The 51,000-nt window shown below is 72.7% G+C and carries 29 protein-coding genes and 1 tRNA gene; 9 read left to right on the top strand and 21 right to left on the bottom strand.

Features of this window, described 5'->3' with window-relative positions:
* Positions 1–83: 83 nt before the first annotated feature.
* Together ACZ6I3_RS25485 and ACZ6I3_RS25480 are read right to left on the bottom strand one after the other, a co-directional pair.
* Complete coding sequence (locus tag ACZ6I3_RS25485; RefSeq protein WP_469417834.1) at positions 84–749, bottom strand: response regulator transcription factor; 666 nt, start codon at positions 747–749, stop codon at positions 84–86.
* A 24-nt stretch (positions 750–773) separates the two neighbouring features.
* Positions 774–2,045, bottom strand: a complete 1,272-nt coding sequence (locus tag ACZ6I3_RS25480) for a sensor histidine kinase (RefSeq protein WP_469417649.1) — start codon at positions 2,043–2,045, stop codon at positions 774–776.
* Between the two features lie 173 nt (positions 2,046–2,218).
* Between ACZ6I3_RS25480 and ACZ6I3_RS25475 the strand changes: the two genes are divergently transcribed.
* Positions 2,219–2,857, top strand: coding sequence for a DedA family protein (locus tag ACZ6I3_RS25475; RefSeq protein WP_469417647.1), 639 nt, complete (start codon positions 2,219–2,221; stop codon positions 2,855–2,857).
* Here ACZ6I3_RS25475 and ACZ6I3_RS25470 read toward each other — a convergent pair.
* A complete protein-coding gene (locus ACZ6I3_RS25470) occupies positions 2,841–3,623 on the bottom strand; it encodes a thioesterase II family protein (RefSeq protein WP_469417646.1) in 783 nt (260 codons plus the stop codon). The two genes, ACZ6I3_RS25475 and ACZ6I3_RS25470, sit on opposite strands and share 17 nt — an antisense overlap.
* Positions 3,624–3,870: 247 nt before the next feature.
* Here ACZ6I3_RS25470 and ACZ6I3_RS25465 point away from each other — a divergent pair, with 247 nt between their 5' ends.
* The 3 genes from ACZ6I3_RS25465 (at position 3,871) to ACZ6I3_RS25455 (ending at position 7,861) form a co-directional block, all read left to right on the top strand.
* Positions 3,871–4,629: an ABC transporter ATP-binding protein gene (locus tag ACZ6I3_RS25465; RefSeq protein ID WP_469417644.1), complete on the top strand. Its 759-nt coding sequence runs from the start codon at positions 3,871–3,873 to the stop codon at positions 4,627–4,629.
* Positions 4,623–7,124, top strand: coding sequence for an ABC transporter permease (locus ACZ6I3_RS25460; RefSeq protein ID WP_469417643.1), 2,502 nt, complete (start codon positions 4,623–4,625; stop codon positions 7,122–7,124). The genes ACZ6I3_RS25465 and ACZ6I3_RS25460 overlap by 7 nt, the downstream gene beginning before the upstream one ends.
* A gap of 131 nt (positions 7,125–7,255) precedes the next feature.
* A complete protein-coding gene (locus ACZ6I3_RS25455; RefSeq protein WP_469417642.1) occupies positions 7,256–7,861 on the top strand; it encodes a class I SAM-dependent methyltransferase in 606 nt (201 codons plus the stop codon).
* Positions 7,862–7,943: 82 nt separating this feature from the next.
* On the opposite strand, the gene ACZ6I3_RS25450 is transcribed toward ACZ6I3_RS25455, so the two are convergent.
* From ACZ6I3_RS25450 to sbnA, 10 genes are all read right to left on the bottom strand, one after another.
* On the bottom strand, positions 7,944–8,930 hold the full coding sequence (locus ACZ6I3_RS25450) for a TauD/TfdA family dioxygenase (RefSeq protein ID WP_469417640.1): 987 nt from the start codon (positions 8,928–8,930) through the stop codon (positions 7,944–7,946).
* A gap of 8 nt (positions 8,931–8,938) precedes the next feature.
* On the bottom strand, positions 8,939–9,154 hold the full coding sequence (locus tag ACZ6I3_RS25445) for a hypothetical protein (protein WP_469417638.1): 216 nt from the start codon (positions 9,152–9,154) through the stop codon (positions 8,939–8,941).
* Between the two features lie 72 nt (positions 9,155–9,226).
* Positions 9,227–10,168: a TauD/TfdA family dioxygenase gene (locus ACZ6I3_RS25440; RefSeq protein ID WP_469417637.1), complete on the bottom strand. Its 942-nt coding sequence runs from the start codon at positions 10,166–10,168 to the stop codon at positions 9,227–9,229.
* A complete protein-coding gene (locus ACZ6I3_RS25435) occupies positions 10,165–11,487 on the bottom strand; it encodes an MFS transporter (RefSeq protein ID WP_469417636.1) in 1,323 nt (440 codons plus the stop codon). The genes ACZ6I3_RS25440 and ACZ6I3_RS25435 overlap by 4 nt, the downstream gene beginning before the upstream one ends.
* Positions 11,484–12,488 (bottom strand): ornithine carbamoyltransferase, encoded by a 1,005-nt coding sequence (locus ACZ6I3_RS25430; RefSeq protein WP_469417635.1) that lies wholly within the window; start codon positions 12,486–12,488, stop codon positions 11,484–11,486. The genes ACZ6I3_RS25435 and ACZ6I3_RS25430 overlap by 4 nt, the downstream gene beginning before the upstream one ends.
* The gene (locus ACZ6I3_RS25425) at positions 12,485–23,416 is read right to left on the bottom strand and encodes a non-ribosomal peptide synthetase (RefSeq protein ID WP_469417633.1); all 10,932 of its coding nucleotides are present in this window, start codon (positions 23,414–23,416) and stop codon (positions 12,485–12,487) included. Before ACZ6I3_RS25425 ends, ACZ6I3_RS25430 begins: the two co-directional genes overlap by 4 nt.
* On the bottom strand, positions 23,413–28,461 hold the full coding sequence (locus tag ACZ6I3_RS25420) for an amino acid adenylation domain-containing protein (RefSeq protein WP_469417632.1): 5,049 nt from the start codon (positions 28,459–28,461) through the stop codon (positions 23,413–23,415). Before ACZ6I3_RS25420 ends, ACZ6I3_RS25425 begins: the two co-directional genes overlap by 4 nt.
* Before the next feature lie 65 nt (positions 28,462–28,526).
* Positions 28,527–28,745 (bottom strand): MbtH family protein, encoded by a 219-nt coding sequence (locus ACZ6I3_RS25415; protein WP_468192643.1) that lies wholly within the window; start codon positions 28,743–28,745, stop codon positions 28,527–28,529.
* A gap of 54 nt (positions 28,746–28,799) precedes the next feature.
* Positions 28,800–29,789, bottom strand: coding sequence for a 2,3-diaminopropionate biosynthesis protein SbnB (sbnB, locus tag ACZ6I3_RS25410; RefSeq protein ID WP_469417631.1), 990 nt, complete (start codon positions 29,787–29,789; stop codon positions 28,800–28,802).
* A 6-nt stretch (positions 29,790–29,795) separates the two neighbouring features.
* Complete coding sequence (sbnA, locus tag ACZ6I3_RS25405; RefSeq protein WP_469417630.1) at positions 29,796–30,779, bottom strand: 2,3-diaminopropionate biosynthesis protein SbnA; 984 nt, start codon at positions 30,777–30,779, stop codon at positions 29,796–29,798.
* Positions 30,780–30,977: 198 nt separating this feature from the next.
* Here sbnA and ACZ6I3_RS25400 point away from each other — a divergent pair, with 198 nt between their 5' ends.
* The 5 genes from ACZ6I3_RS25400 to ACZ6I3_RS25380 all read left to right on the top strand — a co-directional run bounded on the left by ACZ6I3_RS25400 (position 30,978) and on the right by ACZ6I3_RS25380 (position 38,072).
* Entirely contained in the window at positions 30,978–32,789 is a 1,812-nt protein-coding gene (locus tag ACZ6I3_RS25400; RefSeq protein ID WP_469417628.1) for an acyl-CoA dehydrogenase family protein, read from the top strand.
* Complete coding sequence (locus ACZ6I3_RS25395; RefSeq protein ID WP_469417626.1) at positions 32,786–34,501, top strand: acyl-CoA dehydrogenase; 1,716 nt, start codon at positions 32,786–32,788, stop codon at positions 34,499–34,501. Before ACZ6I3_RS25400 ends, ACZ6I3_RS25395 begins: the two co-directional genes overlap by 4 nt.
* A 79-nt stretch (positions 34,502–34,580) precedes the next feature.
* A complete protein-coding gene (locus ACZ6I3_RS25390; protein ID WP_469417625.1) occupies positions 34,581–34,871 on the top strand; it encodes an acyl carrier protein in 291 nt (96 codons plus the stop codon).
* Positions 34,871–36,259 (top strand): condensation domain-containing protein, encoded by a 1,389-nt coding sequence (locus ACZ6I3_RS25385; protein ID WP_469417623.1) that lies wholly within the window; start codon positions 34,871–34,873, stop codon positions 36,257–36,259. The genes ACZ6I3_RS25390 and ACZ6I3_RS25385 overlap by 1 nt, the downstream gene beginning before the upstream one ends.
* Before the next feature lie 49 nt (positions 36,260–36,308).
* Complete coding sequence (locus ACZ6I3_RS25380; RefSeq protein ID WP_469417622.1) at positions 36,309–38,072, top strand: fatty acyl-AMP ligase; 1,764 nt, start codon at positions 36,309–36,311, stop codon at positions 38,070–38,072.
* A 60-nt stretch (positions 38,073–38,132) separates the two neighbouring features.
* Here ACZ6I3_RS25380 and ACZ6I3_RS25375 read toward each other — a convergent pair.
* The 8 genes from ACZ6I3_RS25375 to ACZ6I3_RS25340 form a co-directional block, all read right to left on the bottom strand.
* Positions 38,133–38,209: transfer RNA gene (locus ACZ6I3_RS25375), tRNA-Thr, on the bottom strand.
* Between the two features lie 119 nt (positions 38,210–38,328).
* Positions 38,329–39,969: an alpha/beta hydrolase gene (locus ACZ6I3_RS25370; RefSeq protein ID WP_469417620.1), complete on the bottom strand. Its 1,641-nt coding sequence runs from the start codon at positions 39,967–39,969 to the stop codon at positions 38,329–38,331.
* 116 nt (positions 39,970–40,085) lie between these two features.
* A complete protein-coding gene (locus ACZ6I3_RS25365) occupies positions 40,086–41,291 on the bottom strand; it encodes a DNA polymerase III subunit delta' (RefSeq protein WP_469417619.1) in 1,206 nt (401 codons plus the stop codon).
* A gap of 161 nt (positions 41,292–41,452) precedes the next feature.
* Positions 41,453–44,749, bottom strand: a complete 3,297-nt coding sequence (gene tmk / locus ACZ6I3_RS25360) for a dTMP kinase (RefSeq protein WP_469417618.1) — start codon at positions 44,747–44,749, stop codon at positions 41,453–41,455.
* A gap of 154 nt (positions 44,750–44,903) precedes the next feature.
* A complete protein-coding gene (gene topA / locus ACZ6I3_RS25355; protein ID WP_469417616.1) occupies positions 44,904–47,732 on the bottom strand; it encodes a type I DNA topoisomerase in 2,829 nt (942 codons plus the stop codon).
* A 247-nt stretch (positions 47,733–47,979) separates the two neighbouring features.
* Positions 47,980–48,177 (bottom strand): hypothetical protein, encoded by a 198-nt coding sequence (locus ACZ6I3_RS25350; RefSeq protein WP_469417614.1) that lies wholly within the window; start codon positions 48,175–48,177, stop codon positions 47,980–47,982.
* Positions 48,178–48,441: 264 nt separating this feature from the next.
* The gene (locus tag ACZ6I3_RS25345) at positions 48,442–49,980 is read right to left on the bottom strand and encodes a DUF7059 domain-containing protein (RefSeq protein WP_469417612.1); all 1,539 of its coding nucleotides are present in this window, start codon (positions 49,978–49,980) and stop codon (positions 48,442–48,444) included.
* A 213-nt stretch (positions 49,981–50,193) separates the two neighbouring features.
* On the bottom strand, positions 50,194–50,775 hold the full coding sequence (locus ACZ6I3_RS25340; protein ID WP_469417610.1) for a small secreted protein: 582 nt from the start codon (positions 50,773–50,775) through the stop codon (positions 50,194–50,196).
* Positions 50,776–51,000 lie beyond the last annotated feature (225 nt).

Here is a 51,000-nt window from a genome sequence, read left to right as displayed (position 1 = left end):
CCCACCCAGCGACCCAACAGGCCCAAGCAGCCCAAGCGGGCCTGGGCGGCCCAGGGGGCGCCGGGCCACTGGCCCAGGCGGGGCTAAGCGGTGTCCACTCCGGGTCGGCCGCGCAGATACGCGAGGACGGCGAGGACGCGGCGGTTGGTCGTGTCGTCGAGGGAGAGGTCAAGCTTGGTGAGGATGGAGCCGAAGTGCTTGCTGACGGTGCCCTCGCTCACCACCATGGCCGCGGCGATCGACGCGTTGGACTTGCCCTCCGCCATCAGCGCCAGCACCTCCTGCTCCCGCGTGGTGAGCCGGGCCAGCGGATCGCGCCGGTGCCTGATCAGCTGGCGCACCACCTCGGGGTCGACGACGGTGCCGCCCTCCGCGACCCGGTGCACCGCGTCGACGAACTCCTCGACGTGGCCGATCCGTTCCTTGAGGAGATAGCCCACCCCGGTGCCGTCGGAGGAGTCGAGCAGGTCCTCGGCGTAGGACCGCTGGATGTACTGGCTGAGGACCAGGATCGGCAGTCCGGGCCGGCGGCGGCGCAGGGCGATGGCGGCACGCAGGCCCTCGTCGGAGAAGCCGGGCGGCATCCGTACGTCGGTCACCACGATGTCGGGTTCGTGCGCGGCGACCGCCTCGGTGAGCTCGTCCGCGGCACCCACCGCCGCGACCACCTTGTGCCCGAAGCGCTCCATGAGGCCGACGAGTCCTTCGCGGAGCAGGACACTGTCCTCGGCCAGCACGATGCGCAGCATCAGTTCCTCAATCATGCGGTCGGATCAGGCGGTTGAGCAGGGTACCAGCAGGCGGAACACGGTGGGTCCGCCTGGCGGGGAGGACACCAGCAGGCGGCCGTCGAGGACCGAGACGCGGTCGGCGACGCCCTGCAGGCCCGTCCCGCGCCCGGTGTCCGCGCCCCCGTGACCGTCGTCCTCGACCTCCACGGTCAGCTGCCCCCCGTCCAGACCACCCCGTACCACGGCCCTGCTCGCGCCGCTGTGCTTGGCGACGTTGGCGAGGGCCTCGCTGACCGCGAAGTACACGGCCGTCTCGATCGCCTCCGGGGGCCGGACCGGCAGGTCGAGGTGCACGTCGACGGGGATCGTCGAGCGGTCCGCGAGATCCTCCACAGCCGCCACCAGGCCTCTGTCGGTGAGGACTTGGGGGTGGATGCCGCGGATCAGCTCCCTGATCTCGACGAGGGCGGTGGCCGCCTCGTCCTGCGCCTTGGCGAGCAGCGGGCCGAGCGGCCCGTCCGACGCGTCGAGGCGGGCCAGGCCGAGGGTCATGGACAGGGCGACGAGCCTCTGCTGCGCCCCGTCGTGCAGATCGCGCTCGATGCGGCGCCGCTCCGCCTCGAAGGCGTCCACGAGACGGACGCGGGAGCGGCCCAGCTCCTTGATCTTCGAGTTCAGTTCGCCGGTCGGCGAGGCCAGCAGGAAGCGGGTCAGGGCGGCCCGGCCCGCGGCGATCGCGCCGAGCGGGTAGGCGAAGACGGGCAGCAGCAACAGCCCGGCCAGCGCCGCCCCGAGCGCCCCGGGCCAGCTGTCCACGATCCACATCTTGAGGACCCGTGCCTCCTCGCCGTCGACCGCGAGCATCACCGGCACCGCGAGCAGCCCGCCGCACACGAGGAGGACGGAGCCCACGACCAGCGCTTCGAGGGGCCACAGCAGGAAGCCGAAGAGCACCGCGTAGCCCAGCTCACGCCAGGTGGCGCGTTCCTGGAGCCGGGTACGCAGCCAGGCGGTCAGTCCGGTGCGGTCGGGTTCGCGGTGCGGATCGGCGAGCGGCTCGCTGTCGATCAGACGCAGCCGGCGACGCTCGACCGAGGCCAGCGGCACCCCGGTGAGGACGAGCACGAGCAGCAGCGGAAGGCCGACGACGACCACGATCAGCACGCTGCCCGCGACGGCGAGCAGCACGAGCGTGAGCAGGGTGATGATGCCGAGGACCGCGCTGCTGAGCAGGTACAGCGCCGCGCGCCAGGGCCAGCCGCTGCGTACGTAGTGGCGCAGATGGAGCCGGTTCCAGATCGTCGGGGGGTGCATGCGCCGCACGCTATGAGACCTTTCCGGCCCGGACCACCCAGCTAGCTCCACCATCGGGGTGGGCACCGGCTACCGGACAGGACTGGGCCCAGCTGCGATGTGCCGGAGTGCCCCCGCGCGGTCTGCTGTAAGAGCTCCGGACCACGGGGCGACGGCACTGCGAGAGGACCGAAATGGGCTGGACCCAGGAACAGTTGGCGGCTGTGCCCGTGTGGCTGACGCTGCTGATCGTCTTCCTGCTTCCCATGGCGGAGCCCGCGCTCCCTCTGCTCGGCATGCTGTTCCCTTCGCAGACCGCCTTGATGGCGAGCGGCGTCCTCGCCCACCACGGCGCGCTGCCGCTGCCCGCCGCGATCGCGATGGCGGTGCTCGGCGCCCTGGCGGGCAATGTGATCGGTCATCTGGTCGGGCGCCGCTGGGGTCCCAGGCTCGCCGCGAACCTGCCGGCCCGGGTGACCGGCTCGCCCGGCTACCGCGCGGCGCTGCACACCGTCGGCACCTACAGCGCGCGGGCGGTGCTGCTCGGCCGGTTCAACGCGGTGCTGCGCACGCTGGTGCCGGTGATGTGCGGCGCCGTCGGTGTGCCCTGGACCCGCTTCCTGGGCCTGTCCCTGCTCGGCAGCCTGCTGTGGGCGCCCAGTTGTGTCGCGGTCGGGCTGCTCGCGGGCGGCTCCTGGCAGAAGTGGGGCGGCTCGGGGGTGCTCGCCGCCGGCGGCGCCGTGCTGCTGCTGACCAGTTCCCTGCCGATGCTGCTCTCGTACCTCAGCAGCAGGAAGGCCCAGGCGAACGCCGCGCTCACCACCGCTGGTTGAGATACGTCAGGAGTTGTGCCTCGTTCGGTACGAGGTAGAAGTGGTCGCCGGGAAAGACCTGGTGCTCGTACGTGGACGTGGTCAGAGGGCGCCAGGACAGCAGGTCGGCCAGGGAGCATCCCGGGTCGTCCGCACCGCCGACCGCGGTGACCGGGGCGCGCAGGGGCGTCGGCCCGGCGGGCCGGTAGGACTCGATGAGGCGGAAGTCGCCGCGCAGCGAGGGCAGCAGCAGCGGGCGCAGGTCGGGGTCGTCGTAGACGGCGGAGCCGAGGTCCCCGAGGCCTCGGGCCGAGGCGATCAGGCTGTCGTCGTCGAGGAGGTGGAGGGCGCCGCCGCGTTCGGTGTGCGGGGCGCCGCGCCCGGAGACGACGAGGTGCTCGGGCACGATGCCGTGCCGCTCGTCGAGGCGGCGCGCCACTTCGTAGGCGACGGCGGAGCCGAGGCTGTGCCCGAACAGGGCGAGGGGGGCGCCGAGTCCGGGCCCGAGGACGTCCTCCAGGGCGTCGGTGACGCGGTCGGCGAGCTCCTCCATGGACTCGGCACAGGGCTCGGCGAGGCGCTCCTGACGGCCGGGGTACTGGGTGGCGAGCAGTTCCACGCCGGGCGGCAGGCGGGCCGCCCAGCCGTGGAAGAGGGTCGCCGTGCCGCCCGCGTGCGGGAAGCCGACGAGGCGCAGCCGGACGCTCCCGCCCGTGGCCGGGTAGCGCCGGAACCAACGGCTCCTGATCCCCGCCCCCACAACGTCCCCCGCTCCTGCGACGCCCATACGAATCCACCCTCGCCCTGTCGTCGGCCCCTGACGGGCCCCTGCCCCGCCATGATCCGTCGCGCCGGGGCCCACGGGCGGGGACGGCGCGGGCAGGACGCTGCCGGTGCAGGTTCCTGCAGCCCTGCGCTCTCCCCTTTCCGTGCCGGGTGCAGCCATCGTGCACAGGAGGGTGGAGCTACCTCCACCCTCAAGACTCCGTCCCGCTGCGATGTCCCCATCGAGCGGGCCCGATTGAGTGGACACCATGAATCAAGCAGCCGTCCGGCTCCGCTCCGTGACCCGGTCCTACGGGACCGGCGACAACGCGGTCACCGCCCTCGACCAGGTCAGCCTCGACATCCCGAGGGGTACCTTCACAGCCGTCATGGGCCCCTCGGGCTCCGGCAAGTCGACCCTGCTGCAGTGCACTGCGGGGCTCGACCGGCCGACCGGGGGCCAGGTCTTCCTCGGGGAGACCGATCTGACCCGGCTGAGCGAGAAGAAGCTGACATTGCTGCGCCGGCGGCGCATCGGGTTCGTCTTCCAGGCCTTCAACCTGCTGCCCGCGCTGACCGCCGAGCAGAACGTCGGACTGCCGCTGCGGCTCGCCGGCCGCCGCCCCAGGCGGTCCGAGGTCCTGGACGTCCTGGAGAAGGTCGGCCTGCGCGAGCGCGCCGGGCACCGGCCCAGTGAGATGTCGGGCGGCCAGCAGCAGCGTGTGGCGCTCGCCCGCGCCCTGGTCACCAAGCCGGAGGTGCTGTTCGGCGACGAGCCGACGGGCGCCCTGGACTCCACCACGAGCCGTGAGGTGCTGACGCTGCTGCGGGGGATGGTCGACCGCGGCCAGACGGTGATCATGGTGACGCACGACCCGGTCGCCGCCTCCTACGCGGACCGGGTGCTCTTCCTCGCCGACGGCACGGTCCAGGGCGAGCTGCACACGCCGACGGCGGAGCAGGTCGCCCAGCGGATGACCTCCCTGAGCGCCGTCCCGTCGAAGGCCTCGGCGGTGGCGTCGTGCTGAGTCTCGCGCTGCGCGGGATGCGCGCCCGCTGGGTCACCTTCGTCGGTTCGTTCGTCGCGCTCGCGCTCGGCGTCGGCCTCATCGCCACCACGGGCCTCGCGCTCGCGGCGACGTTCGACGCGCCGGAGCGGGGCACCGAACGGTTCGCCGAGGCGCGGGTCGTGGTGCAGGGCACCGACGAGGTGAAGGCCGACACCCCGATCGGGGTGCGGACGTCGACGCTGTCCAACCCCCCTGCGGTGCCGGAGCAGCTGGCGGACAGGCTGGCCACGGTGGGCCCCGTCGCCGCGGACCGTACGTTCCCGGTCTCGGTGCCGGACGCGGAGCGGCGGTTCGGTGCGGACACCGCGCTCGTGGGCCACTCATGGGCCGTCGCCGCGGCCACGCCGTACCGTCTCACCTCCGGACGCGCCCCCTCAGCGCCCGGCGAAGTCGTCGTCACGACCGGGCCCGCCGCGCAGGTGCGCACCGGGGACCGGATCCAGGTGACCACGCCCGAGGCCACCGGCACCCGCACCGTGGTCGGCACGGTGCCGGCGGCCGGCTTCGAGTCGGTGGTCTTCTTCACCGCCGCCGAGGCCGCGCGCCTGTCACCGCGGATCGACCGGGTGACGGTGGACGCCGACCCGGCCGCCGTCCGCGCGGCGCTCGGTACCGGCTCGGGCATGACCGTCCTCACCGGCGACGACCGGCGGCGCGCCGACCCCGACCCGGACCGCGACGAGGAGGCCCTGGTCTCCGTGAACGCCCTGCTCGGCACCGCGGCCGGCATCACCGCGTTCGTGTCGGTGTTCGTGGTCGCCTCGACCTTCACCTTCGCGGTGGCGCAGCGCAGGCGGGAGTTCGGACTCCTGCGGATGGCGGGCGCGACACCCGGTCAGGTGCGGCGCATGGTCTACGCGGAGGCCCTGGTGATCGGGGTGCTCGCATCGGGCGCGGGGTGCTGGCTGGGCCGGTGGGCCGCGCCGCGGCTCGCCTCGTGGATGTCGGGGCAGGGCCTCGCCCCGGCCTGGTTCCGGATCGGTCAGCAGGCCTGGCCGCTCCATGTCGCCTTCTGGACCGGCCTGACGGTGGCTCTGTGCGGCGTCGTCGTGGCGTCCTTCCGTGCGGGGCGCACCGGCCCGACGGCGGCGCTGCGGGAGTCCGCCGTGGACAGCGGCACGATGCCGTGGAGCCGCCTCCTGGTGGCCGCCGCCGTGCTGCTCACGGGCCTCGGCCTGCTGGTGACGGCGCTGGTGGACGATCCGGGCGACGTGCTGAAGCGCAAGACGTACATCACCCAGCCGATGTTGCTCATCGTGGCGATGGCCCTGCTCGCGCCGCTTCTGGTACGGCCGCTGACCCGGCTGCTGACCTGGCTGCCCGCCCGGCTGCCGGGCGCCGTGGGCATGCTGGCGCGGGAGAACGCGGCGGCGGGAGTGCGCCGGACGGCGGCCGTGGCGGCGCCGGTCATCATCACCGTGGCGCTCGCCTGCTCCCTGATGGGCACGACCGCCACCATCAACGAGGCCAAGGCAGCCGAGGCCCGCGCCCAGACGCGGGGCGACTACGTGGTCTCGTCGGGCGACGCGGGCCGGGCGCTGCCCGCCGATTTCGTCCGGGCGGCTCGTGCCGTCCCCGGCGTCACGGTCAGCACGTCCCGTTCGACCGGGGTGACCGTCCTGGAGGAGGGCACCGCCCTCGTGCGCTCCGAGGCCCGCGCCGTCGGCAGCGGCACGGACCTGTCCGCGGTGTCCCAGCTCCCCGTCGTGGCGGGAAAGCTGACCGACCTCGATGACGACAGCATCGTCGTCAACGAGGAATGGCTGACCACGCGCGTCGGCGACCGGGTGCCCGTCTGGCTGGGCGACGGCCGCAAGGCGAACCTCAGGATCGCCGCGGTCCTCGGGGTCGGCACCGGCAACAACGGCGTGTACCTCACCGAGCGCAACGCCGCCGGCGCGGGCGTCGACCGCGTCGACATCAAGGTCGCCGCCGGCGCGGACCGGGCCGCCGTCGACCGGCGGCTGCGCGCGGCGGGCGCGGCCAGTGGCGTCGAGGTGCTCGGCGCCGGGCAGTGGATCGACGCGCACTACCCGCGCTCCAGCGAGTCCACCCGGCTCGGCCTGCTGATGATCCTGGCCATCGCCCTGGTCTACACGGGCATCGCGCTGGCCAACACGCTGGTCATGGCGACCACGGACCGGGTCCGCGACCTCGCCGCGCTGCGTCTGACGGGCGCGACGAAGCTTCAGGTGCTGCGCCTGGTCGCCGTCGAGTCGGTGATGGTCGTGGTGGTCGGCGCGGTGCTCGGCGCCGCCGTCTCGGCGGTGAACCTGCTCGGCGTCCGCACCGCCCTCGGCCTGCTCGACGTGCGCTCCGCGATCGTCGTGCCATGGCCTACGGTGGGCGCGGTGATAGCCGCGAGCGCCTTCCTCGCGGTCCTCGCGGCCACCCTGCCCGCGTCGTTCGCCCTGCGCACCCGGCCGGTGGAGCTGGCGGGCATGCGCGAGTAGTCCCGCCGCGGACGTACCGGCCGATCCACCGATCCCTACGAGCCCGAGAGGCACAGAAGTTGACGAGTGAGACCGCGGCACCCGGGTCGTTGTTCAGAGAGTTCCTGCGCAGTCCCCGGCAGGTCGGTGCCATGGCTCCCAGTTCACTCCGGCTGGCCGCCGAGGTGGCCCTGCCCGTGCCCGAGTCCGGCAACCCGGTGGTCGTCGAACTCGGGCCCGGCACCGGGGCGTTCACGGGAGTGATCCAGGAACTCCTCGGCGGTCGCGGGCATCACCTGGCCGTGGAGATCAACCCCCGGCTCGCGGCGTCGCTCGCCGGGCGCTTTCCGCGGGTGCAGGTCCTGAACGCCGAGGCGGCCGAGCTGCCGCGGCTGCTCGCCGAGTGCGGACTGGCCGCGGCGGACGTCGTCGTCAGCGGGCTGCCCTGGGCCAGCCTGGACCTGACGACGCAGGAGACGACGCTCGACTCCGTGCGCCGGGTCCTCGCACCGCAGGGGGCGTTCACGACCTTCGGCTATGTGCACGCGACGTACCTGCCGTCGGCACGGCGCTTCCGGCGCATGCTCGGCTCGTCCTTCGAAGAGGTGGTGCCGGGCCGCACGGTGTGGGGCAATCTGCCGCCGGCGTTCGTCTATCACGCGCGGCGTCCACGCCCCCGCCTGTCGCCCGAGACCCTCGATCTCCTCGCCGCGCGGGTCGGTGCGCGTGCCGCGGCGAGCACAGGCATGCGCTTCTGAATCCCCCGGGGAGCGCATGAGTCCGCCGCCGTACCTGACAAGGGTACGGCGGCGGATCCGTGTCGGGGGGCGCCCCGTGGCGTCAGCCGTCGGACGGCTCGGCCATCGCCACGGCGATCTTGCGCGGGCCGGTGAAGGGCTCACGGGCGTGCGCGGCCAGCATGTTGTCGACGACCAGCACGTCGTGCCGCCGCCAGTCGAAGCGGGTGCTCGCGTCCCGGTAGCACTGGCGCAGATGAGCGACGACATCGTCGGGGATCGGCGCCCCGTCCCCGTAGTAGGAGTTGGTGGGCAGTTCCTCGGGCGCGAAGATCTCCAGGAGTCCGTCGCGCACATCGGGGGCGACCGTGCTGACGTGGAAGAACGTGATGTGGTTGAACCACACGCTCTCCCCCGTCACCGGGTGCCGGTGCACCGCGTCGCGCACCGCCGTGGTGCGCAGCCCGCCGGCGGTCCACTCCACGTCGATGCCCTTGTCCGCGCAGTACGCGGCGACCCGGTCCTTGTCGTCGGTGCTGAACGCCTGCTGCCACGGCACCCCGAAGTCCTCGTGGAAGTTGCGCACCACACGCCAGCGGCGCCGGGTGAACTCCTCCCGCACGTCGGGGTCGATGGCCGCGTGGACGGCGCGGATGTCGGCGAGCGGGGTGGCGCCGAGTGTGTGGGCGGGCTCGATGCAGAAGAAGTACAGGGTCTGCGGCCAGACCGACTGGTACGAGTTCTCGTTGTGCAGGAAGATCTCCTCGTCCGCCGGGTAGTCGGTCGAGGTGTACACCTGCCCCTTGATGGTGGAGCGCGGCGAGGAGCGTTCCGCGTAGGTCAGCGGCGGGGTGCCCGACAGGGCGTGCACCGAGCCGTTGAATCCGTCCACGCCGTCGACCGCGAAGCCGCGCAGCAGGACCGCGCCGCGCTCGACGAGGGCGCCGCGGACGGCCGCCCGGTGCTGTGTGAGGTACGCGCCGATCTCCACGGAGGGGTCGGGTGCGAGGAAGACCTTGGGGAAGTGGCCCGGGAGGTCGACTCCCTGGGCCGGCACTCCGGTCGGGGTGGGTATCGCCTGGGTGGTCATGGTGGTGGTCAGCTCCTGGAGGAGGCGAAGGGTTCGAGCAGGGAACGGGACAGCGCGGTCTCCCGGGTGCGCGGGGCGACGGGACCCGCACGGCCCACAGGGCCGGCGAGCGCCACGAAGAGGCCGTTGCGGTTCGGCACGTCCTCGACGGGGGAGCCCGGGTCCTCCCGGTGGACCTGCAAGGACTCGATCTCCCCGGTGATGCCGACGCCGATCACTGTCACGACTGCCTCCTTGCCGGTCCGGCACCGCCGGACGCCGGGACGGGTGAGTTGCTCAGCGGTGCTCATCGGACCTCAGTCGGACATCGCGACGAGCACGCGGCGGGTTCCGGTGAAGGGCCGGCGGCCGTGCGAGACCAGCATGTTGTCGATGAGCATCAGGTCACCGGTGCGCCAGTCGCAGTTCACGGCGGCGTCCAGGCCCCGGTCACGGATCTGGAGGACGTACTCGTCGGGGATGGGCGTGCCGTCGGCGAATGTGACGGACTGCGGCAGTTCGTCGACGGGCATGATCTGGGCGAGCGCGGCGGCGGTGTCGTCGCCGAGTCCCGCCGGGTGCCACTGGTCGGACTGGTTGAACCACACCTCCGTGCCGGTCACCGGGTGCACAGCGGTCGCGGGCCGCACCTGGCGCACCCGCAGCGAGCCGTCCGGCTTCCATTCCCACCGGGCGCCGGTCTGTCCGAGGAAGGCCTCGACCTCGGCGCGGTCGGTGGTCTCGAAGGTGTCCTGCCAGCTCTTGCCGAGGCCGAGGCCGCCGTGCAGGTTCTGCTGGTAGCAGACGCCGCCCTTGAACGCCTCCCTGACCTCCGGGTCCAGGGACTCGAGCCAGAGGGCGGAGTCGGTCACCGGCGTGGCGCCGCCGGTCTCGGCGGCCTTCTGGCAGAAGAAGAGCAGGCGGGCCGGCCAGGCGTGGGCGTACGACATCTCGTTGTGCATCGAGATGGTGAACTCCTGCGGGTACTCCGTGGAGGTGTAGACGTTCTTGCCGACCTTGGTGCGCGGCGAGTTGCCGTGGACGTAGGCGAGCCGGTTGGGCAGCAGCTCGTCCATGACCGGGTCGAGTTCCTCCTGTGTGACGCCGAAGCCGCGGAAGACCAGTGCCTTCTCCTTGACGAGCTGGTCGTCGATGGCGGCGGTGTCGCCGATCACCCTGAGCAGCCCGGCGGCCGAGGCCTCGACCCCGGCGCTCTGCGGGGTGATCACCAGCGGGGTCCAGCTGGGGGTCGTGTTCATGAGGGGCGTTCTCCTTCGTGTTCGTGTACGGGTTCTTGCGGCTTTTCCCGAGAGACCTGCTCTTCCTCGGAGGCGAGGAGGCGGGACAGTGCGGAGGCGGCGGCGACGAGCGCCAGGACGCCCATCGCCGCACCGAGCAGGGCGGCCGTGCGGGCCGCGCCGAGGGAGTCGAGGAGCACTCCGCCGGCGAGTGCGCCGAGTGCGTTGGCGCCCGAACCCGCCAGCTGTAGCGCGCTGTTGACGCGGCCCTGGAGGGCATCGGGCGTGGTGCGCACCTGGTGGACGCCGCCGGCGACGTTGACGGCGCCGCCCACCAGGCTCATTCCGGCCAGCAGCGCTCCCAGGAGCAGTGGCTGCCGGGTCAGGGCGAGGGCGGGCACGAGCAGCGCCCACACCGCGAGCGCCCCGCGGACCAGGCCGGCCATGCCGATGCGGCGCGTGGCCCAGCCGCCGCACAGGGCGCCGACGGCGCCGCCCGCCCCGCTGATCGCCGCGATCACGCCGACCGTCGCGGGCGAGAGCCCGTCCTCGTACAGGACGAAGGCGGGCAGCAGGGCCAGCGCCTGGAAGATCACGTTGCTGCCGGAGATCAGCAGTGTGATCCGGCGCAGGAAGCGGCGCCGCCACAGCCAGCGCAGCCCTTCGGCGATCTCGGGCCCGAGCCTGCGCCGGGTGGCCGCCGGGCTGCCGCCGAACGGCGCCCTGACGCACAGGACGGCGAGCAGCGACATCAGGTGCGCGACGCTCCCGAGCAGGAACGGCGACCACCTGGCGGCGGCGAACGCGGCGCTGCCGAGCGGCTGTCCGAGCAGCCCCGCGGCCCGCCCCCGCGCCTCGTTCCCGGCGAGCGCCGCGGTGAGCTGCGACGCCGGCACGACCTGGCGGACGCAGGCCCGTTCGGCGAGGCGGTGGCAGACCATCAGCGATCCCTCGGCGAACGCGGCCACCGCCAGGTGGGTCAAGTGGACCTGGCCCACCGCGACTGCCGTGACCACGCTCGCCGTGGAGACGGCGCAGCCCGCGCTGCACACGAGCATCGTGCGGCGCCGGTTCCACCGGTCGACGAGCGCCCCGGCGGGCAACTGCACGAGCAGATGCGGCAGTTGGGCCGCGAAGGCGGCCACCGCTCCCGCCGCCGCCGATCCGGTGGACCAGATCAGCAGCAGCGGGTAGGCGACCGAGGTGGCGCGGGAGCCGAGCAGGGTGAGCCCGGCGCCGCTCCACAGCATGAGATAGTCGCGGTTGCGTCGCAGCGGGACCGGATCCGGCCCCTTCGCCTGCGGGTGCGCGGGAGCCGTCCGGCCGTCGGTGACGCTCACTCTCCCGGTGCGGCCGGGCCGCCCGCCCGGCACCACTTCAGGACGGCCATCGCGCTGTGCATCTTGTTCTCGGCCTGCTCGAAGGCGATGCTGTGCGGCCCGTCGAGGACCTCGGCCGTCACCTCGTCCCCGCGGTGCGCGGGCAGGTCGTGCAGGAACACCGCCTTGGGGCTGGTCTCCCACAGCCGCGCGCTCACCTGGAACGGGGCGAAGACGTCCCGCCAGTCCGGGTCGGGTTTGGTGGTGCCCGTGGTCTGCCAGCGCGTGGTGTAGATGGCGTCGACGTCGGCGGGCAGGTCGTCCATGTCGTGGCGTTCGCGCACGCTCGCGCCGGTGCGTGCGGCGTGCGCCTCGGCCCTGGCGAGATAGGCCGGGTCGAGCCCGTAGCCGGGCGGGGTGCGCAGTTCCAGCTCGGCGCCCGGGAAGCGACTGAGGGCGAGGGCGAACGCGGACGCCGAGTTGTTGCCCTCTCCCACGTACAGGACGCGCAGCCCGTCCAGCCGGCCGAAGTGTGCGCTCAGCGTGGTGAGGTCGGTGAGGGCCTGTGTGGGGTGCTCGCCGGCGCTCATCGCGTTGACGACGGACATCCGCCGCTGGCTCGCCCAGGCCCGCATCTCCGCCTCGTCACCCGCGGTGCGGGCCACCAGGACGTCGAGCATCCGGGAGAGCACGACCCCGGTGTCCTCGCTGGTCTCACCGGTGTTGAGCTGGAGGTCGCCCGGCCCGTAGGTGATCAGGGAGGCGCCCAGGCGCAGGGCGCCGCTGGAGAAGGCGGTACGGGTACGGGTGGACGTCTTGCTGAAGTAGATGCCCACGACCTCGTCCCGCAGCGGCTTCGGGCCGCCCTTGCGCTCGGCGGCGCGGAAGGCGACACCGTCCGCCACCAGGGTGCGCAGGTCGTCGTCGGTGAGGTCGTCCACGGAGATGAGGTGGCGTGTGCGGGGGTGGTGCACAGGGTCCTCCTGGGTGGTGGTGGCCGTTCGCGGGCCGTGGGTGGTCATGCCTGCTCCTCGTCGGTGACGACGGGGCTGAGCAGCGGATGACCGGCGGGGGCGGCGGAGCCGGTGCCCGCTGCCGCCCACTCGGCCATCAGCTCGCCCTTGCCGAAGGGCTCTTCGTCCTTGCCGAGCCGGGCGGTCAGGTGCTTGACGACGCTCTTGCCGCTGTCGGAGTTGGTGAGGGCGACCAGGCCGACCCCGCTGCCGAGGTGGGAGAGCGAGAGGTTCCAGTAGCCGGCGGGTTCGCCGCCGTGACCGAACTCGGCGTCGCCGCCGGTGTCGTCGACGATGGTGCCGAGGCCGTAGAAGCTGCCCGGATGGGTGGCGAGCAGTTCCCGGGCGACGGCGCGGGGCAGCAGGGCCCCCTCGTGGCCGAGGAGCGAGGCCCGCACCTGCCGGGCCAGCCGGGCGATGTCCTCGGCCGTCGTCCACAGGCCGGCGGCGGCGAGGTGGGCGCGTTCGCGCCAGCCCCCTTCCATGGCCACGCCCTTGACGTGGTGGCCGAGGGCCACCGGACGCCCCGACGTGCGCGGGAAGTCCTGGTCGAAGCTGCTTCCCGTCATGCCGAGCGGCGCGAGGACCAGGCGGTGCGCGAGGTCCTGGAACACCTCACCGGTGACGTCCTCCAGGAGCTGCTGGAGGACCCAGTAGTGGGTGCTGGACTTGCGGAACGTGGAGCCGGGCACCAGCTGGCGGCGCACTCGCGGGGTGGAGACGGCGCCCGTGCCCTCCAAGAGGTCCCGCAGGGTGGGAACCTCGCCGCCCGGCGGGAATCCGACGCTGCGGTGCCGGGCGAGCCCGGCGGTGTGCCCGAGCAGCTGCCGGACGGTCACCGCGCCGGGTGCCGAGTCCAGCTCCTCGAGGTGCCAGGACGTCAGGTGCGTGTCGATGGAGTCGTCCAGGCCCATGCGCCCCTCGGCCACGAGCCGCAGGGTCGCGAACGCCGCGACGTGCTTGCTGATCGAGCCGACCTGGAACAGCGTGTCCGGGGTCACCGGCCGGTCGCCGTCCACCGCGAGGACACCGGCCGCGTGGGTGCGCACCGAGCCGTCCGCGCCGAGCAGGGCCAGGCTCACGCCGGGCACCTGGTGCTCGGCCATGAGGGCGTCCAGGTCGTCGAGGGCGATCGTCCCCCCGGCCTCGGCGGTGGCCTGTGCACCGCCGCCGAGCAGGGCCGCGACCTGGGCGAGCGGCCCCTCCGTGAGGCGTGTGGCGTCGCCGCCTGCGGCCTGCCGCAGGAGCGAGGCGAGCAGCTCGGCCGGGACCTCGACCGGTGCGGGCTCCGCCTCGGCGGCCTTGGCGGCCTCCTCCGCGGCGGCCGCCGCCCTGTCCTCGTCGATGGCCGCGGCCAGGTCGACGAGCGTGCCGTGCTGGTACATGCGCCAGACCGAGACCGCGAGGCCCTCGCGGCGGGCCGCCGCGAGCACCTGGATCATCAGGATCGAGTGCCCGCCGAGCTCGAAGAACTCGTCGTGCACACCGATCTCGTCGACACCGAGCACCCCGGACCAGATCTTGGCGAGCGTGCGTTCCGTGTCGGTGCGCGGCGCCACGAACTCGCGGCCCGAGCGCATCGCCGAACGGTCCGGCGCGGCCAGCGCCCCGCGGTCGACCTTGCCGTTGGCGTTGAGCGGGATCGCGTCCAGGGCGACGAACGCGGAGGGCACCATGTACTCCGGCAGCAGCGCCCCGCAGTCCTCGGCGAGAGCCGCGGCGTCCGGCAGCCGCTGTCCTTCCGCGGGCACGCAGTAGGCGACGAGGCGCCTGTCGCCGGGCGTCGGCTCGTGCACGGCGACCACGGCGTCCCGGACGGCCGGATGGGCCGCCAGCACGGCCTGGACCTCGCCGAGTTCGACGCGGTAGCCGCGGATCTTGACCTGGTCGTCGAGGCGGCCGAGGAACTCGATGTTCCCGTCGGCCCGCATCCGGACCCGGTCTCCCGTGCGGTACAGGCGGCTGCCCGCCGGCCCGTACGGGTCGGGCACGAACCGCTCGGCCGTCAGGTCGGGCCGGCCCGCGTACCCGCGCGCCACGCCCGTGCCGCCGACGTACAGCTCGCCGACCACACCGGCCGGCACCTCACGCATCGCCGCGTCCAGGACGTACGCCGTCATGTTCGGCAGCGGGCGGCCGATCGGGACGACGTCGAGCGCGACGTGGTCGGTGACGGGGTGGATGGTGGAGCCCACGGACGCCTCGGTCGGCCCGTACTCGTTGATCATGCGGCCGGAGCCGAGGACTTCGAGGGACCGGTTGGCGGTGGAGCCCGGCAGGGCCTCGCCGGCGACGACGTAGACCCGGCTGAGCCGGTCGACCTGCTCGGTGGTGAGCTGCTCGGTGAGTATGTCCAGGTGGCCCGGGGTCAGCTTGACGAAGCTGTACGGGCCGCCGTCGAGCAGCGCGGCCGCCAGGTCGGCGGGCCGAGTGTCCTGCGGGACGACGTGCACCGCCTGGCCGGTGACCAGCGGCCCCCACAGGTTGGGGACGACCAGGTCGAAGGCGACCGAGGAGAACAGCGGGGCACCGCCCGTGCCACGTGCGGCGAGTTCGTCCGCCGCCCAGGCGACGTGGTTGGCCAGGCCCCGGTGCGGGACCTGGACGCCCTTGGGCCGCCCGGTGGAACCGGAGGTGAAGATGACGTAGGCGAGCCGGTCGGGATCGTCGACCCGGGCCACCGCGCCGAACTCGCCCGCGCCGTCGGCCAGTCGGGCGATGTCCAGCACCGGCACCCCGCCGGGGAAGCGGTCCGCGTAGCCCTCCTGCGTCACAGCGAGCCGCGCGGCCGCGCTCTCGCACATGGAGGCGATGCGCTCGGACGGGTAGGACGGGTCGATCGGCACGTACGCGCCGCCCGCCTTCCACACCGCGAGCAGCATCGCGAGCAGGTCCGGTCCGCGGTCGAGCAGCACGCCCACCGTGGACTCATCGCCGACGCCCGCCGCACGCAGCCGGTAGGCGAACCGGGTCGCCCGGGCGTCGAGTTCGGCGTACGACAGCTCGCCGCCCGCGTGCCGTACGGCGACGGCGTCGGGGGTGCGGGCCACCTGTTCCTCGAAGCGCTGCAGGACGGTCGCTTCCGGGAAGTCGCGGGCCGTGTCGTTCTGCGCGAGCAGCCACTCCCGCTCCTCCGAGGGCAGCCAGGTGTCCTGGGCGCTGCCCTGCGGGTCGTCGGCCATGGCCTCCAGGACCTGCCGGTACAGGGTGGTCAGGCGCTCGCCCTGCTCACGGGCCAGAGCGTGGGTGTGCGTGGTGAGCAGCAGGTGCCCGGAGACCGCCGAGACCGCGAGCGCGAACTCGGTGCCGCCCTCGCCGCCGCTGGCACCGGCGTCGACGAGCTTGTCGTCGACGTGGTCGAAGTCCTGGTAGCTGAACCGGACGTGGAGCAGACGGCCGGCGCCCGCCTCCCGCTGGATGACCGGCATCGGGAACCGCCGGCGGTCCCAGACCTCGGCCTCCCGGGCGAAGACCTGGCGGACCAGTTCGGTCCAGCTGCCCGTGGTGCGGTCGAAGGCGAACGGCAGGGTGTTGAGGTACATGCCGTAGACGCGTTCCGCGCCGGGCATCTCGGGGCGGGCACTGCACACCAGGCCGCTGAAGAAGCCGTCCTCCTCGGTGAGGGTGCTCATGACCTTCAGGTGGGCGGCGAGCAGCACGCTCTTGAACGACGCCCGCGCCTGGGTGGCGAGGGTGCGCAGGCGCGGTTCCAGGTCGTGCACGGGCACGGCGAGCCGGTACTTCTCGCTCGGCTCGGCGGGGTCCCCCGCCCAGTCGGCGGGCAGCGCGAACGGTGCGTGCCGGCCGATGAGGTCCTGCCAGTACGCCCGGTCCTCCTGCGAGTCCAGGGAGGCCAGTTCGGCCGCGATGAAGTCGGCGTAACGCACCGGCGGGGCCTCGACGGGAGCGGGGGCGCCGCCCTCGCGCAGGGCGCGGTAGACGTCGAGGAGTTCCATCAGGAGGGCGCGGTGGCTCCAGCCCTCGGTGATGGCGTGCGAGACGGTGACGACGAGTCGCCAGGAGTCGTCGGCCTCGACCTGGGCGGTCATGCGCAGCAGCGGGGCCGCCGCGAGATCGAGCCCTCGGGCCCGCTCCTCGCTCATGATGTCCCGTACGCGCAGCTCGCGAGCGCCCTCCGACAGCTGCCGCAGGTCCTCGACGGTCAGCGGGATCCGGGCCTTCGGGTGCACGATCTGCAGCGGCTGGGTGAAGGCGTCCAGGTCGAAGGAGGTCCGCAGCATCTCGTGCCGTCCGGTGACCACGTCGAGGGCGGCGCGCAGAGCGTCCGCGTCGAACGGGGTGCCGTCGGTGATGCGGAACGACGCGACGTTCAGATAGACCCGCCGTTCGTCGTCGGCGAGCATCTCGACGAGCATGCCGAGCTGGACCTGCGACATCGGGTACGCGTCCACGACGCCCTCGGGCAGCCCGGCCCGGTCCTCGTCGGCGAGCAGGGCGAACGGCTCGACGGGCGCGGCGGTCTCCTGCGGCGCCGGGCGCCCGGTGAGGAACTCGCTCAGCTCGGCGACCGTGCGGTACTCGAAGACCTCCCGCACGCCGACGTCGAAGCCGGCCGTACGCAGGGCGCCGACCAGCGCGACCGCGCGGATGGAATGGCCCCCCAGCTCGAAGAAGCCGTCCAGGACGCCGACCCGCTCCAGGCCGAGGACCTGCGACCAGATGGCCGCCACCTGTGCCTCGGTGATGGTGCGGGGCGCGACATAGGACGTGCCGCCGTCGAGGCCGGTGTCGTCCGGCGCGGGCAGGGCCCGCCTGTCGGTCTTGCCGTTGGCGTTGAGGGGGATCTCGTCGAGGGCGACGTAGGCCGCCGGGAGCATGTAGTCGGGCAGCCGGGCACCGCTGTGCTCGGCGAGTTCGGCGGCACTGGTGCCGGAGCCGGACGGGACGTAGTACGCGACGAGCTGGATGTCTCCCGTCGCCGTCTCGTGCGGGACGACGACCGCCTCGCGGACCCCTGGGTGCTCGGCGACGACGGTCTGGATCTCGCCGGGTTCGATGCGATAGCCGCGGATCTTCACCTGGTCGTCGAGACGGCCCAGGAACTCCACGGCGCCGTCCGGACGGGTCCTGGCGAGGTCACCCGTGCGGTACAGACGAGCACCCGCAGGCCCGTACGGGTCCGGCACGAACCGCTCGGCCGTCAGACCGGGCCGGCCCGCGTAGCCGCGCGCCACCCCGGTACCGCCGACATACAGCTCGCCTGCGACACCGACCGCGACCTGGTCGAGCCGCTCGTCCAGGACGTGCATCGTCATGTTGGGCAGCGGGCGGCCGATCGGCATGACCTCGCCGGACTCGGCCTCGGTGACCGGGAAGACGCAGGTGCCGACGGAGGCCTCGGTCGGCCCGTACTCGTTGACGAGCTCGGTCCCGGGCGCCAGCGCCCGCCACCGCTCCACCGTCGTCCGCGTCAGCGCCTCACCGGCGACCACCAGCACCGGCGCCAGAGCGGAAGCCTGCTCCGCGGTCAGCTGGGAGGCCAGGACGTCGACGTGCCCGGGGGTCAGCTTGACGAAGCTGAACGGGCCGGCGGCGGACAGTTCCCGTGCCAGGTCGGCGGTGTCGGTGTCCTGCGCGATGGTGTGCACCCGCTGACCTGTGACCAGCGGCGCCCACAGGTTCGGGACGACCAGGTCGAAGGCCACCGACGAGAAGAGCGGCGCACCCGTCGCCCCCCGCGAGGCGAGGTCCCGGGCCGCCCAGGCGACATGGTTGGCCAGACCCCGGTGCGTGACCGCGACCCCCTTGGGCCGGCCCGTCGAACCCGACGTGAAGATGACGTAGGCGAGCGCCTCGGCATCGTCCGTCCGCTCTGGTGCGGACCGCGGCCGCCCGTCTATCGCGGACGCATGCCGGTCCACGAGAACCAGACCCAGGTCGCCTCCGAAACGGCCGGTGTACGCGGAGTGCGTCAGAGCCGTCACCGCGCCCGCGCTCTCCAGCATCGAGGCGATCCGCTCCGCCGGGTAGGACGGGTCGATCGGCACGTACGCCGCGCCCGCCTTCCAGACACCGAGCAGGCTCGCCAGGAGATCCGGGCCACGGTCGAGCAGCACACCCACGACGGCACCAGCGCCACCCACGCCCGACGCACGCAGCTGGTGAGCGATCTGGTTGGCCCGCGCATCGAGCTGCGCGTACGTGACCACCTCACCGGCGAAACCGACCGCGGGCGCCTCGGGAGTGCGGGCGGCCTGCTCCTCGAAGCGGGCACAGACACTCGCGTCACCGAAGTCGGCACGCTCGCCCGTGCCGTGTTCCAGGAGCGTCTTCCTGGTGGCGGAGGGGAGGTACGAGGCATCCGCATCGCCCTCCGGGTCCGCGGCCATCGCCACGAGGACCTCGCGCAGGGTGCCCGCGAGGCGCTCCAGGGCCTCGGCGGAGACGTGCTTGCGGCCGCCGGTCAGGAACAGGTGGCCGAGGCGGGCCGAGACGCCGAGCGGGAACTCGGTGGGGCTGTCGTCGATGCTCGCCAGGTAGTCGACCCGGTCGCGGTCGACCTGGTCGAAGTCGTGGTAGCTGAAGCGGACCGAGACGAGCCGCTGCCCCTCCTCGGCCTGCCGCTGGATGTCGGGCATCGGGTAGCCGCGGTGCGGCCACAGTTCGACCTCGCGCTCGAAGACCCGGCGCACCAGGTCGCGCCAGGTTCCGGAGGCGCCGTCGAAGGCGAACGGCAATGTGTTGAGGTGCATGCCGTACAGGCCGTCGGCGCCGAGGGCCTCGGGGCGGGCGTTGCACACCAGGCCGGTGAAGAAGCGCTCGTCACCGGTGACCGTGCTGAGGACCTTCAGATGCGCGGCGTGCAGCACGCTCTTGAGCGAGGCGCCGGCGGTGGACGCCAGGGCGCGCAGCTGCGGCTCCAGGTCGTGGAAGGGGACCTTGACCCGGTGCGGGGCACCCGCGACCCCGTCGCCCGCCCAGGCCTCGGGGAGCGTGAAGGGCGTGTGGCCCTCGATGATGCCGGTCCAGTACGCGCGGTCGTCGCCGGCCTCCCGGGAGGCGACCTCGGCGGCGATGAAGTCGGCGAACCGCACGGCGGGGGCGTCCGGCGCGTCCACGGGCCGCCCGTCGCGGGCCCGGTGGTAGCCCTCCACGATCTCCATCAGGAGGGAGTGGTGGCTCCAGCCGTCGAGGATCGCGTGGCACTCGGTGATCGTCAGCCACCAGCTGCCGTCGTCGCAGGCCGTGCCGTACAGGCGCAGCTGCGGCGCGCTGTCCAGCGGGATCAGCCGGGAGCGCTCCTCCGCGGTGAAGGCGCGCAGCGCGTCCCGCACCGCCTCGTCGCCGAGGCCCCGCAGATCGCGTCCCTCCACCGGCAGTTCGACCTGCTCGTGCACCAACTGCATCGGCGCGGCATAGGAGTTGAGGTCGAAGGACGTGCGCAGCACCTCGTGCCGGGCGACGGCCGAAGCGACCGACGCGCGCAGCGCCTCGATGTCGAAGGAGCGGTCGTCGGGGACCCGGAAGGAGGTGACGTTGTGGTACGGATGCCGGCCGCCGTCGCTGAGCATCTCGACGACCATGCCGATCTGCACCTGCGACATCGGGTACGCGTCCACGACGCCTTCGGGCAGCCGGGCCCGGTCCTCGTCGCCGATGAGGGCGAACGGGCGTACTCCGTGGGTGGTGGTGACCGGCGCCCGGTCGGCGAGCTGCTCGCACAGCAGGGCCACGGTGCGGTACTCGAACAGGTCGCGGACGCCGACGTCGAGCCCCGCCTCGCGCAGCCGGCCCGCGAGGGTGATGGCGCGCAGCGAGTGTCCGCCCAGGTCGAAGAAGCTGTCGTGGACGCCGACCCGGTCGACACCGAGGACCTCGGCCCAGACGACGGCGGTGCGCTCCTCCAGGCCGGAGCGCGGCGCGACGTACTCGGAAGCCGCCACGTGCGCGGCGGGCGCGGGCAGCGCCTTGGTGTCGAGCTTGCCGTTGTCGGTCAGCGGCAGCGCGTCGAGGGTGACGAACGTCGCCGGGACCATGTACTCGGGCAGTTCGCGGGCGAGCGGGGCGCGCAGCCCGGCGGTGTCGGGCGTGGCGCCGCCGGCGGGGACGACGTAGGCGACGAGCTGCTTGTCGCCCGAGGTGTCCTCCCGGACCACGACGACGGCGTCACGCACACCGTCCAGCGCGGTGAGGGCGGCGTTGATCTCACCGAGCTCGATGCGGAAGCCGCGGATCTTCACCTGGGCGTCGTTGCGGCCCAGGAACTCCAGGCTGCCGTCGGCCAGGCGGCGCGCGATGTCGCCGCTGCGGTACAGACGGTCGCCCGGCGCCCCGTACGGGTCGGGCACGAACCGCTCGGCGGTCAGGGCGGGACGGCCGCGATAGCCGCGGGCGACGCCGCGGCCCGCGACGTGGATCTCTCCGGGCACCCCGATCGGCGCCAGGTTGCCGTGCGCGTCGAGGACACGGACGGCGAGGTCGTCGAGGGGGACGCCGACCGGGCTGACGGCGCCCCGGGCGAGGTCGTCCTCGTCGAGGAGATGGTGCGTGACATGCACGGTGGTCTCCGTGATGCCGTACATGTTGACGAGCGTGGGGGCGTTCAGGCCGAGTCGGTCCACCCACGGCCGCAGGTCGGCGACTTCGAGCTTCTCGCCACCGAAGACCACGGTGCGCAGGGCCAGTTCGCCTACGCGCGCATCGCCCTCGCGGGCCGCGACCACCAGGGCGCGGAACGCGGACGGCGTCTGGTTGAGCACCGTCACGCGCTGCTCGACGAGCAGGTCGAGGAACGCGGACGGGTCGCGCGAGACGTCCTTCGGCACGACGACGAGCCGACCGCCGTGCCGCAGCGCGCCCCACATCTCCCATACGGAGAAGTCGAAGGCGTAGGAGTGGAACAGCGTCCACACGTCGTCGGTGCGGAACCCGGTCTGGTCCGCGCAGACCGTGAACAGGCGCTCCACGTTGGCGTGGGTGAGGCCGACGCCCTTGGGGCGGCCGGTGGAACCCGAGGTGTAGATGACATAGATCAGGCTGTCGGCGTCGGTCCGCGGGGCCGGGTCCGTGGCCGGCCGGGCGGCCAGCGCGGCGCGGCCCTCCTCCCCGTCCAGGACGAGGACGGGCCCGTCGTGCAGACCGTTCAGGAGTTCCGCGTGGGCGCGTTCGGTCACCACGACCGGAGCTGCGGCGTCCTGGAGCATGTAGTCGATGCGGTCGGCGGGCTGCGAGGGGTCGAGCGGCAGATAGGCGCCGCCCGCCTTGAGGACGCCGAGCAGGGCGGGCATCAGGTCGGCGCCGCGCTCCAGGCAGACACCGACCAGGGTCTCCTGGCCGACGCCCAGGGCGACGAGGTGGTGGGCGATGCGGTTGGCGCGCTCGTTGAGCTCGGCGTACGTCAGCTCCTCGCCGGCGGCGTGCACGGCGACGGCGTCCGGGGTGCGGGCCGCCTGCTCCTCGAAGGCCCGGTGGACGGTGCGGGTGACCTCGCCGGTGACGGCCGCGCCCTGCGTGAGCAGGCGGACCTCGTCCGCGCCGAGGAAGGGCAGTTGAGCCAGGTCGGCGTCCGGGGCCGCGGTCGCCGCGTCGAGGAGGCGGACGAGCTGCCCGGTGAGCCGCTCGGCGGTGGCCCGGTCGAACAGCTCGACGGCGTACTCCAGGTGCCCGTGCAGCGTCCCGTCGGCGTCCTGGCGCAGCTGAAGGTCGAGGTCGTACTTGGCGGCGTCGCCCTCGGCCCGGTACGGCTCCGCGTCGATGCCCGGCAGGGCGAAGGCGCCGGTGCGCTCGCCGTGCATGGTCAGGGCGACGTCGAAGAGCGGGTTGCGGGACAGGTCGCGCTCGGGCTGCACGGCGTCGATCAGCCGGGCGAACGGGACGCCCTGGTGGTCGAAGGCGCCGAGGACGGTGCCCTTGGTGGCGTCGACGAGATCGCGGAAGGAGGTCCCTTCGGCCCATCTCCCGCGCAGTGCCAGCGTGTTGATGCCGTACCCGAGCATGCCCTGCAGCTCGGGGCGGCCCCGCCCGGACACGACCGTGCCCACGGTGACGTCGGCGGAACCGGTGTGCCGGGCCAGCAGGCTCTGGAACGTGGCGAGCACGACCATGAAGGGAGTGGCGGCCCGCTCCCGGGCGAACTCCTGCACGCGGGCGGCGAGTACGGCCGGGACGGAGAAGGCGACCGTGTCACCCCTCGCGTCCCTGACGGCCTTGCGGGGCCGGTCGGTGGGCAGCTCGATCGGCGTGATGCCCGCCAGCTCGCCCTTCCAGTGGTCAAGGTGCCGCTCCAGGGTGGCGCCGGACATCTCGGCGCGCTGCCAGGCGGCGAAGTCGGCGTACTGGACGGCGACATCGGGCAGCCTCGGCTCCTCCCCCTTCACGAGGGCGGCGTACAGGGCGCTGAGTTCCTGCCCGACGATCTCGGTGGACCAGGCGTCGCAGGCGATGTGGTGGAAGACGACGGCGAGCACGTGCTCCTCGTCGCCGAGCCGGATCAGACGGGCCCGCACCGGCAGGTCGCGCTCCAGGTCGAACGGCACGAAGACCTCGCCGGTGACGATGGCCTGGACGCGTGCCTCGCGCTCGTCCCCGGGCAGGTGCGTGAGGTCTTCGAGGGGCAGCGTGACCCGCTCCCGCTCGGAGACGATCTGCACCGGCTCCTCACCGTGCAGCCCGTAGCGGGTGCGCAGGATCTCGTGCCGGTCGGTGAGCCGCTGCCAGGCGTCGGCCAGGACGCCGGCGTCCAGGGCCCCGGTCAGCCGGACGAGCAGCGGGACGAGGTACTGGGTGCTGCCGGGGTCGAGGCGGTTGAGGAACCACATCTGCTCCTGCCCGTACGACAGGCGCAGCGGGGCGTTCCGGTCCGCCTTGGGTATCGCGCTTCTGCGCGCACGCCGCCGCCCGGCGAGCCGCTGCCGCACGATCATGTCGCGTGCCTCGTCCGTGTCGATGGCCGGGGGCGTGTCGGCACCGGTGCTCATGCTGTCTCCTTGACCGGCGCGTGGCCGTTGATCGCGGGGTCGGGGTGGTGGGTGGAGGCGCCGGCGAGACCGGACGGGTCGTCGGGATCCGCGAAGATCTCCCGTTCCACGGCCACGGCCAGCTGAGCCACCGTCGGGCCCTCGAAGACCGCCCGGACCGTGAAGTCGATGTCGAACTCCTCCTGGATGCGGGCGATCAGGCGGATCGCCAGGATCGAGTTGCCGCCGGAGTGGAAGAAGCTGTCCGTCATGCCGGGCTCGACCGCGAGGAGTTCGGTCCAGATCTCCGCAAGGCGCTCCTCGGTGACGGTGCGCGGCGCGACATGGGGCGTGCCGCCGTCCGGGCCGGTGTCGTCCGGGTCGGGCAGGGCCCGCTTGTCGGTCTTGCCGTTGGCGTTGAGGGGGATCTCGTCGAGGGCGACGTAGGCCGCCGGGAGCATGTACTCCGGCAGCCGGGCGGCACAGTGCGCCGCGAGCTCGTCGGCCGTGCTCACCTCCGCGTCGTCCCGCGGGACGTAGTACGCGACGAGCTGATGGCCGCCGGCCGCCGTTCGACGCGCCACGACGACCGCCTCACGGACCGCCGGGTGCTCGGCGACGACGGTCTGGATCTCGCCGGGTTCGATGCGATAGCCGCGGATCTTCACCTGGTCGTCGAGCCGGCCCAGGAACTCCACGGCGCCGTCCGGACGGGTACGGGCGAGGTCACCCGTGCGGTACAGACGAGCACCCGCAGGCCCGTACGGGTCCGGCACGAACCGCTCGGCCGTCAGACCGGGCCGGCCCGCGTAGCCGCGCGCCACACCGGTACCGCCGACGTACAGCTCACCGGGTACCCCGACGGGCACGAGAGCCAGCCGCTCGTCGAGGACGTACATCGTCATGTTCGGCAGCGGGCGGCCGATCGGCATGACCTCGCCCGTCTCGGCTTCGGTGACCGGGAAGACGCAGGTGCCGACGGAGGCCTCGGTCGGCCCGTACTCGTTGACCAGGTCGGTCCCGGGCGCCAGCGCCCGCCACCGCTCCACCGTCGTCCGCGTCAGCGCCTCACCGGCGACCACCAGCACCGGCGCCAGAGCGGAAGCCTCCTGCGCGGTCAGCTGGGAGGCCAGGACGTCGACGTGCCCGGGGGTCAGCTTGACGAAGCTGAACGGGCCCGCCGCCACCAACTCCCGTGCCAGGTCGGCGGTGTCGGTGTCCTGCGCGACGGTGTGCACCCGCTGACCCGTGACCAGCGGCGCCCACAGGTTGGGAACCACCAGATCGAAGGCCACCGACGAGAACAGCGGCGCACCCGTCGCCCCCCGCGAGGCCAGATCCCGCGCCGCCCAGGCGACATGATTGGCCAGACCCCGGTGCGTGACCGCCACACCCTTGGGCCGACCCGTCGAACCCGACGTGAAGATGACGTACGCCAGCGCCTCGGCATCGTCCGTCCGCTCCGGCGCGGACCGCGGCCGCCCATCGATCGCGGACGCATGCCGGTCCACCAGAACCACGTCCGCAACGCCACCGAACCGCTCCGCGTACGCGGAATGCGTCAGGACCGTGGCCGCGCCCGCGCTCTCCAGCATCGAGGCGATCCGCTCCGCCGGGTAGGACGGGTCGATCGGCACATACGCCGCACCCGCCTTCCACACCCCGAGCAGACACGCCACCAGATCCGGACCGCGATCGAGCAGGACACCCACCACGGCACCAGCGCCACCCACGCCCGACGCACGCAGATGGTGAGCGATCTGATTGGCCCGCGCATCGAGCTGCGCGTACGTCACCACCTCACCGGCGAAACCGACCGCGGGAGCACCAGGCGTACGGGCGGCCTGCCCCTCGAAGCGGGCGCACACGCCGGCGTCACCGAAGTCCGCGGCGGAGGCGTTCCACTCCGTGGCGATCAGGCGCCGCTGCGCGTCGGACAGCAGCGGGACCTCGGCCAGGCGGGCCGACGGGTCGGCGGTCACCTCTTCGAGGAGGCGCACGAACTGCTCCCGCACCCGCTCCACGGTCGCCGCGTCGAACAGCGAGACCGCGTACTCCAGGACGCCTTCCAGGGAGCCGTCCGCCGATCGTCCGATGAACACCGACAGGTCCGTCTTGGCGACGGTCCACGACTCGGCGAAGGCGCGCAGGTCGGCGGCGTCGGTGGCGATGCTGGTGACGCCCTCGCTGTGCATGTCGAAGGCGACCTGGTACAGCGGCGTGCGCGACAGGTCGCGCTCCGGCTGGATCTCGTCGACCAGGCGGTCGAAGGGCAGCTCCTGGTGGGCGAAGGCGGCCGTCGCCGCGGCCCGCACCCGGCCCAGGGCCTCGTCGAACCGCAGCTCGGGACCGAGCCCGCAGCGCACCACCAGGGAGTTGAGGAAGAAGCCGACGGTGCCGGACAGCTCCGGTCGTGTGCGGCCGGCGACCGGGGTGCCGACGGGCACGTCCCACTGGCCGGTCTGCCGTGCCAGCACCGTGGCGAACGCGGTGAGCAGCGTCATGAACGGGGTCGACGCGTTCTCACGGCTCAGCTGCTCCACGGCCGCCGCCAGCCCGGGCTCGATCCGGATCGGCACGACCGCGCCGCGCGGGTCGCGCACGGCGGGCCGGGGGCGGTCGGCGGGCAGGTCGAGCGCGGCGATGCCGTCGAGCGCGGTGCGCCAGTGGGCGAGCTCGCCCGCGACGAACTCCTCCGTCTGCCGTCCGGACTGCCAGGCCGCGTAGTCCGCGTACTGCACGCCGACCGCGGGCAGGACGGGCTCGCGGCCCTCCCGGGCGGCGGCGCACAGCTCCTGAAGCTCGCGCTCCAGGACGACCGTGGACCAGCCGTCGCACGCGATGTGGTGCAGGGTGACGAGCAGCACGTGGTCCTCGCCGGGAATGCGGGCCAGCAGCGCCCGCCACAGCGGCCCGGTCGCCAGCTCGAAGCCGCGCGCGAACTGCTCCTCGAAGTGCTCGGCGAGCCGCTCGCGCCCGGTGTCGACGACCCGCAGCTCCAAGGGGTGTGCGGCGCCGATCACCTGACGGGGTTCGCCGCCCTCGTCGACGTACCGCGTGCGCAGCGCCTCGTGACGGCCGCCGAGCGCGGTCAGCGCCGACTGCAGCTCGTCCGGCGTGGTCGCGGCCGGCAGGCGCAGGATCAGCGGGGCGACCCACTCGCGGCTGCCCGGGGCCATCCGGTCCAGGAACCACAGCCTGCGCTGCCCGGACGAGAGCGCCAGGCGGCCCGCGCGGTCGACCGCCGGGATCGGGGCGCTGTCCGCGTCTCGCGCGCCGATCAGCCGGGCCTGGGCCTCCACCGTGGTGGCGCTGAACAGGCCGCGCATCGACAGGGTGACACCGGTGGCGCGCAGCCGGGCCGCGAGCCGGGTGAGCTGCAGCGACGTGCCGCCCAGGGCGAAGAAGTCGTCGGTGGCACCGATCTTCTCGCGGCCCAGCAGCGCCGCCCACACCTCGGCGACCTTCTCCTCGGCCGCGTTGCGCGGGGCGATGTAGGCGCCCTGCCCGGTGAGGTCGTCGCCCTGCTCCAGGGCGGCGGTCAGAGCCAAGCGGTCGATCTTGCCGTTCGGCGTCAGGGGCAGCTCGTCGAACGTGCGGAACAGCGAGGGGACATGGCTGTCGGGCAGCCGGGTGCGCAGGAAGCGGCGCAGGTCGCTCCCGGTGAGTTCGCCGCGCGTGGTGACGGCGGCGCCGATGCGTACCGCGTCCTCCTGCGTGCGGAACGCGACGACGGCCGCGCCCGTGACCTCGGGGTGCGCGCCGAGCTGGGCCTCGATCTCGCCGGGCTCGATGCGTACGCCGTTGACCTTGAGCTGACCGTCGGCACGGCCCTGGTACTCCAGGAGACCGGCCGCGTTCCAGCGCACCAGGTCGCCGGTGCGGTACAGGCGGGCGCCGGGCGGACCGTAGGGGTCGGGCACGAACCGGTCCGCCGTCAGGCCGGGGCGCCCCGCGTAGCCCTGGGCGAGGCCGGTGCCGCCGGCGTACAGCTCGCCGGTGACGCCCTTGGGCGCGAGGCGGCCGTCCGCCCCGAGAACGAGGACCCGCATCCCGGTGAGCGGCCGGCCGATCGGGACGGGTCCGGTCTTCCGCGCCGGGTCGGCCTTGTGGGCGGTGATGTCGATCGAGCACTCCGTGGGCCCGTAGGTGTTCCAGACCTCGATGCCGGGGCCTGCCAGCGCCCTGACCCGCTCGACCAGTTCGGCGTGCAGCGGTTCGCCCGCCGACGCGAGCAGCCGCAGCGCGCCGCAGCCCTCCCATGACGGTTCCTCGACCAGCAGGCGCAGCACGGACGGCACCAGCTGCAGCACGGTCACGCCGCCGTCGGCGACGGCCTTCAGCAGCGCGGCGGGGTCCTTCTCGGTGCCGTCCGGCGCGACGACGACGCTCGCTCCGCAGACCAGCGGCGCGAAGATCTCCCAGCCCGCCGCGTCGAATCCGACGGACGTCTTGAACAGGATCCGGTCGCCGGCGCCGAGCTGCTGGGCGCGCACGGACCAGGCGACCCGGTTCGCGATGCCCTCGTGGGTGATCTGTACGCCCTTGGGTTCTCCGGTGGAGCCGGACGTGAAGATCGTGTACGCGAGCGAGGCCGGGTCCGCCGAGGCCGGGCCGGCCGGGCCGTCCTCGGAGGCGGTGGTCAGCTCTTCGATGCTCAGGACGCGCGGGCCGTCCTCCCCGAGCGGCCCGCGCAGTGCGGCTGTGGTGACGACGAGTTCGGCACCGGCCCGGGACGCCAGGGATCTGAGGCGACCGTGCGGATGACCGGCGTCGAGCGGCAGATAGGCCGCGCCCGCCTGCCACACCCCGAGGAGCGTGGCGATGAGTTCGGTGCCCCGGGGGAGGCACACCCCGACCAGGGAGCCCGGGCCCACGCCCCGCGAGCGCAGGAAGCGCGCGGTGCGCCCGGCGGCGTGGGCCAGGTCCCGGTAGGTCGTCGTGCGTGGGCCGTCCAGCACGGCAGCCGCGCCGGGCGTACGGCCCGCCTGCGCGGCGAAGAGCGCGGGCAGGGTGGGCGGGACGGTTCCGCTCAGGGTGTTCCCCGGCAACTGTGCGGCGTTCAACAGGTGCTCCTTCAATGACCTGGCGTACTGGACGGTTCTCCGAAGTGACGTTCAGGCGGTTGATCTCAGGCAGCGGTGGCCTGGGACTCCATGCGGCGGCGCAGGCTCAGCGGGCGCATGTCGGTCCACACCTCGTCGATGCGGGCGAGGCACTCCTCGCGGCTGCCCTGGGTGCCCTCGGCGTTCCACCCGGCGGGCAGTTCACGGCCGGCGGGCCAGATCGAGTACTGCTCCTCGGCGTTCAGGACGACGCGGTACTCGGGGGCGGCGGACTGCTGGGACATGGTTCTCCTCGTGGAGGTACGGAAACGGGCTGTGGAAGGCGGCGTACGGGCGGGTCAGGACAGGAAGTCCGTGATCTCCACACCGATGCCGAGCTCACGGGCGGTGGCGTGCACGTCGACGGCGAGGGCCAGGTCGAGGACGCCGAGACCGAACGGCGAATAGACGGTGACCTTGTCCGGGTCGGGCGTGAACGCGACCGACCCGTTGATGAGTTGGCCGATGGAGGCGTCGATGAAGGCGCGGCCGCCGGTGACCTGCTCGGTCAGGTGCAGCGAGGTGCGCTCGCGGCACACGTGGTCCGCGTCGTCGACGATGTTGTGCGCGCCGTTGATGGAGAGCGGGTCGATGTCGCGCAGCGAGACGTGCAGGACCACGGTGCCGGGTCCGGCGGGTGTGAGGTCCACGTGCGGCTCGCCCGCGTTGGTGGCGAACGAGACGAGGCGCTGCGCCTCCAGGGCGTCCTCGATGCTGTCGGCGAGGGTGACCTCGGCGTCCGGCAGGAGTTCATGGCAGCGGCGGGCGAACTCCTCGGCGCGCACACGCGAGGTGTCGAAGAGCGTGATCTCGCCGGGCGGGCCGATCGCGGCCCGGAGGTAGCGCAGGATCTCCAGGTTGATGACGCCACAGCCGATGAGGGAGACGCCCCGCGGGCGCCGGCCCTCGGTGAGGATGTCGGCGGCGAGGGCGGCGCTCGCGGCGGTCCGCGCGGCCGAGATCAGTGAGGCTTCGAGCAGCGCCTCGGGGTGTCCGGTGCGCAGCGAGTTGAGCACCATCACCGCACTGGCACGGGCGATTCCGGAGTGGATGTTCGCGGGGAACGAGGAAATCCACTTCAGCCCTGCTGCCGGATTCTCGCCGCCACGGTAGGACGGGAGTCCGATGATGCGGTTCGCGGGCTCGTCGGGAAAGCGCAGGAATATCGAGTGCGGTACGGCCGTCGCACCCTTGTCATGCAGGGAGTACGTCTGCCGGACCAGCTCGATGTGCTCCTTCTCCCTCCCACCCAGTAATTTCTCTACGTCTGCCTTGCGCAGTACGAGCATCGGGGCTCAGCCCTTCCACAGGTGCGATACTTCACCGAAGTGTTCGCGCACCCAGTCGTCGGAATAGATGGTGTCGAGATAGCGGTCCCCTCCGTCGGGGAATATCAGGGCGCTGACCGAGCCGGACGGAATGCGCGGCAGCATTCGCTCCGCCGCGGCGAGCGTCGCCCCGGAGGAACCGCCGGCCAGGATCGCCTCGCGGACCACGAGGCGGCGGCAGGCCGCCACGCAGTCGAGATCGGAGACGTGAACGACCTCGTCGGCCGCGGCCGGGTCCATCAGGGCCGGCACGACGGACGCACCGTGCCCCGGGATCAGCCGCCGGGTGGGCAGCTGGCCGAAGATGGCGCTGCCCTGGGCGTCGACCGCCACGATCTTGGTGCGCAGCCCCTCCTTGCGGAGGTGGTCGGCGCAGCCCCGCAGCGTGCCGAAGGTGCTGACGGAGCAGAAGAGGTAGTCGAGCCGCCCGTCGAGCTCCTCCACGATCTCCCGCATGGTCCGCTCGTGGGCCCGCGGGTTGGACAGGTTCGCGTACTGGTTCGGGGAGTAGGCGTGCGGGATGCTCGCCACGAGCTCCCGCACCCTGCGCAGCCGCACCGGCAGGAACTCGCCGGTCGCGGGGTCCCGCTCGTCGATCACCACCACCTCGGCCCCGTAGGCCCGGATGATGGCCAGGTTCTGCTCCGTGGTCTTGGCGTCGACCACGCAGATGAAGCGCAGATCGAAGTACCGGCAGATCTGGGCGAGCCCGACCGCCAGATTCCCCGAACTCGATTCCACGACCACGGAACGCCCCGGCGTGATCTCGCCGTTGCGCAGTGCTTCAAGAAGCATGTTGAGGCCGCTTCGGTCCTTGATGCTGCCACCTGGGTTGAACCGCTCGATCTTGGCGAAGAATTGCGAGCGTTCCCCGGGGAACACTCTCTCCAGTTTCACCAGAGGTGTGTCGCCGATCGTCCCCAGAATCCCCGAACCACATGTTTTCGGCATGGATTCCCTCTCACCTGTTAGGCGTGCAGTGGAGACACTAGTTCGCCTTTGGACGGAGGTAACGGGTTCAGTGCTGGCAGCCAGATGCAGACGCAGGATCCTGACACCGGGATCCTGCGACAGCGCTCCTCCCGGTGGCCAAGACTGGGGCCATTCAGAAATCCCGGAGTGCTCACATTCTCAGATTCAGGTGGAGTCGTGACGGAACCTCAACTCGCACCCCCGCGGCGGTACGCGCCGTACGAACGGGCCGGCGGATTCGACCGCTCCCTCGGCCATCCCGCCCGCCGGGACCTGCCGTTCTTCGCGGCCCGGCTACGTGAACTCGACGCCGCCGAGGCGTTCCCCACGGAGGCCGTGGCCCGGCTCGACGCGCTCGGCCTGCCCGCGCACTACGTGCCCGCCCGGCACGGCGGCGCCCTCCACAGCTACGAGGACCTGCTCCAGCTGGTACGGGTGGTGGCCCGGCGCGATCTGACCGTGGCGATCGCGCACACCAAGACGTATCTGGGCGCGGTGAGCACCTGGGTCGGCGGAACGGCGGAGCAGGCACAGGAGCTGGGCGCCCGCGTCATGTCCGGCGCCGTCGTCTCCTGGGGCCTGACCGAGCGCGCCCACGGCAGCGATCTGCTCTCCGGCGAGCTGACCGCCACCCCCGTGGCGGGCGGATACCGGCTCGACGGCGAGAAGTGGCTGATCAACAACGCCACCCGCAGCGACCTGGTCTGCGTCCTCGCCCGGACCTCCCCGGCCGGCGGCACCCGTGGCTACAGCCTGCTGCTGGTCGACAAGGCCTCGCTCGCGGACGGCGGTCACACCTGTCTCCCGGCGGCGAAGACGCACGGAATCCGCGGCGCCGACATCAGCGGCATCGCCTTCGACGGCGCCGTCGTGCCCGCCTCCGCGCTGATCGGCGAGGAGGGCGACGGCATCGAGACCGTCCTGCGCGGCCTGCAGATCACCCGCACGATCTGCGCCGCGCTCTCGCTCGGCGCCGGCGACCACGCGCTGCGCATCGCCACCGGGTTCGGCCTGGAGCACCGGCTGTACGGCAAGCGGCTGATCGACCTGCCGCAGGCACACCGCGCGCTCACCGAGGCCTACGCCGACCTCCTCGCCATGGAGGCCGTCACACTGCTCGCCTCGCGGGGCGTGCACACCCTGACCGAGGAGATGAGCGTCTCGTCGGCCGCGGTGAAGTACCTGGTGCCCACCACGGCCGACGAACTGATCTCCGCCATGGGCCAGTTCCTCGGCGCCCGCTCCTTCCTCAGCGAGGACTACGCACACGGCCTGTTCGCCAAACTGGAGCGCGACCACCGGATCGTCGGCATCTTCGACGGCAACACGCTGGTCAACCTGAACGCCCTGATCAACCAGTTCGCCGCCCTCGCCCGCGGCTACCGCGCCGGGCGCACCGACGCCGAGGGCCTGGCCGCAGCGGCCAGGTTCGACGCGCGGATCCCCGACTTCGACCCGGCCCGGCTGCTGCTGACCTCCCGCACGGGCAACAGCGTCGCGGCGTCCTTGCCCCGGGCCGTCGTGGAACTGCGGGAGCTGGTGGCGTCCGGCGAGGCGCCCGAATCCCTGCTCACCGTCGCCGAGAGACTGCTGCGCATCAGTGACACCACGCACGAGCAGATGGCCGCCCACCGGCCGAGCCCGCGTGACGTGCCCGCCGCGGCCTTCGACCTGGCGCACCGCTACACCCTGTGCTCCGCTGCCGCGGCCTGCCTCCAAGTGTGGCTGCGCAACCGGACCGGCGTCGCCGCCGACACCACCGCGACCGCGGGCCTGTGGCGGGACGGGCTGTGGGCCGAGGCCGCGCTCAGCCGCCTCGCCGAACGCCTGACGCCCGGAAGCCTGCCCGAGGACGGCGCCGACGGCTCGGCGGTGCTCGACCGGCTGATGCCGATGCTCGTCGACCAGTACGACAGCGGCGAGATGTTCTCCCTGCTGCCCTTCCCGCTCGCCGAGGCGGCCGGCTCCCTCGCCGAGGAGGCGTCATGACCGACCCGAACTCCGCCCCCGGCGGCCCCGACGTTCTGGAGATGGCGCTCGGCGACGCCCACGACCCGGACAACCCGCTGGGCTACGAAGCCGTCCTCGCCGCCGACGAGCGCGCCGAGATCCTGCCCGCCGGCGAAGCCGCGCTGGACGCTTACGGGTTCAACGCGGAGTACGTGCCCAGGCGGCTCGGCGGACGCCTGGGCCGGATCGACCGCCTGATGCGCATGATGCGTACCGTCTCCCGCCGCGACCCGACCCTGGCGCTCGGCCACGGCTTCACCAACTACATCTCCGGGTCGGCGATGTGGACCGCGGGAAGCGACGTCCAGCAGAAGCGGATGGCGGACATCCTGCTGTCCGGCGGCAAGACCGCGGCGGGCTACAACGAGCTGCCGCACGGCAACGACTTCACCCGCACCGACCTCACCGCGACACCCTCGGCCGACGGCAGCCACTACAGGATCGACGGCCGCAAGCGGATCGTGAACAACCTGGGCCGGGCCGACGCCGTCGTCCTGCTCGCCCGCACGGGCGCGGGTCCCGGCAACCGCAGCCACTCCCACCTGTGGGTGGACCTCACACAAGCACCGGCCGACCGGTTGCGCAGGGACTACCGCTTCCCCACGGTCGGGCTGCGGGGCTGTCTCATCGGCGGCGCCGACTTCACCGGCCTCGAAGTCCCGGCGGACGCCCCCGTCGGCCCGGTCGGCAGCGCGATGGAGACCGTCCTGCGCGCCTTCCAGACCACCCGTGCCGTACTGCCCGGCATGATGGTCGGCACCGCCGACACCCAGCTGCGCACCGTCACCCGCTTCGCACTCGACCGCACCCTGTACGGACGCAGCGTCGCCGACCTGCCGCATGCCAGGGCCACCCTCGTCGGCGCCTTCCTCGACCTGCTCGCCGGTGACTGCATGGCGACCGTGGCGTGCCGCGCCCTGCACGTCCTGCCCGGCCAGACCAGCGTGATCACCGCGGTCAACAAGTACGTGGTCCCCAAGGTCCTGCACCGGTCCTCGCAGACGCTGGGCACCCTGCTCGGCGCCAACTCGTACTGGCGCGACGGCAGCTACGGCATCTTCCAGAAGTTCTTCCGCGACCTGCCGGCCATCACCTTCGCGCACGCCAACGCAGCCGTCTGCCAGGCCACGACGCTGCCGCAGCTGCCCCGCCTCGCCGCCACCAGCTGGGGTACCGCCGAGGTGCCGCCCGCCGCGCTCTTCGACCTGTCGGCGCCGCTCGACGACATCGACTACCAGGCCCTGGAACTCACCTCGCGCGGCGCCGACCAGCTCACCGCGCTGCTCCACGACCACTCCGGCGGCCCGGCGCTGTCTCCCACGGCCGCCCGGATCGCCGCCCTGCTGCGCGCCGACCTCGACGACCTCGGCCGCCGCTGCCGCCGGCTGCCGCCGAGCGAGCACTCGGTGGTCGCGGGCCGCTCCGGCTTCGCCCTGGCCGAACGGTACGCGCAGCTGTCGATGGCCGCCGCGTGCATCGGCGTGTGGCAGCACAACCAGAACGGCGTCGACCCGTTCCTGCGCGACGACGCCTGGCTGACCGGCGCCCTCGCCCGGATCGCCGCCCGCCTCGGCCACGACATGGGCGCCCTGCCCGACGCGGTGGAGCAGCGCCTGTTCGCCGAACTGAGCGCGAGGGAGGAAGACCGTGCCGGTTTCGACCTCGACCGTTCGCGGCTCGCGCGCGCCTGACCCCGGCCCCTGTCCGTATCCGGACCAGAAGCCCTACCCCACCAATTTCCACACCCTTCACATCACCAGGAGCCTTCTCATGGCCACACCCGCCGCCACCCCCGGAACCACCGGCACCGAGACCACCGGTGCCGAGACGATCCGGACCTGGCTGACCGAGCGCGTCGCCTACTTCCTCGACGTCCGGCCGCAGGACATCGCCGCCGACGACCTGCTCGTCGAGATCGGTCTCGACTCCGTGTACGCCCTGACACTGTGCGGCGACGTGGAGGACGAGTTCGGCATCCTCGTCGAGGCCACCCTCGCGTGGGACCACCCCACGATCGACGCGATCACCGCCCACATCCACTCCGAACTCGCCGCTCGCTGATGGTCCGGGAGCGAGCCCTCTCCATCGGGCAGGAAGCGCTCTGGTTCCTGTACCGGATGGCGCCCGACAGCCCCGCCTACAACGTCCAGGCCGCCCTGCGGGTCCGCGGCGCGCTCGACGAGACGCGGCTGCGGCGCGCCCTGCGCGCGGTCGTGGACCGGCACGACGTGCTGCGTTCCACGTTCACCGAGACCGCGGCAGGCCCGCGGCGCGTGATCGGCCTCCCGGACCTGGTCCGGCTCCAGGTCCGGGAGGTCCCCGGGGTCACCGGCACCGGCCTGCTGGAAAAGCACGTCAAGCAGTTCGGCGACACCCCCTTCGACCTCACCGGCGAAGGAACGTGCCGTGCCCTCCTGCTGCGCGTCGCACCCGACGACCACGTGATCGTCGTCAGCACCCACCACATCGTCACCGACGCCACCTCCCAGTGGCTGCTGCTCCAGGACCTGCTCGACGCCTACGCGACGGACACCGCGCCGCCGCCCCTGGCCCGCGGCTACGACGACTACGTACAGGGCGAACAGGAACTGCTCGCAGGGCCGCGACGCGAACGACTCCTCGCCTTCTGGCAGGAGTTCTGCGCGAACGCCACCGCCGGCGAACTCCCCGCCGACCGGCCGCGGTCCCCGCGCCCGCCGGCCGTCTTCGACGGCGCCACCTGCGAGGCCCGGATCCCCGACGAGCTCGTGCCCCGCCTGCGCGAGGCGGCCAGGCGGGCGAGCGTGACCCCGTTCGCGCTGACCCTCGGCGTGTTCCAGGCCCTGGTGCACCGCTACAGCGGACAGCGCGACTTCCTCGTCGGCTGCCCGACGACCACCCGCAGTGGTCCCGGCATGCGCGAGGTCGTCGGCTACCTCGTCAACACCCTCGTCCTGCCCGCCCACTTCACTGACACGACCACGTTCGGGCAGGCCGCCCAGACGGCCCAGCGCCAGGTGATGCGGGCCATGAGGCACATCGGCCACCCGTACGCCCTGCTCGCCGGTGAGGAGCCGTACAACAGCCGGAACCCGCCCGTGCGGATGGTGTTCACCATGGTCGCGCCCGGCCGCCTCGAACCCCTTCTGATGCAGGTCACCGAGGCCGCTGCCCGCGGCACGGACACCGAGTACGCCGGCCTGCGCGTCGAACTGATCGAGGTACCGCAGCTGGAGGGCCAGTTCGACATCAACGTGGAGATGCGGCAGACCACCTCCTCGCTGACCGCCGTGTTCCGCTACGCCACCGACCTGTTCGACGAATCCACCGTCCGCCGGCTCCTCGACTCCTATGTGCGGTTGCTCGCAGAGGCGATCGACGACCCGGACGCCCCGGTGGCCGGCGCGGCCCTGGTCGAGGCGGACGACCTGGACGACCTGCTGGCCCTGGGCGAGGCCACCGACTGGTGACCGGACCCGCCCACCCACACCCGCTTCCTGCTACCCCCCGGGGGATCCCATGCTCACGGACGAACACACACTCACGCAGGCCCGCAGTGCCACGGCCCGCATCCGTACGAACGCCCATGTCACCCCGGACGACCCGGCCGTCATCTTCGTCCGTGACCCCGACTCGCCCGACGGGGACGAGACCTGGTCCTACTCCAGACTCGACCACGAGGCCCGCAAGATAGCCGGCTGGCTCCAGGAGAGGTACGCGCCCGGCGACCGGGTGCTGCTCCTGTATCCGGAGAGCCTGCAGTTCGCCGCCGCGTTCGTCGGCTGCCTCTACGCGGGCATGGTCGCCGTCCCGTCCTCGCTGCCCGGCCAGTACAGCCACCAGCGCCGTCGCGTGGACTCCATCGCCGAGAACGCGGCCGTCGCCGTCGTCCTCACCAGCGAGGCCGTCGCAGCGAACGTCCTGGACTGGGCGGCGTCCGACCCGGGCCGGGAGATCACCTGCGCCATCACCGACGGCCCCGGCCTGACCGCCGCACACGCCGAGGCCTGGCAGGTGCCCGACATCGACCAGAACACCCTGGCCCTGCTCCAGTACACGTCCGGCTCCACCTCCGACCCGAAGGGAGTGATGGTCCACCACGGAAACCTGCTGCACAACTCGTCGGCCCTCAGCTCCGCGTTCGGACTCGACCGCACCACCCGCTTCGGCTCATGGATCCCGCAGTACCACGACATGGGACTGCTCGCGATCCTGCTGCCCCCGCTGCTGCTCGGCGGCTCCTGCGTCCTGATGAGCCCGACGACCTTCCTGAAGCGACCGCACCGGTGGCTGCGGATGATCGACAAGTACCAGGTCAACTGGTCGGCCGCGCCCAACTTCGCGTACGAACTGTGCGCACGCCAGATCACCGACGAGCAGCTCGCCGAACTCGACCTGTCCTGCTGGCGCTTCGCGGCCAACGGGTCGGAGCCCGTACAGGCCTCCACCCTCACCGCGTTCGCCAAGCGCTTCGCCCCGGCCGGCTTCCGCAGCGACACCATGGCGCCCTGCTACGGCATGGCGGAGGCCACCGTGTTCATCTCGGGCACCGGGCCGCGTGAACTGGCCGTCACCCGCGTCGACGAAGCCCTCCTGGAACAGCACGAGTTCCGTCCGGTCGCCGAGGACCGGACCGGCCGTGACCTCGTCAGCTGCGGCAGGGCCGAGGAGTACACGGTACGGATCGTCGACCCGGCCACCCGCGAGGTGCTGCCCGCGGGCCGGGTCGGCGAGATCTGGCTGCGCGGGCCCAGCGTCGCGCAGGGCTACTGGGGCCGCGAGGACGCCACCGCCGAGGCGTTCGGCGTCAGCACCCTCGACGGTGACACCGGATACGTCCGCACCGGCGACCTGGGCACACTCCACCACGGCGAGATCTACGTCACCGGCCGCCTCAAGGAGATGCTGATCCTGCGCGGCCGCAACATCTACCCGCAGGACGTGGAGCACGGCCTGCGGCACCTGCACCCCGAGCTGGTGGGACTGTTCGGTGCCGCGTTCGCCGTCCCGGTGGCCGGCGCCGACGGCGCCACCGAGGAGCAGCTCGTCGTCGTGCACGAGGTACGCGGCTCGGTCGGCGCCGACGAGCTCCCCCGCCTCGCCGCCCGGATCAGGGGCGGCATCGCCCGTGACTTCAGCGTCCGGCCGGCGGCGGTGGCCCTGGTCAGGCGCGGGGCGGTGCTGCGCACCACCAGCGGCAAGATCCAGCGCGCCGCGATGCGCGCGCACTACCTGGACGGCCTCATGGAGAGCCGTCACGTGGACGGCCCGCCGACTGCGTAGGCACCACGGCCCGATCAACAGGAAACCCCAGGTCACATGCAATGCGACCTGGGGTTCCAGTGGAGCCGCCTTCGGGATTCGAACCCGAGACCTACGCATTACGAGTGCGTTGCTCTGGCCATCTGAGCTAAGGCGGCGCGCTGTCCGCACTATGGTGCGATCAGCAACGACGGTAAGTCTACACAGTTTCGAAGGGTGCTCCGTACCGGCCCCGGAGCGGCCCCGGAGGCGGGCCCTCCGGGGCCTGGGGCTGCGGTTATGAGCAGCGCTTTCCGTCCTCGGGCGGGGTGCCGCGCAGCAGGTAGGCGTTGATCGTGCGGTCGATGCAGGCGCTGCCGCGGCCGTAGGCGGTGTGGCCGTCGCCCTCGTAGGTGAGGAGGCGGGCCGAGGAGAGCTGGCCGGCCAGGGCCTGCGCCCAGCGGTACGGGGTCGCCGGGTCCCGGGTGGTGCCGACGACCACGATGGGGGCGGCGCCCTTCGCCTCGATGCGGCGCGGCTCGCCCGTGGCGTGCACCGGCCAGTACGCGCAGTTCAGCGACGCCCAGGCGAGGCCCTCGCCGAAGACGGGTGACGCCTTCTCGAAGTCCGGCAGCGCCCTGCGCACCTGGTCGGGGGTGTCGAAGGCGGGCGGCAGGTCCAGGCAGTTCACCGCCGCGTTGGCGAACATCAGGTTGCTGTAGGCGCCGTCGGCGTCACGCTCGTAGTAGCCGTCGGACAGGACGAGGAGTCCGGCGCCGTCGTCCTCCTTCATCGCGGACGTCAGGGCCTCGCGCAGCTGCGGCCAGGCGCCCTCGTCGTACATGGCCGCGATCACACCGGTCGTGGCGAGCGACTCGGTGAGACGGCGGCCGTCGGGGTCGCCGGTGGGGACGGGCTGGTCGTCCAGTTCCTCGAAGAACGCCTTCAGGTTCTTGCCCACCTGCTCGGGCGAGGTGCCCGCGCCGCCCAGCGGGCAGTCGGTCTGGCGTACGCAGTCCCGCGCGAACGACCGGAAGGCCGTGTCGAAGCCCGCCGTCTGTTCCAGGTTCAGCCGCCGCGCGGGCAGCGACGGGTCCATCGCGCCGTCCAGCACCAGCCGGCCCGCCCGGTCCGGGAAGAGCCCGGCGTACGTCGCCCCGAGGAACGTCCCGTAGGAGGCGCCGACGTAGTTCAGCTTCTCGTCGCCGAGCGCCGCCCGCACGATGTCCATGTCCCGGGCCGCCTCCACGGTGGACACGTGGCGCAGCAGCCTGGGCGCGTCCGCGCCGCAGCCCTCGGCGAACGTCCGGTAGGCCGTGACCAGCCCGTCGCCCTCCTTCGCGTCGTCGGGTGTGATGTCCGTCTGCGTGTACGTGTCCATGTCCGGCCCGTCCAGGCACTCGACGGGCTCGCTTCGGGCCACCCCGCGCGGGTCGACCGCGACCATGTCGTAGCGGGCCCGGACCTCGGCCGGATAGCCGATGCCGGCGTACGACTCCATGTAGCCGATCGCCGAACCGCCCGGCCCGCCGGGATTCACGAGCAGGGAGCCCAGCCGCTCGCCGGTGGCCTTCTTGCGGGCGACGGCGAGCCGGACGTCACCGGCGGCCGGCTCGGCGTAGTCCAGCGGCGCCTTGACGGTGGCGCACTCGAAGCCGGGGACCCCGCAGCCGCGCCAGGCCGGCTTCTGCGCGTAGTACGACGTGAGCGCCGCGGGGACGGACTTCGGCAGCGCGGCCAGTGCCGCCGGCTCCGCCGCCGCCGAGGCCGCGGACGTCGTCGGGCTCCCCGAGGAGCAGGCGGAGACGAGCAGCGCGGCCGTGGCGAGGAGGCCGACAGCGGTCCTGGCTCCGCCAGGGGCCTTGCGGTGGGCGCCGCCGGAGCCCGCGCGGCGGGGAGCGGGGGTGGAGGCGGAGCGGGGGGTACGCCTTGTGTACATCCAGCGAGCGTAACTCTGCGCGACGAAATGAGTGCCGTGCGTGCGTGTCGTGCCTCGTACGAGTTACAACGTCAATCCCGGGTCCGGTCCCTCGCGTCCCCCGGCCGCACCGGGTGTCAGCCCGCTCTGAGCGCCATCGTCATCGCCTCGACCGCGAGCAGCGGCGCCACGTTGCGGTCGAGCGCGTCGCGGCAGCCGGCGATCGCCTCGATGCGGCGGAGCGTGGACTCCGGGGAGCTGCCGCGGGCCAGGCGCTCCAGGGCGTCCTCGGCGTCCGCGTTGGCGATGGCCACGCGGGAGCCGAGCTGGAGGGCGAGGACGTCGCGGTAGAAGGCCGTGAGGTCGGTCAGGGCGAGGTCGAGGCTGTCGCGCTGCGTGCGCGTTCTGCGGCGCTTCTGCTTGTCCTCCAGGTCCTTCATCACACCGGCCGTGCCACGCGGCATCCGGCCGCCCTGGGCCGCGCCGAGAGCGGCCTTCAGCTCCTCGGTCTCCTTGGTGTCCATCTCCTCGGCGAGCTGCTTGGCGTCCTCGGCGGCCGCGTCGACCAGTTCCTGGGCGGCCTTGAGCGCGCCGCCGACCTCCTCCACGCGCAGCGGCATCCTCAGCACGGCGGCACGGCGTTCGCGCGCGGCCGGGTCGGTGGCCAGGCGGCGGGCCCGGTCGACGTGGCCCTGGGTCGCGCGGGCCGCCGCGGCGGCGGCGTTCGGCTCGATGCCCTCGCGGCGTACGAGCATGTCGGCGACGGCGTCGACCGACGGCGTGCTCAGGTTCAGATGGCGGCAGCGGGAGCGGATGGTCGGCAGGACGTCCTCGATGGAGGGGGCGCACAGCAGCCAGACCGTGCGGGGGGCGGGCTCCTCCACGGCCTTGAGGACGGCGTTGGCCGACTTCTCGTTCAGCCGCTCGGCGTCCTCGACGAGGATGATCTGCCAGCGGCCGGTCGCCGGCGAGGTGAACGACTTGCGGACGGTGTCGCGCATGTCGTCGGCGAGGATCTGCGAGCCGACCGCGGCGACGGTGGTGACGTCGGCGTGCGTGCCCACCAGTGCCGTGTGGCAGCCGTCGCAGAAGCCGCAGCCCGGGGAGCCGCCGAGGGCCCGGTCGGGGCTGACGCACTGCAGCGCCGCGGCGAAGGCCCGCGCCGCCTGGTTCCGCCCGGCTCCGGGCGGGCCCGTGAACAGCCACGCGTGGGTCATCTTCGACGCCTCGGGCGGAGGGGTGTCGGTGCCGGCCGCGGTGACCAGGGCGTCGGCGTCCCTGGCGGCAGCGTCCAGCTGGGCGCTCACCCTCTCCTGCCCGACGAGGTCGTCCCACACGGTCATGGGTCACGCCGCCCTTCCGTCACGTCCGCGGGTGCGGACCGTACTGCCGCTGCGAGGTCCATTGTGGGGGCGACCACTGACAATCCGGCCCCGGCCCTCTGCGGGCCGGGGCCGGGTGATCTTCCGGAGCTGTCTGCCGGACCTGTCTGCCGGGCAGGGCCTCAGCGGCCCCGGCCCCTCCCACGGCGCCCGCGGCCCTCGTCCTGCTCGTCCTCGTGCGGTCCGAGCAGCTCGTCCGCGAGTGAGGGCAGGTCGTCCAGCGGCGTCTCCTCGGCCCAGTCGGACCGGCGGCGGCGCGGCCCGTCCTCGGCGTCGACCTGGGGCATCTCGCGCGTACGGTCCTCGGTCCCGTCGGGGCGGGCGGCCGGGGAGTCGTCACGGAAGTACCCGGGCGGCACCCGGTCCGCCGGTCCGTCGCCACGTACGGGCGGCAGTACGGCAGTCTCGTCACCTGCCCAGGAAGGCGTGTCCTCGGCCCCGGGGCGAACCGCGGGCAGTACCTCGGTCTCGTCCCCCGCCCGGGGAGAAACCGGCGGCAGCACCTCGGTCTCCTCGCCCGCCCTCGGCGGCACCGGCGGCTTCGGCAGCTCGGCCGTCACCTCGGCGTCGTCCCGCACCCGGCGCAGCACGGTCGTCTCGTCCACGGAACCGGAGCCGGAACCAGAGCCCGAGCCAGAACCGGAGCCCGAGCCAGAACCCGAGCCGCCCGGGGCGTTCTCCGGTGTCACCACGGGCGTCGGCACGGTCGCCGCGTCCTGACCGGCCGACGTATGAGAAGCGCCCTGCGGAGCGGAACCCTGGGCAGAGCCCTGGGAAGAGCCCTGGGAAGGGCTCTTCGGCCCGGCCTCCGCCGCCGCGGCCGCCGCTTCCGCCAGGCGTCGCGCCTCCTCGGCCCGCAGCAGCGCGTCCTCGGCCTTGCGCTGCTTCTCCAGACGGAGTGCCTCGGCCTCGGCACGCAGCCGGGCCTCTTCCTCGGCCTGCTTGCGGCGCCTGTCCTCCTCGGCCTTGCGGCGGGCCTCTTCCTCGGCCCGGGCCTTCTCCTCCGCGAGGAGCCGCGCCCGCTCCTCCTCGGCCTTCTTCTGCGCTTCCTCGGCCCGTCGCCGGGCCTCCTCCGCCTGCCGCTCGGCCTCGCGCCGCTGCGCCTCCTCCAGCTCGCGGCGCTTGCGCTCCTCCTCCTCGGCTCGCAGCTTGGCCAGCTGCTCCTGGCGCTCGCGCTCCAGGCGCTCCTCCTCGGCCTTGCGGGCGGCCTCTTCCTCGGCCTTGCGGCGGGCGTCCTCCTCGGCCTTCTTCCGCGCCTCCTCCTGGGCCTTGATCTCGGCCTCGGACAGCGGCAGCACCTGGTCGAGCCGGTGCCGGACGACGGTCGTGACGGCCTCGGGCTCCTGGCCGGCGTCCACCACCAGGTACCGCCCGGCGTCGGCCGCGGCCAGGGTCAGGAATCCGGACCGCACGCGCGCGTGGAACTCGGCGGGCTCCGACTCCAGCCGGTCGGGCGCCTCGGTGAACCGCTCGCGCGCGGTCTCCGGCGCGACGTCCAGCAGGACGGTCAGATGCGGCACGAGCCCGTTCGTGGCCCAGCGGTTGATCCGGGCGATCTCGGTCGGCGACAGGTCGCGGCCCGCTCCCTGGTAGGCCACGGACGAGTCGATGTACCGGTCGGAGATCACGACCGCGCCGCGCTCCAGGGCGGGCCGTACGACGGTGTCGACGTGCTCGGCACGGTCGGCCGCGTACAGCAGTGCCTCCGCGCGGTGCGACAGTCCCTCGCTGGACACGTCCAGCAGGATCGACCGCAGCCGCTTGCCCACCGGCGTCGCCCCCGGCTCGCGCGTCAGTACGACCTCGTGGCCCTTGCCGCGGATCCACTCGGCGAGCGCCTCGGCCTGCGTGGACTTGCCGGCCCCGTCGCCGCCCTCCAGGGCGATGAAGAAGCCGGTGCTCGCGGGCGCCTGATCCGGGTCGTCGCCGCGGAGCAGCGCGTCACGCAGGTCCTGGCGCAGCGGCACTCCGGAACGGTCGTCGACCTTGGCCAGCACCAGCGCGGCCACCGGCAGCAGCAGGGCGCCGGCGAGCATCAGCGTGAAGGCCGCGCCGCCGTGCGCGAAGACGAACTTGCCGCTCTCCAGCCGGTGCGGCCCGATCGCCGCCGCCACCAGCGGGGCGATCACCGCGGCGAGCGCCACGCACACCCGGACGACCGCGTGCAGGTGCTCGGTCGTACGGGAGCGCCGGAACTCCTCGGTCTCCTGGTCGAGCAGGGTGTGCCCGATGTTGGCGGAGATGCCCGCGCCGACACCGGCCAGGGCGAGGATCAGCAGCACGGTGGTGACGTCCGGGACCAGCCCGGCGGCCAGCAGCGCGATCCCGGTGAAGGCGATCACCAGCGCGAGCAGCCGGCGGCGCGACAGCGCGGGCAGCAGGGCGGGCGCCGTACGGATGCCGACGACGACACCGCCGGTCAGCACGCCCACGAACAGGCCGTACAGCACCGGGCCGCCGCCCAGGTCCTTGGCGTGCAGCACGGCCACGGCGACGGCGGCGGACACCGCGGCGGCGACGGCCGCGCAGGCCAGTACCAGCAGCGGCATCGCGCCGGTGCGGCCCTTGTCGGCGCCGGCGGTCGTCTTCGGGCGGCGCAGCCCCTCGAGCGGCGACCGCGGGCGCGGGGTGCGCGTGGCGGGCAGCTCCAGGAAGGTCAGCACGGACAGGGACGCGGCGAACAGTCCGGCCGCGACGTAGGAGGCGAGGGCCGCCTGGTGCTGGCCGAACCAGTCGATGCCGACGCCCAGCAGGTTGTTGAACAGGGCCGCGGCGACGAGCACGACGGCCGCGAGCGGGATCGCGACGAATCCGGTGCGCAGCGAGAGCCGGCGCAGGGCGTCCAGGTGGTCGGGCAGCGGCCGGACCGTGGCGCCTTCCGGCGGCGGTGCGGGCAGCAGCGCGGGGGCCGCGCTCTCGCGGCACACCGTCCAGAAGCGCTCGGCGACTCCGGTCACGAAGGCCGTGACGAGGAGCATGGCCAGCGCGTCGTCGGGCATCCAGTCGATCCACAGCGGCGCGACGATGAGCAGCGCGGCGCGCAGCCCGTCCGCGCCGACCATGGTCCAGCGGCGGTCGAGCGGGCCGTCCTGGGAGGTGAGCGCCGTGAGCGGACCGAGGAGCACGGCGCCGAAGAGGAGCGTCGCGAGGACGCGCACCCCGAAAACGGTCGCCACTGCGAACGCCACGCCTCGGTAGCCGCCCCCGAACGCACCCTCGGCGACAGCCGCCTGGAGGGTGAGCAGGACCAGCACGAGAAGGGCCAGGGTGTCGCCCACACCGCCCACGAGCTGTGCGCTCCAGAGCCGCTTCAACTGCGGACGGCGCAGCAGGGCGCGGACGGCGCGCTCGCGGGAGTCCGCGACCAGGGCATCGTCGGGGGCCGGCGGAGAGGCCGTGGGGTGCTCGGCTCGCGTCATGCGTTCAGCCTATCGGGAGCCACCGACACCCTGGAGGGCCCGGTCTGGCATGCGAACGCCCCGGCACCAAAGTGCGCCGGGGCGTTCGCTTTCCGAACCCTGGGCGAAGATCAGGACCTTTACGGTCCGGATCCCGAACAGTCCTGAACGGGCCTCAGTCCTCCGCGGGCTTCGAGGCGGTGGCCGTCTTGGCCGTCGTCTTTTTCGCCGTCGTGGTCTTCTTGGCCGTCGTCTTCTTCGCGGTCGTGGTCTTCTTCGCCGCGGTCTTCTTCGCTGCCGTCTTCTTCGCCGGGGCCTTCTTGGCCGCCTTCTTGGCGGTCTTCTTCGCCGGCCCCTTCGCGCGCTTCTCGGCGAGCAGCTCGAAGCCGCGCTCCGGGGTGATGTCCTCGACGCTGTCGCCGGAGCGCAAGGTCGCGTTGGTCTCGCCGTCGGTGACGTACGGCCCGAAGCGACCGTCCTTGACGACGACCGGCTTCTCGCTCACCGGGTCGGGGCCCAGCTCCTTCAGCGGCGGCTTGGCGGCCGCCCGGCCCCGCTGCTTCGGCTGGGCGTAGATCGCCAGCGCCTCTTCCAGCGTGATCGTGAAGAGCTGCTCCTCCGCCTGGAGCGAGCGCGAGTCCGTGCCCTTCTTCAGATACGGGCCGTAGCGGCCGTTCTGCGCGGTGATCTCCTGGCCCTCGGCGTCGGCGCCGACGACACGCGGCAGCGACATCAGCTTCAGGGCGTCGTCGAGCGTCACCGTGTCCAGGGACATCGTCTTGAAGAGGGAGGCCGTACGCGGCTTGACCGCGTTCTTGCCCGTCTTCGGGGTGCCCTCGGGGAGGATCTCCGTCACATAGGGGCCGTAGCGGCCGTCCTTGGCGACGATGGTGTGGCCGGTGGCCGGGTCGGGGCCCAGTTCGTAGTCGCCGCTCGGCTTGGCGAGCAGTTCCTCGGCGAGGTCGACGGAGAGCTCGTCCGGCGCCATGTCGTCCGGGATGTCGGCGCGCTGGTGCTGCTCGGTGTCCTTCTCGCCGCGCTCGATGTACGGCCCGTAGCGGCCGACCCGCAGCACGATGTCGTTGCCCACGGGGAACGACGACACCTCGCGCGCGTCGATCGCGCCCAGGTCGGTCACCAGCTCCTTGAGGCCGCCGAGGTGGTCCCCGTCGCCGTTGCCGGCGTCGGCGGCACCGCCCTCGCCCGTGCCCTCACCGAAGTAGAACCGCTTCAGCCACGGCACGGCCCGCGCCTCACCGCGGGCGATGCGGTCGAGGTCGTCCTCCATGCTGGCGGTGAAGCTGTAGTCGACGAGCCGCCCGAAGTGCTTCTCCAGGAGGTTGACCACGGCGAAGGACAGGAAGGACGGGACGAGTGCCGTGCCCTTCTTGAACACGTACCCGCGGTCGAGGATCGTGCCGATGATCGACGCGTACGTCGACGGGCGGCCGATCTCGCGCTCTTCCAGCTCCTTGACCAGGGAGGCTTCGGTGTAGCGGGCCGGGGGCTTGGTGGCGTGCCCGTCGACCGTGATCTCCTCGGCGCTCAGGGCGTCGCCCTCGGAGACCTGGGGCAGCCGGCGCTCGCGGTCGTCGAGCTCGGCGTTCGGGTCGTCGGCGCCTTCGACGTAGGCCTTCAGGAAGCCGTGGAAGGTGATCGTCTTGCCGGACGCGCTGAACTCGACGTCCCGGCCGTCGGACGCCGCGCCGCCGATCTTCACCGTGACGCTGTTGCCGGTCGCGTCCTTCATCTGGGAGGCGACGGTCCGCTTCCAGATCAGCTCGTAGAGCTTGAACTGGTCGCCGGTCAGTCCGGTCTCGGCGGGAGTGCGGAAACGATCACCCGAGGGGCGGATCGCCTCGTGGGCCTCCTGCGCGTTCTTGACCTTCCCGGCGTACGTCCTCGGCTGCGGCGGCAGGTAGTCGGCGCCGTACAGCTGCGTGACCTGGGCGCGGGCGGCGGCGACCGCCGTGTCGCTCAGGGTCGTGGAGTCCGTACGCATGTACGTGATGTAGCCGTTCTCGTACAGCTTCTGGGCGACCTGCATGGTCGCCTTCGCGCCGAAGCCGAGCTTGCGGCTGGCCTCCTGCTGCATCGTCGTCGTACGGAACGGGGCGTACGGCGAGCGGCGGTAGGGCTTGGACTCGACGGACCGGACGGCGAACCGCGTCTGCTCCAGCGCGGCGGCGAGCGCACGGGCGTTCGCCTCGTCGAGGTGGAGGGTGTTCGCGCTCTTCAGCTGTCCCAGGGAGTCGAAGTCACGGCCCTGCGCGACCCGCCTGCCGTCGACGGTCTGCAGGCGCGCGACCAGCGACGACGGGTCCGACGAGTCACCGGCGCGGCCGGTCGCGAAGGTGCCCGTCAGGTCCCAGTACTCAGCGGAACGGAAGGCGATGCGCTCGCGTTCCCGCTCCACCACGAGCCGGGTGGCGACCGACTGGACACGGCCCGCGGACAGCCGCGGCATGACCTTCTTCCACAGGACCGGCGAGACCTCGTAGCCGTAGAGGCGGTCGAGGATGCGGCGGGTCTCCTGGGCGTCGACGAGCTTCTGGTTGAGCTGGCGCGGGTTGGCCACGGCGGCCTGGATCGCGGCCTTGGTGATCTCGTGGAAGACCATCCGCTTGACCGGGACCTTGGGCTTCAGGACTTCCTGGAGGTGCCAGGCGATGGCCTCGCCCTCGCGGTCCTCATCGGTGGCGAGGAAGAGTTCGTCCGACTCCTTCAGCAGGTCCTTGAGCTTCTTGACCTGCGCCTTCTTGTCGGCGTTGACCACATAGATCGGCTGGAAGTCGTGTTCGACGTCCACACCGAGGCGGCGGACCTCGCCCGTGTACTTCTCGGGCACCTCGGCGGCGCCGTTGGGAAGGTCGCGGATGTGCCCGACGCTCGCCTCGACGATGTATCCGGGGCCGAGATAGCCCTTGATCGTCTTCGCCTTGGCAGGCGACTCGACGATGACGAGTCGGCGGCCGCCCTCTGCGGTCTCGCTGGTCGGGGACAACTTCGCTCTTCTCTCCGGTCGACGCTGGGGCCTCCCCGGAGTCGCTTGCCCGGGGCTGGGTCGTGGGTGACGCTGCGGAGTGTGACGGTACAGCCCGCCCCCGTGTCAAACGGGAAAAGCCCGCAACGGCCACTCGAACGGTAACCCGACTACCACCATTCCTGCCGCCCGGAGTGCCCGGACCAGGCCCGGCCCTATGCGGAGCGCAACCTCTCGATTACCGGCGGGCGCGACGCCGACTCGGGCTTCAGAGGCGGGTGAAGCACCATGTTCCGACCACCAGGGCGAGCACCGCGACGACGCTCGCGAGGGTCGCCGATGCGACGGGCCTCACACCCTCGGCGACGGGACGGTGCTGGCGTACGCGCGTCACGGTCCACGCCAGTAGTCCGCCTCCGAACAGGGAGAACACCGCTCCCGCGAAGATCGCCAGTTCGCTCTCCATGGCCCCCGTGCCCCTTTTCCCCAGTCCGCGACTCTCCAGCCCCGGGAGGCTGACACGCGTGGGCGGCGGGCAGGCGAACCGTAGGTGAACGCCGGGGCGACGCGACCGTGGATCGAGGACGACCGGTGCCTCGGGACCCGTGCGGGACGAGGTGTTCAAATCGACTCGAAATTTATTGGTGGGCCTCTTCCCCGGGCGCCCCTCAGCGCGCCGGGTTCCCTCAGTGCGCCGGGTTCCCTCAGTGCGCCGCCCCGCCGGGTTCCCTCAGCCGACCGGTTCCAGGAACCCCTGCTCCACGAGCAGCCGGATCTGGGCCGGTGTGCGATCGCGCAGCAGCACCGGGTCCTCGCCGATCAGCTGGGCGATGGCGTCGAGGATGCGGCCGGCGCTCATCGTGCCGTCGCAGACGCCCGCGAAGCCCGCGCCCACCGTGTCCACCCGGGTCGCCCGGCACATGCCCCGGTGCTGGCGCAGCACGACATGCTCGGGGTCCTCGGCGCCGGGCATCCCGACCTGTTCCTGCACGACCTCGGCGGCCAGCCGGAAGCGTCCTTCGAGCAGGGCGGCGTCGTCGTGGCCGCGGAGGTGGTCGAGCCGGTCGAAGTGGGCCTTGATGGTGTCCCCGAGCGGCTGCTCGACCGGATGCGGCCATTCCTCCACCGTGAGGGAGGGCACGGCGGCGCCCGTCCTGCGCAGGGTGATCCAGCCGAAACCGACGGCCTTCACCTTGCGCGCCTCGAACTCGTCGAGCCATGCGTCGTACCGCGCCTGGTACTGCGCCACGTCGCCCTCGTGGTCGCCCGCGTCCCGCAGCCACAGCTCGGCGTACTGATTCACGTCCTGCACCTCACGCTGCACGATCCACGCGTCGCAGCCCCGGGGCACCCATGACCTGAGCCGGTCCTGCCAGTCCTCCCCTTCCACGTGCTGCCAGTTGGCGAGGAACTGCGCGAACCCGCCCTCGTTCAGCCGCTCCCCCGCCTCCTGAACGAGCGTGCGGCACAGATCGTCCCCGCCCATGCCGCCGTCGCGGTAGGTGAGCCGGGCACCGGGAGAGATCACGAACGGCGGGTTCGAGACGATCAGGTCGTACGTCTCGTCGTCCCGGACCGGGGTGAAGAGGGAGCCCTCGCGCAGCTCGGCAGCCGGGGCACCGGACAGGGCCAGCGTGAGACCGGTGATGTGCAGCGCGCGCGGGTTGAGGTCGGTGGCCGTCACGCGCGTGGCGTGCCGGGCCGCGTGCAGCGCCTGGATGCCGGAGCCGGTGCCGAGGTCGAGGGCGGCGCCGACGGGTGTGCGGACGGTGATGCCGGCGAGGGTCGTGGAGGCGCCGCCGACGCCCAGGACGACTCCCTCGTCGCGGCTGCCGATCCCGCCGGCGCCGCCGACCGCGCAGCCCAGGTCCGACACGATGAACCAGTCCTCGCCGTCGGGCCCGCCGTAGGGCCGCACGTCCACCGTGGCGGCGACCTCGTCCGCGCCGGCCCGCTCGAGCCAGCCGGTCTCCAGGCACGCGTCGACGGGCAGGACGTCCGCCACGCGCGCGTGCGGCACGGGCTGCTGGAGCAGGAACAGACGGACGAGCATCTCCAGCGGAGTGTCCCCGCGGGTCGCCCGGAGCGCGGGCACGGTCTCGCTCCGGGCCAGCGCCGCGTACGCGGGGGCGCCGAGCAGTTCGAGCAGTCCGTCGGCGGTGAAGGAGGCCCCGAGCAGGGCGTCCCGGAGCCGGGCGGCGACCTCGGGGCGGTCGGGGGCGGGCAGCGGGGACAAGGGTGACTGGCTGGCGTTACTCACGCCCTCCATTGTGGCCGCAGGCACCGCCGGCGCACGTGCCCGTGCGGGGTATCGCGCAGGTCTGTGCGGCTCGGCTCCGCCGTCACGCCCGGCTGAGCCGTCACACCCGGCTCCGCCGTCACGCCCGGCTGAGGCCCCCGTCACACCCGGCTCAGCTGTCACGCCCGGCTCAGCTGTCGCGGCCCCCTCACAAGTCGCAGCCGCCTCACCGACGGGTCAGCTCTAGGTCGCCGACGCCGGCCCCGTCGCCGCCTTGCAGCTCGACTGCCGGGCCATCGCCTGGCCGACCTCGCCCTCCTCCAGGTTCCTGAGCGCGTCGTTCCCGCTCTTGCTGAGCTTGTCCAGCTCGGTGGCGATGTCCTTGAGACCGTCGGCGAACTTGCCCTGGTCCTTCGTGTCGAGCTCGTCGACCTGCTTCTTCAGCGAGGCGTACGACGCGGAGATCGTGTTGAGCTCCGTGACCGCGTCCTTCTGCTTCTTCTCGCCGTTCTCGACGTCCGGCGCGCCGGCCTTGTTCACCGCGGTCCCGATCGCCTTGTAGGCGTCGGACATGTCCTGGAAGGCCTTTGCGTCGGTCTTCTGGACGTCCTGCGGCGTGCTGTTGTCCGAGGTCTCCTTCTGGATCGAGGCATTGGCCGACTCGATCTTCTTGGCCTGCGGCTGTACGGCGTCGCAGACGTCCTTGGCCCAGGAGTCCAGCTTCTCGTTTTCGTCGCCGCCGCAGCCGGACAGCGCCAGTACCAGTACCGCACCGCCGGACAGTGCGGCCGCGAGCTTCTTGTTCACCGGTTTGGTCCCTTCCATGGCTCTCGGCCCCGGAACATACACGCCAGAGGCACGGCAACCGCACGCCGAGCTCCCTTTAAGACCTTTTTGTTATCTTTTGCTCCGGGCGAGACAAGGCTCACGAGGTGATCGTGCGTACACACGGTGCGGGGGGGGGGGGGGGGGGGGGGGGGGGGGGGGGGGGGGGGGGGGGGGGGGGGGGGGGGGGGGGGGGGGGGGGGGGGGGGGGGGGGAGGGGGGGGG

The sequence above is a fragment of the Streptomyces sp. NPDC041940 genome (assembly GCF_055589465.1).
This window is presented reverse-complemented; position numbering and strand designations above follow the sequence as displayed.

Bases quoted from the DNA above. Each gene is read 5' to 3' on its own strand.
- ACZ6I3_RS25485 (WP_469417834.1), bottom strand. From the start codon at position 749: ATGCTGCGCATCGTGCTGGCCGAGGACAGTGTCCTGCTCCGCGAAGGA.
- ACZ6I3_RS25480 (WP_469417649.1), bottom strand. From the start codon at position 2,045: ATGCACCCCCCGACGATCTGGAACCGGCTCCATCTGCGCCACTACGTA.
- ACZ6I3_RS25475 (WP_469417647.1), top strand. From the start codon at position 2,219: ATGGGCTGGACCCAGGAACAGTTGGCGGCTGTGCCCGTGTGGCTGACG.
- ACZ6I3_RS25470 (WP_469417646.1), bottom strand. From the start codon at position 3,623: ATGGGCGTCGCAGGAGCGGGGGACGTTGTGGGGGCGGGGATCAGGAGC.
- ACZ6I3_RS25465 (WP_469417644.1), top strand. From the start codon at position 3,871: ATGAATCAAGCAGCCGTCCGGCTCCGCTCCGTGACCCGGTCCTACGGG.
- ACZ6I3_RS25455 (WP_469417642.1), top strand. From the start codon at position 7,256: ATGGCTCCCAGTTCACTCCGGCTGGCCGCCGAGGTGGCCCTGCCCGTG.
- ACZ6I3_RS25450 (WP_469417640.1), bottom strand. From the start codon at position 8,930: ATGACCACCCAGGCGATACCCACCCCGACCGGAGTGCCGGCCCAGGGA.
- ACZ6I3_RS25440 (WP_469417637.1), bottom strand. From the start codon at position 10,168: ATGAACACGACCCCCAGCTGGACCCCGCTGGTGATCACCCCGCAGAGC.
- ACZ6I3_RS25430 (WP_469417635.1), bottom strand. From the start codon at position 12,488: ATGACCACCCACGGCCCGCGAACGGCCACCACCACCCAGGAGGACCCT.
- ACZ6I3_RS25425 (WP_469417633.1), bottom strand. From the start codon at position 23,416: ATGAGCACCGGTGCCGACACGCCCCCGGCCATCGACACGGACGAGGCA.
- ACZ6I3_RS25415 (WP_468192643.1), bottom strand. From the start codon at position 28,745: ATGTCCCAGCAGTCCGCCGCCCCCGAGTACCGCGTCGTCCTGAACGCC.
- sbnB (WP_469417631.1), bottom strand. From the start codon at position 29,789: ATGCTCGTACTGCGCAAGGCAGACGTAGAGAAATTACTGGGTGGGAGG.
- sbnA (WP_469417630.1), bottom strand. From the start codon at position 30,779: ATGCCGAAAACATGTGGTTCGGGGATTCTGGGGACGATCGGCGACACA.
- ACZ6I3_RS25395 (WP_469417626.1), top strand. From the start codon at position 32,786: ATGACCGACCCGAACTCCGCCCCCGGCGGCCCCGACGTTCTGGAGATG.
- ACZ6I3_RS25390 (WP_469417625.1), top strand. From the start codon at position 34,581: ATGGCCACACCCGCCGCCACCCCCGGAACCACCGGCACCGAGACCACC.
- ACZ6I3_RS25385 (WP_469417623.1), top strand. From the start codon at position 34,871: ATGGTCCGGGAGCGAGCCCTCTCCATCGGGCAGGAAGCGCTCTGGTTC.
- ACZ6I3_RS25380 (WP_469417622.1), top strand. From the start codon at position 36,309: ATGCTCACGGACGAACACACACTCACGCAGGCCCGCAGTGCCACGGCC.
- ACZ6I3_RS25370 (WP_469417620.1), bottom strand. From the start codon at position 39,969: ATGTACACAAGGCGTACCCCCCGCTCCGCCTCCACCCCCGCTCCCCGC.
- ACZ6I3_RS25365 (WP_469417619.1), bottom strand. From the start codon at position 41,291: ATGACCGTGTGGGACGACCTCGTCGGGCAGGAGAGGGTGAGCGCCCAG.
- tmk (WP_469417618.1), bottom strand. From the start codon at position 44,749: ATGACGCGAGCCGAGCACCCCACGGCCTCTCCGCCGGCCCCCGACGAT.
- ACZ6I3_RS25350 (WP_469417614.1), bottom strand. From the start codon at position 48,177: ATGGAGAGCGAACTGGCGATCTTCGCGGGAGCGGTGTTCTCCCTGTTC.
- ACZ6I3_RS25345 (WP_469417612.1), bottom strand. From the start codon at position 49,980: ATGGAGGGCGTGAGTAACGCCAGCCAGTCACCCTTGTCCCCGCTGCCC.
- ACZ6I3_RS25340 (WP_469417610.1), bottom strand. From the start codon at position 50,775: ATGGAAGGGACCAAACCGGTGAACAAGAAGCTCGCGGCCGCACTGTCC.